At 56.3% G+C, this 55,418-nt stretch carries 56 protein-coding genes (1 of these 56 running past the window's edge); 32 read left to right on the top strand and 24 right to left on the bottom strand.

Annotated elements, in window-relative coordinates; all coding sequences use genetic code 11:
• Positions 1–698 carry the end of a DUF3772 domain-containing protein gene (locus AC6I8B_RS05920; RefSeq protein WP_050680587.1) on the top strand. 1,750 nt of this gene lie to the left of the window's left edge, so only the last 698 of its 2,448 coding nucleotides appear in the window; its start codon lies off the left edge, out of view; the stop codon is at positions 696–698.
• A 75-nt stretch (positions 699–773) separates the two neighbouring features.
• Here the strand turns inward: AC6I8B_RS05920 and AC6I8B_RS05925 are convergent, their stop codons facing one another.
• The 3 genes from AC6I8B_RS05925 to dld all read right to left on the bottom strand — a co-directional run bounded on the left by AC6I8B_RS05925 (position 774) and on the right by dld (position 6,868).
• A complete protein-coding gene (locus tag AC6I8B_RS05925) occupies positions 774–3,425 on the bottom strand; it encodes a beta-N-acetylhexosaminidase (protein WP_497817610.1) in 2,652 nt (883 codons plus the stop codon).
• A 48-nt stretch (positions 3,426–3,473) separates the two neighbouring features.
• On the bottom strand, positions 3,474–4,835 hold the full coding sequence (gene chiP / locus AC6I8B_RS05930) for a chitoporin ChiP (protein ID WP_232526437.1): 1,362 nt from the start codon (positions 4,833–4,835) through the stop codon (positions 3,474–3,476).
• A 329-nt stretch (positions 4,836–5,164) separates the two neighbouring features.
• Positions 5,165–6,868 carry a D-lactate dehydrogenase gene (gene dld, locus AC6I8B_RS05935; RefSeq protein ID WP_010260312.1) on the bottom strand — a complete coding sequence of 568 codons (1,704 nt, stop codon included), beginning with the start codon at positions 6,866–6,868 and terminating at the stop codon, positions 5,165–5,167.
• Positions 6,869–7,023: 155 nt separating this feature from the next.
• On the opposite strand from dld, the gene bglX reads away from it, so the two are divergent.
• From bglX to AC6I8B_RS05955, 4 genes are all read left to right on the top strand, one after another.
• Positions 7,024–9,321: a beta-glucosidase BglX gene (gene bglX / locus AC6I8B_RS05940; RefSeq protein WP_010669690.1), complete on the top strand. Its 2,298-nt coding sequence runs from the start codon at positions 7,024–7,026 to the stop codon at positions 9,319–9,321.
• Positions 9,322–9,417: 96 nt separating this feature from the next.
• Positions 9,418–10,293 (top strand): oxygenase MpaB family protein, encoded by an 876-nt coding sequence (locus AC6I8B_RS05945; protein WP_064704691.1) that lies wholly within the window; start codon positions 9,418–9,420, stop codon positions 10,291–10,293.
• A 253-nt stretch (positions 10,294–10,546) separates the two neighbouring features.
• On the top strand, positions 10,547–10,756 hold the full coding sequence (locus tag AC6I8B_RS05950; protein WP_157351741.1) for a DUF6434 domain-containing protein: 210 nt from the start codon (positions 10,547–10,549) through the stop codon (positions 10,754–10,756).
• Between the two features lie 71 nt (positions 10,757–10,827).
• Positions 10,828–11,430, top strand: a complete 603-nt coding sequence (locus tag AC6I8B_RS05955; RefSeq protein ID WP_157351743.1) for a site-specific integrase — start codon at positions 10,828–10,830, stop codon at positions 11,428–11,430.
• Between the two features lie 77 nt (positions 11,431–11,507).
• Here the strand turns inward: AC6I8B_RS05955 and AC6I8B_RS05960 are convergent, their stop codons facing one another.
• Entirely contained in the window at positions 11,508–11,873 is a 366-nt protein-coding gene (locus AC6I8B_RS05960; RefSeq protein WP_029519300.1) for a VOC family protein, read from the bottom strand.
• A 57-nt stretch (positions 11,874–11,930) separates the two neighbouring features.
• Here AC6I8B_RS05960 and AC6I8B_RS05965 point away from each other — a divergent pair, with 57 nt between their 5' ends.
• The 9 genes from AC6I8B_RS05965 to idi all read left to right on the top strand — a co-directional run bounded on the left by AC6I8B_RS05965 (position 11,931) and on the right by idi (position 19,873).
• A complete protein-coding gene (locus AC6I8B_RS05965) occupies positions 11,931–12,647 on the top strand; it encodes a helix-turn-helix transcriptional regulator (RefSeq protein WP_157351745.1) in 717 nt (238 codons plus the stop codon).
• 253 nt (positions 12,648–12,900) lie between these two features.
• Positions 12,901–13,482, top strand: coding sequence for a DUF6886 family protein (locus tag AC6I8B_RS05970; RefSeq protein WP_332837828.1), 582 nt, complete (start codon positions 12,901–12,903; stop codon positions 13,480–13,482).
• 233 nt (positions 13,483–13,715) lie between these two features.
• Positions 13,716–14,276 carry a hypothetical protein gene (locus AC6I8B_RS05975; protein ID WP_052270839.1) on the top strand — a complete coding sequence of 187 codons (561 nt, stop codon included), beginning with the start codon at positions 13,716–13,718 and terminating at the stop codon, positions 14,274–14,276.
• A gap of 189 nt (positions 14,277–14,465) precedes the next feature.
• A complete protein-coding gene (locus AC6I8B_RS05980) occupies positions 14,466–14,771 on the top strand; it encodes an EexN family lipoprotein (protein ID WP_416046259.1) in 306 nt (101 codons plus the stop codon).
• A gap of 179 nt (positions 14,772–14,950) precedes the next feature.
• On the top strand, positions 14,951–15,436 hold the full coding sequence (locus tag AC6I8B_RS05985; protein WP_157351747.1) for a DUF2778 domain-containing protein: 486 nt from the start codon (positions 14,951–14,953) through the stop codon (positions 15,434–15,436).
• Between the two features lie 2 nt (positions 15,437–15,438).
• Positions 15,439–15,666, top strand: coding sequence for a hypothetical protein (locus AC6I8B_RS05990; RefSeq protein ID WP_157351749.1), 228 nt, complete (start codon positions 15,439–15,441; stop codon positions 15,664–15,666).
• A gap of 330 nt (positions 15,667–15,996) precedes the next feature.
• On the top strand, positions 15,997–17,106 hold the full coding sequence (locus tag AC6I8B_RS05995) for a suppressor of fused domain protein (RefSeq protein ID WP_497817611.1): 1,110 nt from the start codon (positions 15,997–15,999) through the stop codon (positions 17,104–17,106).
• A gap of 191 nt (positions 17,107–17,297) precedes the next feature.
• Entirely contained in the window at positions 17,298–19,193 is a 1,896-nt protein-coding gene (locus tag AC6I8B_RS06000; protein WP_022625996.1) for a methyl-accepting chemotaxis protein, read from the top strand.
• Between the two features lie 146 nt (positions 19,194–19,339).
• Positions 19,340–19,873: an isopentenyl-diphosphate Delta-isomerase gene (gene idi, locus AC6I8B_RS06005; protein ID WP_157351751.1), complete on the top strand. Its 534-nt coding sequence runs from the start codon at positions 19,340–19,342 to the stop codon at positions 19,871–19,873.
• A 332-nt stretch (positions 19,874–20,205) separates the two neighbouring features.
• Here idi and yidD read toward each other — a convergent pair whose 3' ends face one another.
• From yidD to AC6I8B_RS06030, 5 genes are all read right to left on the bottom strand, one after another.
• The gene (gene yidD, locus AC6I8B_RS06010) at positions 20,206–20,391 is read right to left on the bottom strand and encodes a membrane protein insertion efficiency factor YidD (protein WP_157352830.1); all 186 of its coding nucleotides are present in this window, start codon (positions 20,389–20,391) and stop codon (positions 20,206–20,208) included.
• A 22-nt stretch (positions 20,392–20,413) separates the two neighbouring features.
• On the bottom strand, positions 20,414–20,656 hold the full coding sequence (locus AC6I8B_RS06015; protein ID WP_198346842.1) for a DUF4177 domain-containing protein: 243 nt from the start codon (positions 20,654–20,656) through the stop codon (positions 20,414–20,416).
• Positions 20,657–21,475: 819 nt separating this feature from the next.
• Positions 21,476–21,769, bottom strand: coding sequence for a NadS family protein (gene nadS / locus AC6I8B_RS06020; protein ID WP_010669711.1), 294 nt, complete (start codon positions 21,767–21,769; stop codon positions 21,476–21,478).
• Positions 21,769–22,080: a type II toxin-antitoxin system RelE/ParE family toxin gene (locus tag AC6I8B_RS06025; protein WP_010669712.1), complete on the bottom strand. Its 312-nt coding sequence runs from the start codon at positions 22,078–22,080 to the stop codon at positions 21,769–21,771. Before AC6I8B_RS06025 ends, nadS begins: the two co-directional genes overlap by 1 nt.
• A gap of 178 nt (positions 22,081–22,258) precedes the next feature.
• Positions 22,259–23,734: an MFS transporter gene (locus AC6I8B_RS06030; RefSeq protein WP_010669713.1), complete on the bottom strand. Its 1,476-nt coding sequence runs from the start codon at positions 23,732–23,734 to the stop codon at positions 22,259–22,261.
• A gap of 306 nt (positions 23,735–24,040) precedes the next feature.
• Between AC6I8B_RS06030 and osmF the strand changes: the two genes are divergently transcribed.
• From osmF to AC6I8B_RS06050, 4 genes are read left to right on the top strand one after another with little or no spacing between them, the layout of a single operon-like run.
• Positions 24,041–24,952 (top strand): glycine betaine ABC transporter substrate-binding protein OsmF, encoded by a 912-nt coding sequence (gene osmF / locus AC6I8B_RS06035; RefSeq protein ID WP_050679471.1) that lies wholly within the window; start codon positions 24,041–24,043, stop codon positions 24,950–24,952.
• Between the two features lie 3 nt (positions 24,953–24,955).
• Entirely contained in the window at positions 24,956–26,131 is a 1,176-nt protein-coding gene (locus AC6I8B_RS06040) for an ABC transporter permease (RefSeq protein WP_157351753.1), read from the top strand.
• A complete protein-coding gene (locus tag AC6I8B_RS06045) occupies positions 26,124–27,071 on the top strand; it encodes an ABC transporter ATP-binding protein (RefSeq protein WP_010254263.1) in 948 nt (315 codons plus the stop codon). Before AC6I8B_RS06040 ends, AC6I8B_RS06045 begins: the two co-directional genes overlap by 8 nt.
• Entirely contained in the window at positions 27,059–27,790 is a 732-nt protein-coding gene (locus AC6I8B_RS06050; RefSeq protein ID WP_497817612.1) for an ABC transporter permease, read from the top strand. Before AC6I8B_RS06045 ends, AC6I8B_RS06050 begins: the two co-directional genes overlap by 13 nt.
• Here AC6I8B_RS06050 and AC6I8B_RS06055 read toward each other — a convergent pair.
• Both AC6I8B_RS06055 and AC6I8B_RS06060 read right to left on the bottom strand, forming a co-directional pair.
• The gene (locus tag AC6I8B_RS06055) at positions 27,771–27,878 is read right to left on the bottom strand and encodes a YohO family small membrane protein (protein ID WP_010254271.1); all 108 of its coding nucleotides are present in this window, start codon (positions 27,876–27,878) and stop codon (positions 27,771–27,773) included. The genes AC6I8B_RS06050 and AC6I8B_RS06055 overlap by 20 nt on opposite strands.
• Positions 27,879–27,965: 87 nt before the next feature.
• Positions 27,966–28,700: a MerR family transcriptional regulator gene (locus tag AC6I8B_RS06060; RefSeq protein ID WP_010254274.1), complete on the bottom strand. Its 735-nt coding sequence runs from the start codon at positions 28,698–28,700 to the stop codon at positions 27,966–27,968.
• Positions 28,701–28,849: 149 nt separating this feature from the next.
• Between AC6I8B_RS06060 and AC6I8B_RS06065 the strand changes: the two genes are divergently transcribed.
• The 4 genes from AC6I8B_RS06065 to ybiB all read left to right on the top strand — a co-directional run bounded on the left by AC6I8B_RS06065 (position 28,850) and on the right by ybiB (position 33,283).
• The gene (locus tag AC6I8B_RS06065; protein WP_060679816.1) at positions 28,850–29,413 is read left to right on the top strand and encodes a helix-turn-helix domain-containing protein; all 564 of its coding nucleotides are present in this window, start codon (positions 28,850–28,852) and stop codon (positions 29,411–29,413) included.
• Positions 29,410–29,928, top strand: a complete 519-nt coding sequence (locus AC6I8B_RS06070) for a GNAT family N-acetyltransferase (RefSeq protein ID WP_033785504.1) — start codon at positions 29,410–29,412, stop codon at positions 29,926–29,928. The genes AC6I8B_RS06065 and AC6I8B_RS06070 overlap by 4 nt, the downstream gene beginning before the upstream one ends.
• 191 nt (positions 29,929–30,119) lie before the next feature.
• The gene (dinG, locus tag AC6I8B_RS06075; RefSeq protein WP_497817613.1) at positions 30,120–32,288 is read left to right on the top strand and encodes an ATP-dependent DNA helicase DinG; all 2,169 of its coding nucleotides are present in this window, start codon (positions 30,120–30,122) and stop codon (positions 32,286–32,288) included.
• 26 nt (positions 32,289–32,314) lie between these two features.
• The gene (ybiB, locus tag AC6I8B_RS06080) at positions 32,315–33,283 is read left to right on the top strand and encodes a DNA-binding protein YbiB (RefSeq protein ID WP_122458992.1); all 969 of its coding nucleotides are present in this window, start codon (positions 32,315–32,317) and stop codon (positions 33,281–33,283) included.
• 1 nt (position 33,284) lies between these two features.
• Here the strand turns inward: ybiB and AC6I8B_RS06085 are convergent, their stop codons facing one another.
• The 3 genes from AC6I8B_RS06085 to hutH form a co-directional block, all read right to left on the bottom strand.
• Positions 33,285–34,442 carry a M20 aminoacylase family protein gene (locus tag AC6I8B_RS06085; protein ID WP_497817614.1) on the bottom strand — a complete coding sequence of 386 codons (1,158 nt, stop codon included), beginning with the start codon at positions 34,440–34,442 and terminating at the stop codon, positions 33,285–33,287.
• A gap of 200 nt (positions 34,443–34,642) precedes the next feature.
• Positions 34,643–36,328, bottom strand: a complete 1,686-nt coding sequence (hutU, locus tag AC6I8B_RS06090; RefSeq protein WP_033757077.1) for a urocanate hydratase — start codon at positions 36,326–36,328, stop codon at positions 34,643–34,645.
• A 15-nt stretch (positions 36,329–36,343) separates the two neighbouring features.
• Positions 36,344–37,894, bottom strand: a complete 1,551-nt coding sequence (hutH, locus tag AC6I8B_RS06095) for a histidine ammonia-lyase (RefSeq protein WP_191921146.1) — start codon at positions 37,892–37,894, stop codon at positions 36,344–36,346.
• Positions 37,895–38,220: 326 nt separating this feature from the next.
• On the opposite strand from hutH, the gene hutC reads away from it, so the two are divergent.
• Positions 38,221–38,976: a histidine utilization transcriptional repressor HutC gene (gene hutC, locus AC6I8B_RS06100; protein ID WP_010254300.1), complete on the top strand. Its 756-nt coding sequence runs from the start codon at positions 38,221–38,223 to the stop codon at positions 38,974–38,976.
• Here hutC and AC6I8B_RS06105 read toward each other — a convergent pair.
• Together AC6I8B_RS06105 and AC6I8B_RS06110 are read right to left on the bottom strand one after the other, a co-directional pair.
• Positions 38,960–39,502 (bottom strand): HutD/Ves family protein, encoded by a 543-nt coding sequence (locus AC6I8B_RS06105; RefSeq protein ID WP_157351757.1) that lies wholly within the window; start codon positions 39,500–39,502, stop codon positions 38,960–38,962. The genes hutC and AC6I8B_RS06105 overlap by 17 nt on opposite strands.
• Positions 39,499–40,854, bottom strand: coding sequence for a formimidoylglutamate deiminase (locus AC6I8B_RS06110; protein WP_157351759.1), 1,356 nt, complete (start codon positions 40,852–40,854; stop codon positions 39,499–39,501). Before AC6I8B_RS06110 ends, AC6I8B_RS06105 begins: the two co-directional genes overlap by 4 nt.
• 81 nt (positions 40,855–40,935) lie before the next feature.
• Here AC6I8B_RS06110 and hutI point away from each other — a divergent pair, with 81 nt between their 5' ends.
• Together hutI and hutG are read left to right on the top strand one after the other, a co-directional pair.
• Entirely contained in the window at positions 40,936–42,153 is a 1,218-nt protein-coding gene (gene hutI / locus AC6I8B_RS06115) for an imidazolonepropionase (RefSeq protein ID WP_157351761.1), read from the top strand.
• The gene (gene hutG, locus AC6I8B_RS06120; RefSeq protein WP_497816194.1) at positions 42,150–42,941 is read left to right on the top strand and encodes an N-formylglutamate deformylase; all 792 of its coding nucleotides are present in this window, start codon (positions 42,150–42,152) and stop codon (positions 42,939–42,941) included. Before hutI ends, hutG begins: the two co-directional genes overlap by 4 nt.
• Here hutG and AC6I8B_RS06125 read toward each other — a convergent pair.
• Positions 42,928–43,062 (bottom strand): hypothetical protein, encoded by a 135-nt coding sequence (locus AC6I8B_RS06125; RefSeq protein ID WP_022625982.1) that lies wholly within the window; start codon positions 43,060–43,062, stop codon positions 42,928–42,930. The two genes, hutG and AC6I8B_RS06125, sit on opposite strands and share 14 nt — an antisense overlap.
• Positions 43,063–43,256: 194 nt before the next feature.
• On the opposite strand from AC6I8B_RS06125, the gene AC6I8B_RS06130 reads away from it, so the two are divergent.
• The 5 genes from AC6I8B_RS06130 to AC6I8B_RS06150 are packed head-to-tail and all read left to right on the top strand — an operon-like array spanning position 43,257 to position 47,888.
• A complete protein-coding gene (locus tag AC6I8B_RS06130; RefSeq protein WP_010669726.1) occupies positions 43,257–44,105 on the top strand; it encodes a transporter substrate-binding domain-containing protein in 849 nt (282 codons plus the stop codon).
• A 12-nt stretch (positions 44,106–44,117) separates the two neighbouring features.
• Entirely contained in the window at positions 44,118–44,837 is a 720-nt protein-coding gene (locus AC6I8B_RS06135; RefSeq protein ID WP_010254310.1) for an ABC transporter permease, read from the top strand.
• An 8-nt stretch (positions 44,838–44,845) separates the two neighbouring features.
• A complete protein-coding gene (locus AC6I8B_RS06140; RefSeq protein WP_010254311.1) occupies positions 44,846–45,577 on the top strand; it encodes an ABC transporter permease in 732 nt (243 codons plus the stop codon).
• A 2-nt stretch (positions 45,578–45,579) separates the two neighbouring features.
• Positions 45,580–46,374 (top strand): ABC transporter ATP-binding protein, encoded by a 795-nt coding sequence (locus AC6I8B_RS06145; RefSeq protein WP_022625980.1) that lies wholly within the window; start codon positions 45,580–45,582, stop codon positions 46,372–46,374.
• Complete coding sequence (locus AC6I8B_RS06150) at positions 46,371–47,888, top strand: HAL/PAL/TAL family ammonia-lyase (RefSeq protein WP_497816195.1); 1,518 nt, start codon at positions 46,371–46,373, stop codon at positions 47,886–47,888. The genes AC6I8B_RS06145 and AC6I8B_RS06150 overlap by 4 nt, the downstream gene beginning before the upstream one ends.
• Positions 47,889–47,891: 3 nt before the next feature.
• Here AC6I8B_RS06150 and AC6I8B_RS06155 read toward each other — a convergent pair whose 3' ends face one another.
• Positions 47,892–48,524, bottom strand: a complete 633-nt coding sequence (locus AC6I8B_RS06155) for a flavin reductase family protein (RefSeq protein WP_157351769.1) — start codon at positions 48,522–48,524, stop codon at positions 47,892–47,894.
• A gap of 141 nt (positions 48,525–48,665) precedes the next feature.
• On the opposite strand from AC6I8B_RS06155, the gene rlmF reads away from it, so the two are divergent.
• Positions 48,666–49,598: a 23S rRNA (adenine(1618)-N(6))-methyltransferase RlmF gene (gene rlmF / locus AC6I8B_RS06160; protein WP_022625977.1), complete on the top strand. Its 933-nt coding sequence runs from the start codon at positions 48,666–48,668 to the stop codon at positions 49,596–49,598.
• A gap of 78 nt (positions 49,599–49,676) precedes the next feature.
• Here the strand turns inward: rlmF and glnQ are convergent, their stop codons facing one another.
• The 5 genes from glnQ to rhtA all read right to left on the bottom strand — a co-directional run bounded on the left by glnQ (position 49,677) and on the right by rhtA (position 53,944).
• Positions 49,677–50,399 (bottom strand): glutamine ABC transporter ATP-binding protein GlnQ, encoded by a 723-nt coding sequence (gene glnQ, locus AC6I8B_RS06165; RefSeq protein WP_010254327.1) that lies wholly within the window; start codon positions 50,397–50,399, stop codon positions 49,677–49,679.
• Entirely contained in the window at positions 50,396–51,055 is a 660-nt protein-coding gene (gene glnP, locus AC6I8B_RS06170; RefSeq protein ID WP_022625976.1) for a glutamine ABC transporter permease GlnP, read from the bottom strand. The genes glnQ and glnP overlap by 4 nt, the downstream gene beginning before the upstream one ends.
• Positions 51,056–51,133: 78 nt before the next feature.
• Positions 51,134–51,880, bottom strand: a complete 747-nt coding sequence (glnH, locus tag AC6I8B_RS06175) for a glutamine ABC transporter substrate-binding protein GlnH (RefSeq protein WP_010254333.1) — start codon at positions 51,878–51,880, stop codon at positions 51,134–51,136.
• Positions 51,881–52,199: 319 nt separating this feature from the next.
• Positions 52,200–52,703, bottom strand: a complete 504-nt coding sequence (gene dps / locus AC6I8B_RS06180; protein ID WP_010254336.1) for a DNA starvation/stationary phase protection protein Dps — start codon at positions 52,701–52,703, stop codon at positions 52,200–52,202.
• Between the two features lie 326 nt (positions 52,704–53,029).
• Positions 53,030–53,944: a threonine/homoserine exporter RhtA gene (gene rhtA / locus AC6I8B_RS06185; protein WP_010254339.1), complete on the bottom strand. Its 915-nt coding sequence runs from the start codon at positions 53,942–53,944 to the stop codon at positions 53,030–53,032.
• Positions 53,945–54,312: 368 nt separating this feature from the next.
• On the opposite strand from rhtA, the gene ompX reads away from it, so the two are divergent.
• On the top strand, positions 54,313–54,825 hold the full coding sequence (gene ompX, locus AC6I8B_RS06190; protein ID WP_010254344.1) for an outer membrane protein OmpX: 513 nt from the start codon (positions 54,313–54,315) through the stop codon (positions 54,823–54,825).
• Between the two features lie 240 nt (positions 54,826–55,065).
• Here the strand turns inward: ompX and AC6I8B_RS06195 are convergent, their stop codons facing one another.
• Entirely contained in the window at positions 55,066–55,257 is a 192-nt protein-coding gene (locus AC6I8B_RS06195) for a hypothetical protein (RefSeq protein ID WP_157351771.1), read from the bottom strand.
• Between the last annotated feature and the right edge of the window lie 161 nt (positions 55,258–55,418).

Consider the following 55,418-nt stretch of genomic DNA (forward strand, 5'->3'; position numbering starts at 1 on the left):
TGCGGGTGTCGCTGGTGACGCTGTTCAGCAACATCGGTTATGTGCTGATTATCCTGCTGACGTTGTCGATCATGGGCCTGCAGTGGAATAAGCTGGCCTGGATCGTCAGTGCCTTGTCGGTAGGTATCGGTTTTGGCTTACAGGAGATTGTGAAGAACTTTATCTCGGGGCTGATTCTGTTGACCGAGCGGCCAGTGAAGGTTGGTGATCTGGTGAGCATCAGCGGTATCGAAGGGGATATCCGCCGGATTAACGTGCGCGCCACCGAGATCCAGCTGGGCGATAAATCCACGGTGATTGTGCCGAACTCGCAGTTTATCTCGCAGAACGTGCGAAATGCCACCATGGGTAATGCGCAAGGGGTGGTCACGATTACGCTGACGTTCCCGCTCGACATCGATCCGGCGAAAGTGCGCGATATCCTGCTGGAGGTCTACAACGAAAATGAACGCATTCTGGAGACGCCAGAGCCATCCGTTTCGTTTAAAGATCTGACTCAGCAGGGAATTATACTGAGCGTGACCGGTAACGTGGCGGGTCAGCGCCAGATCGCAGGGGCGAAGAGCGACCTGCTGTTCGATATTCTGACGCGTCTGCGTAAAGAGGGCATTCTGCTCTCCACACCGCAAACCATGATTATCGAGCGCCGTCAGCAGATGGCGGGTGCGGAGCCGGTCCCCGAAGAGAAGCTGGTTTAAGTGTGAAAGGGCCGACTGCTGTCGGCCTTTTTTATGTTCAAACGCTGGCTTCTCAGCCCGTTCAGACTTCACTTTCTACAGGGATTCAACGCGGCTTGTGTGCTGCCCGTCGCGGCTCACCGAGCGAATTGCCACCGCACCGCTGACCTGCGGCGGTCTGGTGGCATCGTAGCGCTGCCAGTTTGTGCCCTTGTCCAGGCTGTACTCCAGCGTAACGCCCGGTAGGGCCACGTTCATCGACAGGATGCCATCAACGATTCTGGCTCCAGGCACCGGCAGGCGATAATCGATGCCCGCCTTATTCAGCTTCGCCAGTTCCCGCTGTCCCAGCAAGTTGGCAAATCGCTGCCAGTCATTCAGGCGCGCCAGCTGATCGACGAGATGGGTTTTGCCCCCCGCATACTCCTGACCCGCCTTGTAATCCTGCTCCCAGCTGGCGCGGTGCCAGCTTCGTTCTGCTACCGCAAACAGGCGAGGATAGATCATGTGCTCCATTTGAGCATCAGTGCGTACCGTTTCGCTCCACAGCTGGGCCGAAATGCCGTAAGCACCGCTCCAGGGCTTCTCTGATTTGGCGCTGAAAAAGTTGCCGTCGCGATCCACCGAGGTTTCAGCATTCTGCGGCAGGTTATCCGGCGCGAAGCCAAAAATTTTGCGCTCGTCGTTGAAGCGCGTGCCCCAGTAATAGCCGCGTTCCAGCGGGTTAACTTCATACGGAAAATCCAGATAGAGATAGTCGGGGCTGGAGATCACCACGTCGTAACCTTTTTGTGACCAGTCACTGGCTGTGTCAAAACCGCCCCAGTAGAGGGTGTCCCAGAAGTTGACCGCGACGCGCGGTGTGGCAAAGGCTGCTGAATCTTTGGCATGTTTTAAACCATCCTGCCAGGCCTGCATTTTGCCAATACCGTGCCGGTTAACAATGTCACTGACGGTCAGGGCAAAGTAGCTCGGCAGATGCGCCAGATCGTCCACTTTGCCGCTCTTCACCAGCGCCTGACAAACCTGCGATTTCGCCCACGGCAGATCTTCTTTACTCCAGTCGCGCAGACCGGTGCCCGGTTTAGGGTCGCGTTTATCCGAGTAGCCAGCACCCAGCCGGATATTCTTCGCTTCGTCACCGCCAAAATGCCAGACACCGAGCGGCTGTCCCGCTTCCCGGTGCATTGCCTGCATCTCACCGATCACTTTATCGACAAACCGCTGCGAACCCGCAATGCAGGGATTGAGATAGCTGGTGCGATCATAGAGCTGCACCGAGGTGGTATTGGAGTCGTCGGTGGGATCGATCAGGCGATACGCACTGGCCTGTTCAGATTGTCCCTCCTTCATCAGCCGCTGATAGCGCGCTTCCATGGCGATGACGGCGGCACGGGCATGGGCGGGCATATCGATTTCCGGGATCACCTGGATGTGACGGGCCTGCGCATACTTCACAATCTCGATGTAGTCGGCACGGCTGAAATAGCCGCTGCCGTTGTTATCGCTGAACGGACCGGAACCGAGCTGCGGCAGCAGGCAGCGCTGTTCGCTCAGGTCATGGCAGCGTTTAGCCCCCACCTCAGTCAGTTCCGGTAAGCCGGGAATCTCAATCCGCCAGCCCTCATCGTCACTGAGGTGAAAGTGGAAGCGGTTCATCTTCCAGGCCGCCATCTGATCAAGCAGCCGCATGACCGCCTGCTTACTGTGAAAGTTACGGGCAACGTCAAGAAACGCGCCGCGATAGGCAAAGCGTGGCGCATCATGGGCTTCCAGCGTGGCAATACGCGGCGCGCCCTCTGTGGGTATCAGCGAGAGAATCGACATCAGACCGTAGAACGCACCGGCAGCATCGTAGCCCACCACAATGGCGCGGCGGGGAGTGATATCCAGATCGTATGCGCCTGGTTTAGCCTGTTTGCCGCTGAAGTGACCCGGTTTGATCTGCGTCCTGATGGCAAATCCATCAGCCGCTTCTTTCAGGCCGAGCAGGGTCAGACGCTGCTTCACCGCCTCACCGGTTTCACGGGTCAGCCCGGTCAGAGACAGACTGACGCCACGGCTGAGATCGGCATCCTGTGGACGAAGTTTCACCTCAAGCGGCGTGGGTGTGATTTGACCGCGCAGCGCGGAGGCGGGCAGGGTGGCAACATCGCTGTTTTTATCAAACCGGCTGGCGGGTTGCATCAGGATATTCCGGTCATCGGCACTGCGTCGCCAGTTATCCCCTAGCGGCAACACAAACTGGCTGGGATCTTCATGATCGGTGCTGGCAATAATTTTGGGGGTGGCCTGCCCGGACGTCACATACCAGCGCGGCATCACATCCGTGGCAAACAGCTGCCAGTATTCGTTAACGATCGGAATCTGCACCGATTCGCCCGCGCCAATGCCGGTGAACTTCTCAGTCGGCTCCAGCCGGGTCAGGTCGCCGATCAGATGGGTCATTTTGAACTGTTCGTTATCGACCCGCAGCGTCTGGTGGACGTTGCTCATGTAGATTGCCCAGTGTTTATCGGTCAGGGCAGGGCCGTTATTGGTCAGGGTAATGGTGGCGCGATTGCAGGCGGCATAGTCGGCACCCAGCGCAGCGCAGTCGGTGCCATGCAGGGCGGCCTGATTATCGTTCACCTGATAAGTGACGCCAAACTGGCTGATCTGATTCACCACCTGCTGCGCTGACGAGCTGGCGTGGCCTGTGGCTGCAACGCCCAGCAGAGTGAGCGCGATAAGGCTTAACTTAAACATATTGATTCATCCTTGCTGCTGAAGAGATATCCGGGAGTCTGCAGGGCGTCAGAACAGCGTAAACGGCACGATAACCATAAATTTGATGTCCTTCTCGTCCTGAAAAATGTTGCCGTAACCGCCGCTGTAACTGGGCAGATTGCTGTGATTGTCGTAGCGGGTGTAATGCAGTTTAAACAGGGTATCTTTGGCGCGGCCCTGCTGGATTTGATAGATCAGATCAAGGTTCCAGGCGGACTCTTTCAGCCGCTGGCTCTGGTCAACGGTGGGCAGCGTGGCGGGTCTGGCATCCCAGCCCCAGACGTACGATGCGCCCACTTTCCATCCCGCCAGTTGCCACGGCGTTAAGTCGAGCATCGCCCCGGCAAAGATCGCTTTTTCGCCATTGGCGTTCCAGTCGGAACGGGCATCCCACCAGATATCCAGTCGGCCATTGGAACTGGCGTAGCCTGGCGTCATGCGCTGCAAAAAGAAGCCCTGATTGCCCTCTGCTTTGACCCAGCTGCCTTCGAGTCGCAGATCAACCGGGCCGACGGTATAGCCGACCGTGATCGCCTGTAACCAGGCCAGGCCGTCATAGACATCACGGGGATTAGCGGCACCACCCGCTACTTTGTCGTGCGCCCCGTAAAACTGATAGCTGGTGTAGAGTGCATTGCCGCCAGGCGTGGCTGACCACGAGGCTTTGGCAAAATATTGATCCATATAATCCGCCGCCTGGCCAAATGCGCCCTCAAGCACCAGGTTATTTTTGAAGTCATATTTCATGCCGAACGAATGCAGGTAGCTGACAGGCGTTATGCCATCAGCCTGACGAAAATTATATAAGTCACGATACCAGGGCGCTTTATATTTGTCGCTCCACATCAATGAGAGCGATAATGCACCGGCCTGCTGGAAATCATACAGCGCACCGACTTCGACGCCGCGATAGGTTCCGGGTAAGAAACTCCAATGTGGCGCAATAATTGTCTGGCCGGTTGGCTGAATATAACCGGCACGCAACCAGTAATCGTTATATTTTAATTTCAGTGCGGCTTTATAAACAGAAGCACCGCCGCTGTCGCCATTCCACTTTTCATCCCAGCGGGTACGCGCCTTGCTGAAGCCAATTTCATTGGGTGCGGCGGGGCCGCTGTTGGAAAGCTCAGCAGCACCGAAAATGGCGAGGTCCAGACCAATCCACTCTCCGGCATAGCCTGACTGATAGTCGAGATTACTGTTGAGCGAGGCATGATGTAAATTAGCCCGATACTGTCCCTGATATTCACTGGCGGGATCGGTGTCTCTGCGATCTCGCTGACGCTGCCAGTAAAAAACATTACCTTTCAGCGATGAGTCCTCAATAAATCCGCTGGCGTAGGCCGCTGATGAACTTATTGCAGTTAACGCTATTAATGCGGTGGCCATTTCAACTAACGCTAACGCGTAATTAATTTTTCGCATGATCATTCCTCCCTGAATGCAATCCGGATAATTAAGCAGAATATTATTATTGTGGCGGTACTCTATTTTTCGCGACGCGAATTATCAATTAGCAGCGTGGTGATTTGTGAACTATTGCGCAGAACCCGATGAGATAAAATAAAGCAGGTGTAATATGGGAGGGGAGATTAATATTTTGATGAAGATGTTAGCTATTGGCAGGGCTACTGCAACGGGAAGCTGGCGGTGCGAACGGGCCTCCCGGTTGTATGACAATCAGCCTGCTCAGATAAGCAGGCTGATCGATAAGGCGATTAAACCTGCTTCACCGCCCATCCCTTTTGCTTGCTGGTTTTGCCAATCCCAGGATTGAAGCTGTTGGTGGGATCGAGCTGGCGATAGAACGCCGCCAGCTGCGGTTTGGCCTGATAGAGATGACCGACATTATGTTCAGCGGGATATTCCGCGCCCCGCGCCTGAAGAATCTCCAGCATCTGCGCTTTGAGCGCATGCACATCGACGCCTTTTCTGACGATGTAATCCTGATGAAACACATGACAGAAGAAGTGACCATAGTAGAGACGATGGCTCAGCGAGGCGCGGATCTCATCGGGCAGGGTTTCGAACCAGTCCGCATCGTTACGACGCAGGGCGATATCCAGCGCCAGAATGTCCTCGACCTCATCAGAATGCACTGCGTGGTAGCGCACCGCCGCACCCGCCGCTGCGAAGCGATGCAGAAAGGCGTGCGCACCTTCTTTGCCTTCACACTCGAAGAATTCGCCACCGCCTTCACGGAAGTAGTCGCGCAGATAGTTACGCGCTTCCGCCACGCCGTCGCCAGACATCTTCAGCATCAGATGGTGTTCATATTTGTCGCGATACTGCTTCATGCGTTTCGGCAGATGCGCCGGAAACAGTTTACTCAGGCGCTGCAACAGGCGATCGCTGAAGTGTGGTTTAACAAAAGAGAGTTTGCTCAGCCAGGCATCAACCCGTCCCTTCAGCGTGAAAAACAGCGGCATCTTGTCGGTGCCCAGCTTGTCGATCATCAGGAAGGTATCTTTGCCGTAGACTTCCGCAATGTCATAGATGTCGCGGTGCATATATTCGCCCGCCACCGGCAGATGGGTGAAATGCGCCAGCATGTGACGGCGGATATCGCTGAGAACGCCGGGCTCGTTGGTGCCGATGTAAAACACCTGCTGCTGCGGTTCGCTGGCAAAGGTATCGAGTCGCACCGCGAAGACCGCCAGCTTCCCGGCACAACCAGAGGCTTCAAACAGGCGACGCGCATCGGCGTTGTAACGGGCGGGCGTATCCGCATCCACTTCACGAACCCGGTCGGCATATTCATGATCGGAGGCGTGACGGCCATCGTGCTGCACATCCTTGGGCTGCCAGCGGTCGTCATCCAGCCGCCCCAGAATCTCTTCCGGTGACGTCCCAAGATCGATACCGAGATGGTTCACCAGCTTCAGTTTTCCCTGCGCATCAATCTGGGCAAACAGCGCCATTTCACTGTAGGCCGGGCCGCGCTTGATCAGCGATCCGCCGGAGTTATTACAGATGCCGCCCAGCACCGAGGCACCAATACAGGAGGAGCCAATCACCGAGTGGGGTTCACGCCCCAGCGGCTTCAGCGCTTTTTCCAGCTGGTAGAGTGTGCTGCCGGGGAACGCCAGCACCTGCTGGCCTTCGTCGATCAGCTGAAGCTTGTCCAGCCGCAGGGTGCTGACAATCACCAGCGGACGATCGTAATCGTCGCCATGCGGCGTCGAGCCTTCGGTCAGGCCGGTATTCGCCGCCTGCATCAGGATAATGACATCGGCATTTACCAGCGTTTGCAGTACCCGCCAGAGCTCCAGCAGCGTACCGGGAAACGCCACCGCCAGCGCCTCGCCTTCGCCGGAGCGAAAGCCTTTGCGATAGCGCGCGGTCTGTTCAGGTTCAGTCAGCAGATGGGTAGGGCCGACCAGGCGGCGCAGGTCAGAAAGCAGGGCAGAGGTTTGTATCATGAGCAATTCCCTTGTCTTATCAGTGCGTCCTAACTGTAGCACGTCAACTCACCTCAACGCAGTGTGACAGCGGCAGCTACCTGCTATTCTCATCTTGTGGCACACTGCCGCCTGTTAATTCGATATTGCGCAGTTACTTAAGAGAACCCAACCTGATGAAATGGATTTACTCTGTTAGTCTCGCTGTCTCCCTCGCGATGCAACCGGCATTGGCTGAGACAGTGCCAGGTAACCACCCGATGACCGAACAGGCGCGGGATGCCTTCGTTAATCAACTGCTTAAAAAAATGACGCTGGACGAGAAGATCGGCCAGCTGCGTTTAATCAGCGTCGGACCTGATAATCCGAAAGAAGTGATTCGCGACATGATTCAGAAGAGTCAGGTTGGCGCGATTTTTAATACCGTAACCCGTCAGGATATCCGCGCGATGCAGGATCAGGCGATGCAGCTCAGCCGCCTGAAGATCCCGCTGTTTTTCGCCTACGACGTTATTCATGGTCAGCGCACCATTTTCCCGATTCCTTTGGCGCTGGCGTCGAGCTGGGATTTGGATGCGGTGAAAGAGGTGGGGCGCGTCTCTGCCTATGAAGCGGCCGACGATGGCCTGAACATGACCTGGGCGCCAATGGTGGATGTCAGCCGTGAACCGCGCTGGGGCCGTGGCTCTGAAGGTTTCGGTGAGGATACGTATCTCACCAGCGAAATGGGTCGCAGCATGGTGCAGTCGATGCAGGGCAAAAGTGCTGCCGATCGCTACAGCGTGATGACCAGCGTGAAGCATTTCGCGCTCTACGGCGCAGTTGAAGGCGGACGCGATTACAACACCGTGGACATGAGCCCGCAGCGCATGTTCCAGGACTATCTGCCGCCCTATAAAGCTTCACTGGATGCCGGCAGCGGCGGCGTGATGGTGGCGCTGAACTCGATCAATGGCGTACCCGCCACGGCGGACAGCTGGTTGCTGAAAGATCTGCTGCGCGATAAGTGGAAGTTCAAAGGCATCACCATCAGCGACCATGGCGCAATCAAAGAGCTGATCAAGCATGGCGTCGCCAGCGATCCGCAGGAAGCGGTGCGCATCGCCCTGAAGTCGGGTGTCGATATGAGCATGAGCGACGAATATTACAGCAAGTATCTGCCCGCTCTGGTGAAGAGCGGCGACGTCACCATGGCGGAGATTGACGATGCGGCGCGCCATGTGCTCAACGTCAAATATGACATGGGCCTGTTTAACGATCCCTACAGCCATTTAGGTCCGAAAGAGAGCGATCCGCAGGACACCAATGCGGAAAGCCGTCTGCACCGGGCTGAAGCGCGCGACGTCGCGCGTAAGAGCATCGTGTTGCTGAAAAATCGCCTGGAAACGCTGCCGCTGAAAAAATCGGGCACCATTGCCCTGATTGGTCCGCTGGCAGACAGTCAGCGCGACATTATGGGCAGCTGGTCCGCCGCTGGCGTGGCGAAGCAATCTGTTTCGCTGCTGCAGGGCATGCGCAATGCCACCGAAGGCAAGGCTACGCTGCTCTATGAGAAGGGCGCCAACGTCACCGACAATAAAGGGATTCAGGACTTCCTGAACCTCTATGAGCAGGCGGTTTCCGTGGATACGCGTTCACCGCAGCAGTTGATTGATGACGCGGTTGCCAAAGCGAAGCAGGCCGATGTGGTAGTTGCCGCCGTGGGCGAAGCGCAGGGTATGGCGCACGAAGCCTCCAGCCGCAGCGACCTGGTGATCCCGCCGAGCCAGCAGAAGCTGTTAGCAGCACTGAAAGCCACCGGTAAGCCGCTGGTGATTGTGCTGATGAACGGACGCCCGCTGTCAGTGGTGAATGAAGATCGGATGGCCGATGCGATGCTGGAAACCTGGTTCAGCGGCACCGAAGGCGGCAACGCCATCGCCGATGTGCTGTTCGGCGATTACAACCCGTCGGGCAAATTGCCGGTTTCCTTCCCGCGCTCAGTGGGTCAGATTCCGATCTATTACAACCATCTGCCAACCGGTCGTCCTTACAACTTTGCTAAGCCGAACAAATACACCTCGCACTACTACGACGCGGCTAACGGTCCGCTCTATCCGTTTGGTTACGGCCTGAGCTATACCACTTTCACCGTGTCGCCGGTAAAAATGTCCTCACCGACTATGCCGCGTAACGGCAGCATCGAAGCCAGCGTGACCGTGACCAACAGCGGTAAACGCGATGGCGCGACGGTGGTGCAGATGTACCTCAACGATCCGGTCGCTTCCATCAGCCGTCCGGTGCAGGAGCTGCGTGGCTTTAAGCGCATCATGCTGAAAGCGGGCGAGTCGCAAACCGTGACCTTTAAAATTGACGTGGATGCGCTGAAGTTCTGGAACCAGCAGATGCAGCATGTTGCAGAGCCCGGCAAATTCAACGTGATGATTGGACTCGATTCCGTTCGTACCGAGGATGGGCAGTTCAACTATTTATAACCGTCAGCCTTTCCCCTGACGTCAGGGGAAGGTGATGCGGCGCGTCGTTAGCGTCCTGCTACGGCGCGCCGCGTCATATCCACTATCAGAGCCATCATGATTAATCTGCGTGACCGCATTCAGCAGCAGGTATTCCGCCTTAACGGCCTGTCGATGAATGAATTTGACCTCTCTCAACCGCCTGGCGATCCCGGCCTGTTTGGCCCGGACAGCGTGATCTGGCGCGTCCACGGTGACTTCACCTCAATGATGTGCGGCGGGATCAGCGCGCTGCTGTTGCAGATGCTGCATCCGGCGGCACTGGCGGGCGTCTGGGATCACTCCAATTTCCGTGAAGATATGATGGGCCGCCTGCGGCGCACCAGTCAGTTTATCGCGGTGACCACCTACGGTAATTCGCAGGATGCACAGACGCTGATCGACCGGGTGAAACGCATTCACCTGAAAGTCAGCGGCGTTGATAGCGAAGGCAAACCCTATGCCGCCAGCGATCCGCATCTGCTGACCTGGGTGCATGTGGCGGAGACCAGCCGTTTTCTGGCCGCCCATCTGCGCTACAAAAATCCACACCTCAGCCGCGCCGGGCAGGATCAGTACTATCAGGAAGCGGCGCAGATTGCCGAAGCGCTGGGGGCTGAGAAGGTCCCTAAAAGTGTCGTCGACGTCGCGGATTACCTGCAACAGATGCGTTCAGAGCTGCGCTTTGACCAGCGTACCGCTGAGGTGACGCGATTGCTGATGAATGCCCCTGCACCTAGCTGGCAGGCAAAACCGGTGATGAAAATCATGCTTAAGTCAGGGTTCGGGCTGATGCCAGCCTGGGCGCAGGCAATGTCCGGTACTGAGATCGGCCGCTTTCAGCAGGCGATCATTGACCGGAAGATTAATGCGATTGCGGTGGGATTAAGGTGGTCGATTCAGCGCGGTGCCTGGTATCGGGCGATGGTGCGGATGGGAAGGGATGTGGGGTGAGGGGTTCACGGGTAAAAGGGTGGGGGGGCTAGTGGTCATAAAGAGATTAGGCAGCACTAGTGATTGATGCTGCTAATTGGATAGACGCTTTTGTTCACCCAATAAATTTATTTGGGTTATTCAAAATAGGCTGATCGGGGCAGATATCAACGTCCGCTTTGTGCCAGAAGCGGACCTTGAGAAATTTCAGCTTCTCTGACTAAAGTGGAGTACTAATTTTTATTTAAAACCACTCATTACGGGAGCTGGAAAGATGGAAACTGATTGGCATAGCTCCTCACTAACACGTTCTACCATCATTGATAAAAATTACAAAAACACACAAAACGTTCGCCGTTTTATGGTGGATGAGTGCGGTCCAGATTTCCGATTTGATCGCGAGTTTATGGCCTGGTTACGAAATGACATACCAAAAAATTTAGGTGATGTGGTTGATGAATGGAAGCGCAGACATTCACTCTAAAGCAGGAACATCCGCTCCTCGCTCATACGGGACACTCATAATCACATCTCCTAACCCAATGGAGATTGAACATGACAACACCCCCCTGGAACAAAAGCCGCATTATCGGCCAGAAACGGCCTCTTCAGATCTCTCATATCTGGGGAATTCGTATCCGTCTTGAGCTGGAAGGAAAAGTTCGTGATCTGGCTCTTTTTAACATGGCTCTGGACAGTAAACTTCGGGGCTGTGATTTGGTTAAGCTAAAAGTTTCTGATATAGCCTATGGGCACTCTGTTTCGGGCAGATCGACAGTGCTGCAGCAGAAAACGGGCAGCACTGTTCAGTTTGAACTGACTAAGGGAACCAGAGAGGCTGTAGCCGCGTGGATCAAAATGGCTCAACTAAGTAATAGCGACTATCTCTTCCAGTCCCGCGTTGGTTCTTCAAGACACATCTCAACCAGACAATATAACCGCATTTTTCATGGATGGATTGGGAAACTGGGTCTTGATGAGACGCTCTACAGTACGCACTCAATGCGCAGAACCAAGCCATATCTTATCTATAAAAAAACGAAGAACCTTCGGGTAATCCAGTTACTTTTGGGGCACAAAAAACTTGAAAGCACAGTACGTTACCTTGGCATTGAAGTAGATGATGCTCTGGAAATATCGGAGTCAATTGAAGTCTAGACTGTGAGGGCTGCAACAGCAGCCCTGTGCCAGAAGCGAATGCGTCAGGTTCAAAAATGGGAGGTAAGCGTTTTAACTTATTCGTCCGGGATACATACCCGGATACGGTGCCCGTCAGGATCAAGCGCAACGAACGTCTTGCCAAAAACAGCATGTTTGGGCTCCTGTTCTATCTGCACACCGCTCTCTGACCATTGCTGATAAAGCACATCAACCTCCTGAATATCTTTCACCATAAAACTTAATTCAGTTCGGCTACCTACACCGCAGGATACAAAGTCACTCGCTGTCGTTGACCATAGTCCAAGGTTCAGGCCGTTATTAAAGGAAAAAGCCACCCACGTCGGAAGCATCACGTCTGGTTCTGTATTGAATAGCTTCTGGTAAAAACCACTGCTGACAATCGGATTATCAACATAAAGAATGATCAGGTTAGGTATCATGAGTCTCTCACGCCAAAAAGAATGAGACTTCACTATTGCAGGGAGCATTGACAGAACATGTCAGCATCAGGACCGAAACGAGCAGAACGCCTTCTCAATCTTCTGCAGATTTTTTATCAGCATCGCTATCCGATAAGCGGCCACAGTCTGGCTGAAGAACTTTCAATCAGTCTTCGTACACTTTACCGTGATATTGGCGCACTACGCGCTCAGGGTGCCGACATTCAGGGTGAGGCTGGCACAGGATATATCCTTTCCCGGAGCCATCATTTACCGCCGGTGATGTTTACCCCCGAACAGCTCGATGCACTGGCGCTCGGTTTACGCTGGGTAGCCACATATGGTGATAAGGGCATTGCTAAAGCGGCTTCAGAGGTAACGGGGAAAGTCCGCCACGGTCTTCCGCCACAGTTACAGACACTGTTTGATGACTCGACATTATTGGTGGGAAAGAGACAGGAAGCTCATCACTACTTTGAAAACCTGGGCGTTGTTCGAAGCGCCATCAGGTGGAGGCGTAAAATCCGTGCAGGTTATACAGACAGACTCGGTAATATGAGTGAAAGAACGATATGGCCTTTCGCGCTGGGTTACTTCTCCGGCGCTATTGTGCTTGCTGCATGGTGTGAAGAACGTAACGACTTCCGTCATTTCGACGTAACGCGATTAAAATCTCTTCAGTACCTGCAGGAAGGATATCCTCATTCCCGGCATAGCTTACTCCGTATATGGCGTAATGCAGGTCTGGATAACATCGTTCCCACGCGTAGCTGAAATGGATATGATTGCCCCAGAAAATCCAGGCTGTTCTTATCTATAAATATATCCGCTCTTCGCTCATAGCGGACGTTCATCTGACTCCATCCGCTTTGTGCCAGTAGCGGACATCTCACATATCCACATTCGCATATGATCCGCTGCGGCCTACTTCAAGGAAATTAAGCTAAGTAACATTCATATGGATGACACTTTAGATACTCAAAATGATTTATTCGGAATATTGGATACATTTTGAATGGAGCCTTAAGTGCGTCTTTTTCATTTCAGCGATAGTCCTGATATCAGCATATTCAAACCTCGCCCAATAAGGGTTCATGTCGACAGGCCTGCTGGACAAGAGTGGTTAAATGGGTCACTGGTATGGGCTACTGATGAAGCTCACGAATTACTTTATCTTTTCCCTCGGGAGTGCCCGCGCATCGTATTTTGGCCACTACCTGATACAAACAGAGTGGACCTTGAACAATGGATGGGAAACAACTCACATGCTACTGCCATTGCCTGCATCGAGCATGCATGGCTATCACGCTTTCAAAATGGAAAAGTTTACAGATATGAATTGCCTGTAGATCACTTTGAGCCAACGGGAGAGGTCGGTATGTGGGTATCCCGGACAAACGTTATCCCAACTGGCTTGAAGGTAATTTCAAACCTGGATGCTGAACTTATATCAAGGAATATCACGCTTCGTGTAATGGAGAGACTCACGCCACTCAAAAGTATATGGCTGACATCGCTTCATGCTAGCGGCATTAGATTGAGAAACGCACAAGACTGGGGAAAACCAGGCTGGACGCATTCGAAACCGGGCCGCCAGGTTATCGTTTAAATTTATAATTGATAAGTTAGGCCTTTGAGCAAACGTCAGTGATGTCCGCCTCTCGCTCACAGCGGACCTTCAACTCAATTAGTTCGTCCGCTATGTGCCAGGAGCGGACGTGGCTAACATCGGAATGACTAATCTGCGGGGCTGGTCAGCACATATGACAACGTATGACGCTGTCGTGACCTCAGCTTGTAAAGTTGTATGAGTTGTTCTGCATTTCACACTTGGGATAGTCAGTGACATTACAAGCGACCTATATTGAACAGCTTACGCCCGGCGCTGAAACGGAAGGTGTTTCGATCATCGACGTCAATCCTTTTGGCTCTAAGGGGGAAAAGGATCGGCGACTGCTAATCAGAAACGACGGTGAGCCCCTTCTGATTTTACAGTTATATATACGTGCAGATGAGGATGGCTGGCTTATTTCCAGCGCCTTTTCTGATTTTCTCCTCAATGAATCCCACGTGGCTATCATTTGTGGGGACTATTTTCATGTTTTTGACATAGCCACACACGCGTTCAGAAGCCATCCACTAGGTGATTACGTCGGCCATATTTATTCAGTGCCTGACATCCATACTGACAAGCTACATGATCGGGTTTTGGTTGCAACTTACTGCCACGTTTTTCTGATGGATATTGCTGCAGGCATTCTCTGGAAATCCAGGCAGTGCGCCATTGATGGTGTAATCATAACATCAATAGAGAATGATACCGTGCTTGGCCAAGGAGAGTGGGACCCGCCAGGAGGCTGGGAATCTTTTAAGCTCGATCTTAAAACGGGTATCCTGATTTGAAAAAGGAGTTACCCTCACAGTAATTGCTAAAAGCGGATTTTGCTAGCATCGCAATATCATAATTTATGGGGACAAGTCAGGTTGACCTGCTCCCATTTGATTAATACACCTAGGTTTAACTAGCTCTTCATGGTACTGAGAACAACCGCTAAGTCTGCTTCTCGCTCATAGCGGACATTGTTTTTGACAGTGCCTGCTTCATCCGCTCGAGCGCACTACTGCTCTATAACTGCAGTCGCAATTAATTCTCTAAAGGGAGATCTGACGAAAGCAGAACTGCTTTCACTGGTTTTGCTGGCCACCACGCTGCTTACCTGTTGCGATGCTGGCGCGAAGAGTATTGATTGGTATAAAGCGCATGACGCGGAGCGCGAAGCTAAATATGAAGAATGCACGAAAGCCTCTGATCCACGCGGTACCGAAGACTGCCGCAATGCCATTGATGCCACTGTCTACGGCGGCTCTTTTACAAAGAGTCCTAATAAAAGTAGGTAAATTCAGGCGAGCCGCCGCCTGGCGGTTTTTTTTGCCCTTCTGCGGGAACAGGTAACGTCCCTCCAGTCAGCCACTCAAAGGCAGATGCCGGGCACAATTGACATTGCACTACCAAAAGGCAATGGTTATTTTAGAATCAAGTGGATCTACTATATTCGCACATAAGGAATGGAGTTCTCATGTCATATAGCTGCTATTTACTTCTCAATCGGCGTGAAATGACCAGCCTGAGCTGCCCTGGTATTGGTGCATTTCCTGCTTTTTCTGGTCAAAAAGAAGGCCGCAATAATCCTGAAAAAACAAACGTACCTGATATAGGCCCAATAGTTCGTGGCCGTTACTTTATTGTAGAACGACCTTCAGGTGGAAGATTGGGGCCGTTTAGAGAACGCTTGTTGAAAGACATATACGGTACGGATCGTTCAACATGGTTTGGACTATTTCGTGACGATGGAAAAATCGATGACTACACGTTTGTACAAGGCATCAGGCGGGGTAATTTCCGTCTGCACCCTATTGGGCCATTAGGGCTGAGTGAAGGCTGCATCACACTTCAGCATCCTCTTCAGTTCAATTACATGCGCGACATGTTCCTTAAATCTGGCCCAACGCTTAACATCCCAGGCAGCCAGCTCAAAGCCTATGGAACGGTAAAGGTATACTAACGATGCGCTTTATTTTAACTATTTTTCTGTTTGTTTTTTGTGCGATTTCTATTTCAAAAGCTATTGCTGTAATCGTGCCGGTAACATTCTTTTATGCCATCGCAGGTTTTTTCAATATTAATGGCGATGAGGCAACTCTCGACTTTGTACTTACAGCCAACATCCTTATTTCTATCATTATGTCTGTTGCGCTTTTATGGTTGCTGAAAGGTTTTTTCAAAAAGCATTAAACAGGACGATATGAGTACCATGGATTAGAGAAGTCAGTCTGCTAACCATAGTGAACGCTACAATCAACACCGTATCCGGTTAACTTTATGGGGCAGTGCATCGCGCTCCTTCGCTGCATCCACCCGTTACTGTAAGAGCATTATCAGACCGTGATGGTATGAGTATGCTGCCAGATGGGCCTCTGCTCCCGCCAATTGCGCCTGCTGTACTCTTCACCACCCCTCCAACCTCCACACTTTGAGACTATTACCCTTGTCTCAGATAGCCGCAGCCAGGATCCTGCTCTATTCTCGGGGAAAATGGATTCCTCCAGGCTTTGTCGAGGCACTATGACGTACAAATCCCTGATTGCTGAAGTCCACAATCAGCTGCGCACCCTGACCGCCATTGTCGAACAGGATGAGCGCACTGCCTATTTTTACATCTGGCCAACCGACCTGTTCCGCAGCCAGTATGCGGTACGCGGCTGCTGGCTACGAAACCTGCTGCCGGCACCGGCGCAGGAAGATCGCGAGGCGATGGAGCAGGGCATAGCGCCGCTGCTCAGCGCCGAGTATTGCCGTAATCTGGAAGCGGAACCCGCGCTGGATCCAGCCGGTCTGCAGGTGCTATGGGAGCCGAGCGATGATGGCGCGGCGCTGTGGTACTACGGCCAACTGCTGGCGGTGATCCCCGGCTGGAGCCTCTATCAGGAGAAGCAGGTGAGCTTCTCTGCAGGCTGCATCAAAAAGAACCGGCTGACGGCACCGCTGGGGTCGGCATCAACCAATGACTACTACGCCCGTGCGGAGCATCAGCGTCAGTTCTGGCGCGAATGGCACGACGGCAGCGAGTGGGATAAGGTGCAGAACGATCTGATGGCCTGCTATCAGGCGCGCTTTGGCGAGTCAGTGAAGTATTACGCTATCGATCAGGGCAGCTGGCCGCCGATGGCGATCTCCCAGCACTGGCATCAGGGCGTCTGGTATTTCCTGACCATCGGCATGAGCATCCGGCCGATGCCGCAGGTCGATTATCTGTTTGATGAGCTGGCGCCGCAGTATCGTCGCATTGAACTCGGCATGGCGGTTGACGGTGAGGTCATGACCGAAGGCAACGCGGTGCAGATGGCCAGCGCGCTGGCGGAGTTCGTGCATCTGCCGTGGGCGCGGCTGACCTGGCTGGGCGAGGGCCATACGCTGGCGTCGGAAGTGGCGCCGGTCGGCTTTGAAAGCTTCCTGCTCGCCAATGAGCTGGCAACCGAACAGGCGCAGTTCTCGTTGCCAAAACGCGACGGCGACCGTCCGACTCTGCTCTGGACTACGCCGATTACGGAAGCGGAGCGGCAGTTCGCCCAGGCGGATGAACATGGCGGTCAGAAGTTACGGGAATTGTTAACGGCGGATGGCAATAATCACATCTTCCGTCCGCGCCAGCAGGTCGTCAGTTCAGAAGAGTAGGCCAGCAATAGTGCGCCTGTTCGCCCATTCCCCGGCGCCCGCCGGGGAAGTGATAGTTCCGCTCTGAAATTAAATTTTTACAAAAATCAAACATTTCTCAAATATGTGATCCTGCTCATCTCAAGTTCCCGCTTGCCGCGCCGTTAAACCCGATCAGGCAATCGCGCCGCACCAGGTTCAGGGGAACGAAGATGTTTAAAACAACACAATCCCGCTTCACCGCAACAATGATCGCGTTCTTTGTTGCGCTTTTACTCGTTACAGTCTGGGTTATTAATCAGTTTGTCGCGCCACAGCTGGTCGATAGCGAAAGCCGTCTGGTTCGCTATCAGGTGGATTCGCTGGCTTCCGGTATCGTTGAACAGATGAACCGCGTTCAGGCCCAGCAGCGCGCCATTACCGAAGCCGCATCTGTCATGGACAGCGCCACCATCGACACCCTGTTACCGACGCTGGTTAACCAGTATCAGGACAGCAATGTGTTTGGTGGCGGGATCTGGCCACTGCCAAACCGTCGTGATCCAGCCAAAGAGAAGGACAGCAGCTTCTTTGCCCGTAATGCCAGCAATGAACTGCAGGTGAACACTTACTGGAACTCCGACGCGGCTGACAAATACTGGGAGCAACCCTGGTACAAAGATGGCATGGCCGCTCCGAAAGGCCAGTGTGCCTGGGCAAAAGCCTATCAGGATGCCGCCAGTCCGCAGCCGCGCACCAACTGTGCTATGGCCATCTACAAAAACGGCACGGCGTGGGGTGTCGCCACCATCGACGTGACGCTGGGGTTCTTTAACCAGCTGGCGAAGCAGATGGGTGAAACCATTCAGGGCAACGTCCTGATCGTCGAAGCCGACGGTAAAGTCGTGGGCAATGGCGCACTGGTGAATGCCGCACCGAAGCTCGAAAACCTGGCTGACGTACAGATGCCGATGGCAGCACCGCTGAAAACGCTGCTTAACGGTGTTGGCAATCAGCCGCTGGAAACCACCTATGACAGCAGTGAAGGCGAGCAGACGCTGTTCGTGCAGGCCATTCCTGGCAGCCCGTGGTATCTCGCCAGCAGCCTGCCAACCAGCCTGCTGAAAGCGCAGTCTCACAACATGCTGACCCGCCTGGGTCTGGTGCAGATCCCTCTGGCGGTAATCCTGCTGCTGGTGTCGCTGGGCTTTGTCCGCGCCATGATGAAACGTCTTAACGTGCTGAACAGCAACATCGAAGCGCTGTCGACCGGTGGTGCGGATCTGACTCAGCGTCTGCCAGCCAGCAACAGCCCGGAGTTCAACGCCGTCGCGCAGAGCTTTAACCAGTTCATCAGCTATCTGCAGGGGCTGCTCCAGCAGGTGGGCGACAGCGCGCTGGCGATCACCGCCGCGTCGCGTGAAATTGCCAGCGGCAACGCTAATCTCTCCTCCCGTACCGAAGATCAGGCCAGCTCGATTGTAGAAACGGCCGCGTCGATGGAGCAACTGACCGGCACCGTGCGTCAGAACGCCGACAACGCGACTCACGCTAACCAGCTGGCGGGTGATGCCTCGCAGGTGGCCGCACGTGGCACTGAAGTGGTCCGTCAGGTGGTCACCACCATGGGCGAGATTCATCACTCATCCCGTAAAGTGGTCGATATCATCAGCGTGATCGACAGCATCGCATTCCAGACCAATATCCTGGCGCTGAACGCCGCAGTAGAAGCCGCACGGGCCGGTGAACAGGGTCGCGGTTTTGCGGTGGTGGCATCAGAAGTGCGCAACCTGGCACAGCGTTCAGCCAACTCGGCGCGTGAGATTAAAAAGTTAATCGAAGAGTCGGTGGCGAACATCGATACCGGCAGCGCGCTGGTCGAGCAGGCGGGTCAGACCATGGATGAGCTGATGAAGGGCGTGAGCAGTGTGACAACGCTGATGAGTGAAATCATGTCAGCCAGCCGCGAACAGAGCCTGGGCATCGAACAGGTTAACGTTGCGATTACCCAGCTGGATGGCACCACACAGCAGAACGCCGTGCTGGTGGAGCAGGTTTCTGCTGCCGCGCAGGCGATGGAATCGCAGAGCACCCAGCTTGAGCGGGTGGTTCAGAGCTTCCGACTGTAATCCCTCTTCAGGCCAGCCTTGCTGGCCTGATTTTCTCTCTGCTTCATCCGCTTATCTCCGCCTGACCCGGGTAAAAAATCCTCGATGATCCGCCCAAACCGATAATTCTGTGCCAGAATAGTTGGGAATAATCTCAAGGAAACGCCATGTCTGCTATTGAAGTTATCCTCGTTGACCACCTCGATCGTCCCACCGGCAAGATGGAAAAGCTGGAAGTGCATGAAAAAGGATTACTGCACCGCGCGGTGACGGTCTACGTCTTCAATTCCCGGCAGGAGCTGTTGCTACAACGGCGTGCCAGCGATAAATATCATTGTGGTGGCTTGTGGAGTAATACCTGCTGTGGTCATCCTTATCCCCATGAATCAACCCGCGACGCCGCCGAGCGCCGCTTGCGTGAAGAGATGGGGATGGTGGTGACGCTGACGCCGGTGTTTGAGCTGAGCTACAACCTGAAACTGAGCAATGGCCTGACTGAACATGAGTATGGTCACGTCTTCTTTGCCGTCTGCGACAGCCTGCCGCAGCTGAATCCGCAGGAAGCGGATGCCTGGGATTATCGCCCGATGGCGCTGATTGAGCAGCAGATGCAGATGCAGCCACAGCAGTTCACACCGTGGTTTTTGCATACTTTCCCGCGCATCCCGGACTATCTGGAGCAGTTTCCTTTCCCGGCATAAAAATGCTTTGAGGTGAGTAGTATATCCCGCTGCTCTCGGAATAGCAGGTTCGGAGTTTCGGGCGGAAATCGGCTTGTGCGTGATTGTCTGGTCAGACAATCAGTAAATATTGATGACCAGAACTATTAGGTCTCATACGGACGGTGGGAAAAAGCCCCTGACAGTAATACCGCGCTCATTTAAAAGATGCGTATGGATGAAAGGATTTACGTGACTTATTATTATCGCTCTGAAGGTGCTTGCTGAGCAGCTTCAGATTTGCTTACCCAATTCGAATTGCATATGTGAATAAGGTCACCAGCATACTCTCGGTGACCTTTATGATTTTTGGCTTACCTGTGCGGAGGGTAATCAATCCCGCAATTAGGTGGCCGACAGCGGTAGATTCTCTGTAACCCCAGTTTCCATCCCGTAATAAAGCCAAAGCGTTTTAGCGCTATCAGGGTGTACTTAGAGCAAGAAGGAGTGTGACGACAGCGATTTCGGATATTCATCGGTGCATATGTCCGATACAACATGACGAATCGAATACTGAGCCACTTAAGCACTTGCAACTTCTTTTCTAAAGGTAATGACGTAATAGTGAGTCAATGTGGATTTATTTCCACCAAAGCAACCCGGCTGTTCATCTATACCGATGGTGTCAACACGGTGGAACTCCCAGCCTTCAGTAGCCCATGAGTTAACCTCTTGCTCCAGGTATGCTGCGGCAATTCCATTCTTGTTGTCTTTTGCCTTGACTGAAATGTTGGGTGGAATCTGAACCATCTTATATGTGTACATTTAAACTCCTTTTCGTTGTGGTGAATTCTGATGGTAAAGCCAAACGCAATTACACTCAAACAGATTATAACACCTGTAGGCGAGTATAATTGACAGTGAAATATATCAAAGTCTGAAATATGTTGATTCAGAACGCTATTTTTGAAGTTTTAATCTTAAGCGACCTAACGGACGCTTTAACACCCGTCGCCAGTTTTAGAATACTATCTAAAATGTCAGGTTATTGTAAAAGTCGCACATGTGATCTTACCAGAAAAATCATTTTTTTCAGTTCTTTATCCTTAATTTTCTCCAACCGGATTCCATAAATTTATGGATTTATTGTATATGCAGATTTGCCACGCCTCATGTTGTCTCTGATGGGGATATTTTCGATTGCAATAATTCAGGTGAGTTATTTTTTTGATGCAACAGTTTTATAGGCAGCTCAAAAAAGAATAATAAAATGATTTTTGGAAAAATGACCGGTATCATAAAATCTTAAATTTCGGAGATCATAATAAGGAAGCTGGCGGGTCAGGTGAATAAACTGGCCGCAATGACGAGCATTGCGAGAGAAGATCGGTGTGGTATGTCCTCAATCATAGCAACAGCCTCTACTTCTTTCTCATGCAGATCGAACGAATTGCTGAGAAATAAACAGCTACAGATAGCTTAGCTAAATCTGTTCGTACATATCGCATGTTTTATCATCTGCAATATTGAGCGATTTGAGAATTTCTTTTGCCTTTGGCTCTGATGCCTGCTTCGTGCTCTAAAAGCCTATTGCTCCCGCTCTTTATCCCTGCTAACCGGCACAAAGGCCGGTTTCTTCAATGATTATTTATCAGCAAGCGCTGGGATCACATGCTGCGGATCGCGTTCTATGGCCCGGAGTAAAGCTTTAGCCGGGCCGGTTGGCTCACGTCGTCCCTGTTCCCAGTTTTTTAGCGTGTCTACATTCACGGAAATCAGCTTAGCGAACCCGCTTTGCGAAAGACCAGTAGCGTTTCTGATAGCTTTGACTTTAACCGCAGTGACTGTGCTTTCGCGGGCAGGTGCTCGGGAGCCTTCGACGATCTCATTCATCTGAGTCATGCTTTCTTTCAAACGCTCAAACAGTTTTTTGTCCATTACCAGCCCTCGTTCAACGCCCTTAACAGATGTTTTTCATCCTCGGATAAATCATCCTGGACGCCTTTTTTATAAATCAGCAACAGCCTGATTTGTGATTCAGAGACTTTGTAATAGTAAATCACCCGAACGCCGCCACGCTTACCTTTGCCTTTGGCCGCCCAGCGAACTTTACGCAGGCCACCCGTATTCTGGATAACATCACCCCAGCCTGGATTGTCAGCCATGAATTGTTGAAACTCGCGATATTCATCATCGCTGAGTAGTTCCTTTACATCTTCCGTGAATACAGGAGTCTCAATGAATAACATGTCTGTACGTCATTGGCGTAGGGTAGAGTCATATTATCATGCAAGGAGGGTAAGTCAATGGCGTACAGTGAGGTGCGTAATCGCCCGCGCTGAGCATGCCTTAGAGGGCATTTTTTGCGTCTTTGCGGGGGGACTTTTGCTCCCTGAGTCGGTGCGCTATCCACGTCCTGACCATTGATTATCGCTGCAGCTCGAAATCTTCCGCATCCACATCATAACCCGACGGTTCCCAGCGGATCGCCAGCAGCGCCAGCAGGCCCGCCAGTGGTGCCAGGAAGATCACCCAGAACACGCCGGTGCCCAGCGCCGCGACCAGCACCGGAAACAGAAACAGCGAAACGGTAGAGCTGCCGCGCATCAGCGTCTGGTTAAAGCCGACACCCACGCCGCGCAGCGACGTCGGGTAGCTCAGCGAAGCAAAAGTCATGGTATGGGAGCCAGGCCCGAATCCCTGTCCAAACAGGAACAGCGCCAGCATGCCGATCGCCAGCGCGGCTTCCTGGCCGCCTTCCGGACGACCAATCAGCGCCAGCCCGAGCAGCGCCACGCACTGACAGGCATAACCCGCCACCGACATCTTCCACGCTCCGAGGCGCGGCACCAGCCGCACCGCCAGTATCCCGCCGACAAAGGCGAACAGCAGATTCAGCGCCAGCGACACCAGAATGGTGGTAAGCATTGACTGGGCAAAGAAGCTGGAGATGATCACCGGCAAGCCAAACGCCACCGCGTTATAAGCAAAAGATGAGGCAATGGAAGTGATGGTCGCCAGCAATGTACGGCGGCGATAAACGCCCTGTAACAACGCACCATAGTTACGCCAGCTCGCCTTGCGCACCGGCATGGCAGGCGTCAGCGCGGCGTCGGGTGCCACCTGGGCATTAATACTCCACGCACTGCGTAAAATCGCCGCGGCACCTTTCAGGTCGCCCTGATTCGCCGCCCAAACCGGGGATTCGCTCATGTAACGGCTACGGATGGCGATGATGATAATCGCCGGAACGGCACCAAAACCAAGGATTAGACGCCAGAGCCAGTCGGTGTGGCTTTCGGGTAACACGGCATAGAGCAAGAGCACCAGCAGATAAGAGATGCTGATTGCCGCATACCAGGTTGGGCACCACATCGCCACGCTGGCCGCTTTATTTCCCTTGCCACGTAGTCTGGAAAACTCCGCCAGAAACGCCATCGCCACCGGCAGATCGATTCCGACTCCCAGACCCATCACAAAACGCGCGCCGGCCAGCACGTACTCATTGGGGGCAAACGCACAGGCGATAGCCGCCACCACGAAAAAGAACATATCGGCCATAAACACCCGATAACGGCCAATTTTATCCGTGAGATAGCCGCCGATCAGTGCGCCGATAATGGCCCCGAAGGTGATTGCCGAGGCGACCATGCCGGTGCCGGTCGGGGTGAGATTGAATTCGCGCGTGATGTCTTTGATGCCAAAGGCCAGCGCACCCAGGTCGTAGGCGTCAAGGAAGACGCCCCCCAGCGCAATCGCCACCACAATGCGGGCATTATTACGGGCGCTGTCGCCACTGTTCACTAATCGGGAGACGTCAGCTGCGCTGCGGATCCACTGTGTTTCGCCACCGGGCGAACTCCCTGCTGTTGCCACATGGGCGGAAGAGGTCAGGTCGGACATGATGTTGTGCGTCTTTTATTATAAAAACAGATTTCCGAGAATAGCCGTTTAGACGCCCAGACGTAAATTCCTTTAGGTTATATGAGATGAATTTATAATCTCAAATCGTTATCAATTTGCGATAAAGTCAGCTGCATCGCCGCTGCGCCAGGCTACGCTTTTAAGGCAGATAATTTCCGCTGCACGCCTTGCCAGCCTCCCGCAGAGTGGCAGGAGGGCAGCCTGAACGCGCAGGCGCACAACGCCTTGTTAATCATCACGCACGAACAAAACGTAAAAACAACACACTGCGATAAGGAAAAAGCCATGGTCAGAATTCGGGGTTGGATGGGCGTCAGCGCTTTGCTGCTCAGCATGGGGATAGCACAGGCGGCAGACCCGGTGCGGGTCGGCTCAAAAATTGATACCGAAGGATCACTGCTGGGCAATGTGATCCTTCAGGTGCTGGAAAAGCATGGGGTAAAAACCGTCAATAAAATTCAGCTCGGCACCACGCAGGTGGTGCGCGGTGCCATCACGGCGGGCGAACTTGATATTTATCCGGAATATACCGGCAACGGTGCATTTTTCTTCAATGATGAGAAAGACAGCGCCTGGAAAAATGCCGCCGAAGGCTACGAGAAAGTGAAGAAGCTGGATGCGGAGAAAAACCATCTGGTCTGGCTGACACCCGCTCCGGCTAATAACACCTGGACCATCGCTGTGCGAAAAGATCTGGCTGAAAAAAATCAGCTCAACTCTCTGGCGGACCTCAGCGCCTGGCTGAAAAAAGGCGGCACCTTCAAACTGGCGGCCTCAGCAGAATTTATTGAACGCAGCGATGCCTTACCCGCCTTTGAAAAAGCCTATGGCTTTGATCTCAAGCAGGACCAGCTGCTGTCACTGGCTGGCGGCGATACCGCTGTTACCATCAGCGCAGCGGCACAGCAGACTTCCGGCGTAAACGCGGCGATGGCGTACGGCACCGACGGTCCGGTAGCGGCATTAGGTCTGCAGACGCTCAGCGATCCTAAAGGGGTTCAGCCGATTTATGCACCGACGCCGGTGATCCGTGAATCGGTACTCAAAGCCTATCCAGAGATTGCAGAGTGGCTGAAGCCGGTGTTCAGCGCGCTTGATGAGAAGACACTGCAACAGCTCAACGCCAGAATCGCGGTCGACGGTCAGGATGCCAGCAGCGTAGCGACCGAATGGCTGCAGCAGAAAAAGCTGCTGTAACCGATGCAGATATCGCGGGAAGCGATAAGCCGTCCGGTTGAGCAGCCGGTGGCACTGCTGCTGCTGACGCTGCTGACTCTGGCGCTGGTGGCATTGCCGTTTCTGAACTTCGCCCCAAACCGTCTGGTGGCGGGTGAACCGCTGATGGGCTGGCAGATTAGCCGCTTCGGGCTGTTGCTGCTGCCGCTGTTGACGCTGTGGCTGCTGCTGTGGCGGCATCCGACCCGCATCACGCTGATGCTGGCGCTGCTGGCGGCAGAACTGATGCTGGCGGCGATCATCTGGCTCAGCGGTCATCAGGCCACTTTACTCAGCCAGCAGGGCAGCCGTCTGGCGCGCACCAGCTTTGCCAGCGGATTGTGGTGCAGCGGCGCGCTGATCCTGCTGCTGATCACCGATCAGGTGCGGCAACTGACCCGCCATCGGCTGGCACAGCTGCTGCTCAATCTGCAGGTCTGGCTGTTGCCGCTGCTGCTGCTGTTCAGTGGCCAGCTCAGCGATCTCTCCCTGCTGAAAGAGTATGCCAACCGCCACGCGGTGTTTGATGCCGCGCTGAGCCGTCATCTCACCCTGCTGGCGGGAACGGTGGTGCCTGCGCTGATGATTGCGCTGCCGCTGGGCGTCACACTGTTCAGGCGGCCTGGCTGGCAGGGCGGGGTGTTCGGCGTGCTGAATGTGATTCAGACTGTGCCCTCGGTGGCGCTGTTTGGTCTGCTGATTGCGCCGCTGGCCGGACTGGCTCAGCAGTTTCCGTGGCTCGGCGACTGGGGCATCAGCGGCATTGGGATGGCTCCGGCGCTGATCGCGCTGGTGCTTTACGCCCTGTTGCCGCTGGTGCGCAGCGTGGTGGTGGGGCTGCAACAGGTGCCGCACGAGGTGCGGGAGAGTGCACGCGGCGTCGGCATGAGTGGCTGGCAGCAGTTTATTGCGGTGGATGTGCCGCTGGCGCTGCCGGTCTGGCTGGCGGGCCTGCGGGTGGTGGTGGTGCAGACGCTGGGCATGGCGGTGGTCGCAGCGCTGATTGGCGCGGGCGGCTTTGGCGCGATTATTTTCCAGGGACTGTTAAGCAGTGCGCTTGATTTGGTGTTGCTGGGAGTAATTCCGGTGATTGCGCTGGCGGTGGTCATTGATGCGCTGTTCCGCCTGCTGATCTCACTGCTGGAGAGAAAAGATGATTGAGTTTGACGGCGTTTCCCGCGCGTTTAACGGTAAAGCGGCGGTGAAAGATCTGTCGTTACAGGTGGCGAAAGGGGAATTTTGCGTGCTGCTTGGCACCTCCGGTTCGGGCAAATCGACCACCCTGAAGATGATCAACCGGCTGGTGGAGTTTGACAGTGGTGAAATCCGCTTTGCCGGAGAGTCGATTCGCCAGCTCGATGCCCGCACGCTGCGGCGGCGCATGGGCTACGCCATCCAGTCGATTGGCCTGTTTCCGCACTGGACGGTGCGGAAGAATATCGCCACGGTGCCAGTGCTACTGGGCTGGCCCCGGGCACAGGTCAATGAACGTATCACGGCGCTGCTGGCGCTGCTGAATCTCGATGCGCAGCTGCTGGACCGCTATCCGCATCAGCTCTCGGGTGGGCAGCAACAGCGCATCGGCGTGGCGCGGGCGCTGGCGGCGGATCCGGAAGTGTTACTGATGGATGAGCCGTTTGGTGCACTCGACCCGGTGACGCGCGGGGTGCTGCAACAGGAGATGTTGCGCATTCATCAACTGTCGGGCCGCACCATCGTGCTGGTGACGCACGACATCGACGAAGCGCTGACGCTGGCGGACCGTATTGTGCTGATGGATAACGGCGAGATTGTTCAGCAGGGCAGGCCGGTGGAGCTGCTGACCCAGCCGAAAAATGATTTTGTGCGCGACTTCTTTGGCCGCAGCGAAATGGGAGTACGGCTGCTGTCGCTGGAGCAGGTTGGTAATGCCGTGCGGCGCGGCGAGTGGCTGCCGGGCGAACCGATAGCTGCGGCACTGACGCTGCGCGATGCCCTGTCGCAGTTTATCGCCCGGCGTACCGATAAACTGCCGGTCATTGACGATCAGCAGCGGCCGCTGGGCGTGCTCCACTTTGGCGATCTGCTGCAACTGCGCGAGGATTTAACATGCGCAGGCTAAGGGATCCGCTGCTGTGGCTGGTGCTGTTCTACGGCGCGCTGCTGACCCTGATGCCTTACAGCGGGCCGCTGTTTCACCGCTGCTTTCCCGAACTGGCGCGGCCACTCTATCAGCAGGAGAGCTTCTGGCAGCTGACGCTGGCGCATCTGTTTCTGGTGATCACCGCCAGCCTGCTGGCGATTGTGATTGGCATTGGCAGTGGTGTGTTGGTGACGCGGCGGGCGGGGCGGGCGTTCCGGCCGCTGATGGAAACCATTGTGGCGGCAGGGCAGACGATTCCGCCGGTGGCGGTGCTGGCAATTGCGGTGCCGGTAATGGGATTTGGGGCCTGGCCCGCAGTTGTGGCGCTGCTGCTCTATGGATTGCTGCCGATTTTACAGGGGACGCTGGCGGGTATTGATAGCGTACCGGCCAGCAGCCGGGAGATCGCCATCGGGGTCGGCATGAGTAGCTGGCAACGGCTGTGGCAGATTGAGCTGGCGCTGGCTGCGCCGGTCATCATCGCCGGGATACGCACCTCGGTGATCATCAACATCGGCACCGCTGCCATCGCCTCGACGGTCGGCGCGAAAAGTCTGGGATCGCCGGTGATTATCGGCTTAAGCGGCTTTAATACAGCCTATGTCATTCAGGGGGCATTACTGGTGGCGCTGCTGGCGATAGTCAGCGATCGCCTGTTTGAACGCCTGCAGCGCTGGCTTAGCGTGAGTGAACGATGAGAGAGTATCCCACCAGCATCAGACCGCCGGTGCCACCTGCCGCCATAATAAAAAACAGCGTGGCGAAGAAAGCTTTTTTACAGTTCATGGGTAAAACCTGAGCTCGTTAACAGTGAGGCGGGGATAATAGCGCGCGCAAGGCAGCAGGCAAAGTGCCCGGCGTGCGTTTTTGTTATCAGGCGGGGTCGTGCAACCGCACGGCATAGCCCTGTTCCTGCCAGTGTGACAGCTGTTCCTGCTGGCGGCGGGTCAGTTTTTTACCGGTAAAGACAAACATATTCATGCCGGGAAAGAGTTCAGGACGCGGTAAATCCAGCGGTTCTGCCAGCACATCAATCCGCCAGCCATGCTGCGACAGACGCCAGCCTTCCAGCCAGATGCGGGTACGATCGTCGATACCCCAGCCAATAATCAGCGCATCTTTACCCGATTTTTTGCGGCTGCCGGTCAGGCAGAACGCGACATAATCGATCAGCAAACCATCCAGCAGACTGCACATGGTGCGGGCGGTGTTCTGATCCAGACTCAGCTTCTGGCGCACCGGCATAAAAACATGGTCGATCAGCGCATCAATCGGATGTTCACGACCAATCGCGGCAATTTTATTACGAAGTTTAGCGGGTCTGACGTGACGCAGGACGCTGATCAGCTCATCCTGGAGTGTGGTCCAGCCGTCATGGGCATCTACATCGCCACCTTCCAGCAGTGCCTTAACTTTACCGACCGGCACGCCGCTTTCAATCCAGCGCATAATCTCTTCGATGCGATGAACATCCTCTTCGTCAAACTGACGATGTCCGCCTTCGGTACGTTGCGGCTTCAGTAAGCCATAACGACGCTGCCAGGCGCGCAGGGTGACTGGGTTTATGCCACAGCGCTCGGCGACGTCACCGATACTGTATAAGGTCATAAATTCCTCTTTCGATTGGTCTGAGTGCAATTACCATAACGAAGCCGACTAAGTTGTACAATACATTTCTCGATGTACAACTTGACTGATACGCCGTTTCTCCGTTATATCTCATATAAGAGAATTATTCCCAAATATGAGAAATCACCATGTCAGAGCTGAATACAGAGCAACGACTGGCGGTGAGGCTGGCAGAATTACGCCTGCAACGCGGCTGGTCGCTGGATGAACTTGCTGTCGCAACGGGCATCAGTCGTGCGTCATTATCGCGCATTGAGCGAAGCGAGACCAGCCCTACTGCTGCGCTGCTTAACCGTCTGTGTGTTGCCTACGGATTAACGATGTCGCGCCTGCTCAGTGAAGTGGAGGTTGAGTCCAGCCTGCTGATCAGAGATGACCAGCAGCCCGTGTGGCAGGATGAATCCAGCGGATTTATTCGCCGGAATGTCTCACCTCCTGCGCTTCATTTCCGATGCGAACTGGTTGAGGGCAAATTACGGCCTGGTGCACGTATAGATTACGATGCGCCACCCATTCAGGGTCTGGAGCAGCATATCTGGCTGCGCGAGGGCGGCCTCACTGTCACGATGGGGCCGCAGCAGTGGGCGCTGAAGCCCGGTGATTGCTTACGTTTTCATCTGGTCGGGAAATCGGCTTTTGAGGCGCACCTGACTGACGGCGCGCGCTATTTACTGGTGGTGGCGAAACCATGATCGATTACAGAATACTTCGCGCCGACGAAGCGCAACCGCAATTGGATGAACTCACAGCGGTGCTGCAGGGCTGTGTGGCAGACGGCGCCAGCGTCGGCTTTATTGATGCTGAAGACGAAGAGGTGATGACGCGATTCTGGCAGCAGCGGATTGCCGGTCTGGCAGACGGCGACAGCGAACTATTCGTTGCGCGGCAGCACGGTCGCATCGTGGGCACGGTCATTCTCAATGGCAGCGCCATGCCTAATGGCCGACACCGGGCGGAGATCAGCAAACTGCTGGTGCATCCGCAGGCGCGCCGTCAGGGCATCGCGCGTGAGCTGATGCAGCGCGCTGAGCAGCAGGCCCGTGCGCAGGGCAAAACGCTGCTGGTGCTGGATACGCGCAGCGGCGATGTCGCCAGCGATCTCTATCGCTCGCTGGGCTGGCAGGTGGCGGGGTCGATCCCGTTTTATGCCGAATCCACCGCGGGCGTGCTGGATGCCACCACCTATATGTACAAAGTGCTGGCGTAGCCAGCCGCTAGCTCATGCGGCTGGCCTTTCTTCGTGCCGGACCGGCCTGGGTTGACGGGCTGCCCGCACGACCCTGAAACGGGCAACTGCTGAAATTTACGACGTCGCACGAAAAATTCGGCGCGAAAGCTGACGCCAACAGGATACTGTGTAAAAATACAGGCCATATTTTCGGTGTGGTAACGCAAATCATGGCCCTGACAGCCGCAGTAAAAAGCCAGATAGCGCAATGGTATAAAGCGCTTCAGGAGCAGGTGCCTGACTTCATCCCACGTGCGCCGCAGCGCCAGATGATCGCCGAAGTGGCGAAGTGCCTGGCGGGCGACGATTCGCGCCATCTGGCGGTTGAAGCGCCAACCGGCGTGGGCAAAACCCTCTCTTATCTGATCCCGGGCATCGCGGCCAGCCGCGCCCAGGAGAAGCGGCTGGTGATCAGCACCGCCAACGTGGCGCTGCAGGATCAAATCTTCACCAAAGATCTGCCGCTGCTGAAAAAAATCATTCCCGATCTCACCTTTACTGCCGCCTTTGGCCGCGGGCGCTATGTCTGTCCGCGTAATCTGGCGGCGATGGCGGCCGATGACGATGAGCAGGGCGATCTGCTGCTTTATCTGGACGATGACGCCGTCAGCAGCACTAAAGAGGAGCAGACGCAGTGTGGCCGGTTGCAGAAATCGCTGGATCGCTATCAGTGGGACGGCCTGCGCGATCACAGCGACGAGAACGTCAGCGACAGCCTGTGGCAGCGGCTCTCCACCGACAAAGCGAGCTGCCTTGGCGCACACTGTCGCTGGTATCGTGAATGCCCGTTCTTTGTGGCGCGGCGCGAAATCGAGCAGGTGGATGTAGTGGTGGCGAACCATGCGCTGGTCATGGCCGCAATGGAGAATGAGTCGGTGCTGCCACCGGCAAAAAACCTGATGCTGGTGCTGGATGAAGGGCATCACTTGCCGGAAGTGGCCCGCGATGCGCTGGAGATGAGCGCCGACATCACGCCGGGCTGGAGCAGCCTGCAGCTCGACCTCTTTATCAAGCTGGTAGAGAGCATTATGACGCAGATGCGGCCAAAATCGCCGCCGCCGCTGGCTAACCCGGAGCGGCTGAAAGCGCACTGCGATGAGCTGCGCGAACTGCTGACGATTACCGCTCAGGCGCTGAATCCGCTGCTGCCACCGCATAACCAGCCGGGCGAATTCCGCTTTGTGCTGGGCGCGTTGCCGCAGGAGCTGCTGGATCTCTGCGCCCGGCTCTTTAAGCTCAGCGATGCGCTACGCGGCCTGAGTGAAGGTTTGATTAATGCGCTGAGCGAGCAGACAGGTAAAGTGGATGTGGTGCGACTGCATCGCAATCTGCTGCAGCTCAATCGCCAGTTTGGCTGGTTCGAATCGGTCAGCAAACTGTGGCGGCTGGCGGCGATGGAAAAAGCCTCTGGCGCGCCGGTGTCGAAGTGGATCACCCGCGAGCTGCGCGAAGGTCAGGCGCACCTGCTGTTTCACTGCGCTGGCATCCGCGTCAGCGACCAGCTGGAGAAGATGCTGTGGCGTAAAATTCCGCACGTGGTTGTGACCTCCGCCACGCTGCGATCGCTTAACAGTTTCAACCGCCTGCAGGAGATGTCGGGACTCAGCGAGAAAGCGGGCGACCGCTTTGTGGCGCTGGACTCCCCGTTTAACCACGTGGAGCAGGGCAAGCTGGTGATCCCGCAGATGCGCTATGAGCCGCTGATGACGCACGAAGCGGAGCATATCGCGGAGATGGCCGGTTTCTTCCGGCAGCAGATGGCGGAGAAAAAGCACAAAGGCGTGCTGGTGCTGTTTGCCAGCAACCGGGTGATGCAGCAGTTTGTCGCCTGTCTGCCCGACCTGCGCCTCTCAATGCTGGTTCAGGGCGATCAGCCTCGCAGCCGCCTGGTCGATCTGCATCGTCAGCGCGTCGCCAAAGGGGAAACCAGCATCCTGATTGGCCTGCAGTCGTTTGCCGAAGGGCTGGATCTCAAAGGCGATCTGCTGAGTCAGGTGCATATCCATAAAATCGCTTTTCCCCCGGTAGACAGTCCGGTAATTTTGACCGAAGGCGAGTGGCTGAAAAGCCTGAAACGCTATCCGTTTGAGGTGCAGAGCTTACCCAGCGCCTCTTTTACCCTGATTCAACAGGTCGGACGCCTGATTCGCAGCCATCAATGTTATGGCGAAATCGTCATTTACGACCGCCGTCTGCTGAGCAAATCTTACGGCAGCCGGCTGTTAGCGGCGCTGCCGATCTTCCCGATTGAGCAGCCGGAAACGCCAGAGCCGGCAGCGATACCGGCCACCGTGGTGCCAAAAAACACGGTGCGTAAACGACGTCCCACGCGGCGCTGAGCCGCGCACTTAACCGGAAGCGAGTGATGGAACTGAATAAAATCATTAAAGAGATTGGTCGCGGTAAAAATCATGCCCGCGATATCGACTTTGATACTGCCGTGGCGCTCTATGGCGCGATGCTGGCGGGCGAGGTGCCGGACCTGGAGCTGGGCGGCATTCTGATTGCGCTGCGTATTAAAGGCGAAGGCGAAGCGGAAATGCGCGGCTTTTATCAGGCGATGCAGGCGCAGATGATGCAACTGCAGGCGCCGGAAAACCGCCCGATGCCGATTGTGATCCCCAGCTACAACGGTGCGCGTCGGCAGGGCAATCTCACGCCGTTGCTGGCGCTGCTGCTGGTGAAACTCGGCTTCCCGGTGCTGGTGCATGGCGTCAGCGACGACGCGACGCGCATCACCAGTGAAGCGGTGTTTGCCGCGCTAGGTATTACCCCCGTCACCACCGCAGAGGCGGCGCAGGCAAAACTCGATCAGGGCGAACTCGCCTTTATCACCATCGATCATCTCTGCCCGCCAATGGCGAAACAGCTGTCGCTGCGCTGGCGAATGGGCGTGCGTAATAGCGCGCATACGCTGGCAAAACTGGCGACCCCGTTTGCCGAACGTGCGGCGCTGCGTCTGTCGAGCGTGTCGCACCCAGAGTATGTACCGCGTGTGGCGAAATTTTTCAGTGACATCGATGCGCCTGCGATACTGCTCAATGGCACCGAAGGGGAGGTCTATGCCAATCCACAGCGCTGCCCGGCGATCAGCATGATTCAGGGCGCAGGCGCAGAAGCGGAAGTGTGGGTTGAGCGTCAGCCCGAAGTGGCCGTTGAACTGCCGGCCGATAAGACGGCAGAGGTAACCGCGCGCTGGATTGAGCAGGTGCTGAATCAGCAGCGGCCGGTGCCCGCATCACTGCGACTTCAACTCGCCTGCTGCCTGCGCGCCAGCGGCCAGTGCGACTCGCTGGCGGCGGCAGAGCAGCAGATCCTCGCCGCCGGTTACTGACTCAGGCTGCTGGCAGCGCCTGTTCAACCAGGTTCTGCCAGAAAGTAATGCCAATTGGCAGCAGCGCGTCGTTGAAGTCATAGCGGGCGTTGTGCAACGGGGCGGAAGGCGTGTCGCCATCCGCGCCCAGCCAGAAGTAAGCACCCGGACAGGCCTCCATCATGCAGGCAAAATCTTCAGACGCCATCGACGGATTAACCTGCCACTGAACCTGTTCGGCCCCCAGCGTCGCCAGCGCCACCTCGCGTACCTGCTCAGCCGGGACCGCATGGTTGGCGGTCACCGGATAGCCCGGTAACCACTCAATCTCACCGCTGACGCCAAACGGACGTGGCAGGGTAGCGACAAATTCATCAATCAGTCCGCGTACTTTTTCGCGCACGCTGGTTTGCAGGCAACGCACCGTGCCGCGCAGCACAATCTGTTCCGGGATCACGTTGATCGCTTCGCCACCGTGGATCTGCGTCACGCTAACCACCGCCGAGGCGAGCGGCGAGAGCCGACGTGACGGAATCGTCTGCAGCGCCAGAATCAGCTCAGCCGCTACCACCATTGGATCGGCACCGCTTTCCGGCATCGCCGCGTGGCAGCTTTTGCCGTGCAGGGTAATCTCAAACGAATCCAGCGACGCCATCATGGCGCCAGGGTTAACCGCCAGTGACCCCAGCGGCAGGCCCGGCCAGTTGTGCATCGCATAGATCGCATCCATCGGGAAGCGCTGGAACAGTCCCTCTTCCACCATTTTGCGCGCACCGCCCAGGTTCTCTTCGGCAGGCTGAAAAATGAAATGTACCGTGCCGCTGAACTGGCGTGTGGCGGCCAACTGTCGGGCGGCGGCCAGCAGAATGGCGCTGTGACCGTCGTGCCCGCAGGCGTGCATCACGCCGGGAGTGACGGAGCGCCATTCAGTGTCGCCTTTTTCCGTAATCGGCAGCGCATCCATATCCGCACGCAGCCCGATAACCGGGCCGGGACCGTTTTCCAGCGTGCCGATCACGCCGGTGCCCGCCAGACCACGAAACACCTGCAATCCCGCCCGCTCTAACTCATCAGCGATAAACTGGCTGGTTTGCTGTTCCTGGTAACCTAATTCGGGGTGGCGATGAAACTCACGGCGCCAGCGCAGGGCATCTTCAAGCAGGGCAGGGGAAAGGGTCATGCAGAGTCGCGCTCCATACAGAATGAGAAGATTTCACTTTAGAGGTCGGGTGGCGCTGCGTCTATCGCCGGCAGGACGAAATCTGGCTATAGGCTAAATCAAAATGGAATAAGTAATAAGGAAGTGATGTCCGGGCAGGGCTTCAGAAGGGAAAAATGCGAAGAAAACGGGGCAAGTCGCTGCCCGCCCCGTTCAGCGTATTACTTCTGCATCGGCAGGTTCAGTTCATGCTCTGCCGCGCAACTTTGTGCCAGCTCATAACCCGCGTCGGCATGACGCATCACGCCGGTGGCCGGGTCATTCCACAACACCCGACCCAGACGCGCATCCGCCTCTTTGCTGCCGTCACAGACAATCACCATACCGGCGTGCTGCGAGAAGCCCATACCAACACCGCCGCCGTGATGCAGGCTGACCCAGGTCGCACCGCCTGCGGTATTCAGCAGCGCGTTAAGCAGCGGCCAGTCTGAGATCGCATCCGAGCCATCCTTCATCGCTTCGGTTTCACGGTTAGGTGAGGCAACCGAGCCGCAGTCGAGATGGTCGCGGCCAATCACCACCGGCGCTTTCAGCTCGCCGTTGCGCACCATTTCATTGAACGCCAGACCGGCAAGATGCCGTTCGCCCAGTCCCAGCCAGCAGATACGTGCTGGTAGTCCCTGGAAGGCGATGCGCTCCTGCGCCATATCCAGCCAGCGATGCAGCGTTTTGTGATGCGGGAACAGTTCTTTGAGTTTCGCGTCGGTCTTGTAGATATCTTCCGGATCGCCGGACAGCGCCACCCAGCGGAACGGGCCTTTTCCTTCGCAGAACAGCGGACGGATGTAGGCCGGTACAAAGCCAGGGAAGTCGAAGGCGTTGCTGACACCCTCATCCAGCGCGACCTGACGGATATTGTTGCCGTAATCCACGGTCGGGATGCCCATATGACAGAAGTCGAGCATCGCCTGCACGTGGACCGCCATTGAGGCACGCGCCGCTTTCTCCACTGCCTTCGGCTGTGAGACGCGTTCCTGCTGCCAGCGCGCCAGATCCCAGCCAGCCGGCAGGTAGCCATTAATCGGATCGTGCGCCGAGGTCTGATCGGTCACGATATCCGGTTTTGGCCCGCCCGCCCGGGCGCGTTTCACCAGCTCCGGCAGGATCTCGGCGGCATTGCCCAGCAGCCCGACCGAAATCGCTTTTTTCGCCGCGGTCGCTTCGCTGATTAACGCCAGCGCTTCATCCAGCGTGGTGGCTTTGTAATCTACATAGCGGGTACGCAGGCGGAAATCGATGCGCGACTCCTGACACTCAATCGCCAGCACACAGGCCCCGGCCAGAACGCCCGCCAGCGGTTGCGCGCCGCCCATGCCGCCCAGCCCGGCGGTGAGGATCCAGCGTCCGCTGAGGTCGTTGTTGTAGTGCTGACGTCCCGCTTCCACGAAGGTTTCGTAGGTGCCCTGCACGATGCCCTGCGCGCCGATATAGATCCAGGAACCGGCGGTCATCTGGCCGTACATCATCAGGCCCGCTTTATCCAGCTCATGGAAGTGATCCCAGGTCGCCCAGTGCGGCACCAGATTGGAGTTTGCCAGCAGTACGCGGGGTGCATCCGCGTGGGTGCGGAAAATGCCGACCGGCTTGCCGCTCTGGATCAGCAGGGTTTCATCCGGCTGCAGTGCCCGCAGCGAACGCAGGATCTGCTCGAAGCACTCCCAGTTACGCGCCGCCTTACCGATGCCGCCATAAACCACCAGATCTTCCGGCCGCTCGGCAACATCGGGATCGAGGTTGTTCTGAATCATGCGGTAAGCGGCTTCAATCAGCCAGTTGGCGCAGTGCAGCGTGGTACCGTGAGGCGCGCGAATTTCACGTGCCACAGCCTGAGAAAGAGTTTCGCTCATGAAAGATTCCTTAATTCAAGAAGTTGGGCGCATGCTCGGCAGCAGCGCGGTCAATGCCTGAGGCCAGTCAGTGCGACTTGCCCACTGACGCATTGCCTCGATATCGGGAGCCAGCAGGCGATCCTCCTCAAGGAAGGCGACCTGCTCGCGAATGGTGTCGATGGCCTGCTCAATCAGCGCAGAGCTTTTCAGCGGCCGGTTGAATTCAATGCCCTGTGCGGCGGCCATCGCCTCAATGCCGACTACCGCGGCGCTGTTAAAGCACATGCTGCCGAGACGGCGCGCGGCGTAGGTTGCCATCGAGACGTGATCTTCCTGATTAGCGGAGGTCGGCAGGCTGTCGACGCTGCCCGGATGGGCCAGCGATTTGTTCTCAGAGGCCAGCGCGGCGGCGGTCACCTGGGCGATCATAAAGCCGGAGTTTACGCCGCCGTCGCGCACCAGGAAGGGCGGCAGGCCCGACAAGCCGCTGTCCAGCAGCAGCGCCAGCCGTCGCTCGGAGATGGCCCCGACTTCGGCAATCGCCAGCGCCAGGATGTCCGCAGCAAAGGCCACCGGTTCTGCGTGGAAGTTGCCGCCGGAGATCACATCGCCGCTGTCACTGAACACCAGCGGGTTGTCAGAGGCCGCGTTCGCTTCGATTTCCAGAATCCGCGCGGCGTGGCTGAAGTTGTCCAGGCAGGCACCCATCACCTGTGGCACGCAGCGGATGGAGTAGGGATCCTGAACGCGGCCGCAATGTGTATGCGACAGCACTATTTCACTGCCCTCAATCAGGGTGCTGACGGCAGCGGCGACCGCAATCTGACCACGCTGACCGCGCGCCTGATGGATACGGGCGTCGAACGGTTTTAGCGAGCCTTTAATCGCCTCCAGCGACAGCGCACCGGCCATCAGACCAGCGGCAAACAGGTTTTCACCCTCAAACAGGCCGCGCAGCGCCAGCGCAGTTGAGACCTGGGTGCCGTTAAGCAGCGCCAGTCCCTCTTTCGGGCCGAGTACAAACGGCGACAGGCCCACGCTTGCCAGGCCTTCGGTGGCCGGGATCAACTCACCCCTGAGCCGGACCTGACCTTCGCCCAGCAGCATCAGGGACATGTGCGCCAGCGGTGCCAGATCGCCGGAGGCACCGACCGAGCCTTTTTCCGGGATGCAGGGCATGACTCCCGCATTGAACAGCGCCAGCAGCGCCTCAACCAGTTCGATTCGCACGCCAGAGTGACCGCGTGCCAGGCTGATGATTTTGGTGGCGACCACCAGGCGGGTAACATTGTCGGGCAGCAGATCGCCCAGCCCGACGCTGTGTGACAGCACCAGATTACGCTGCAGATCCGCCAGCCGACTGGCCGGGATTTGCGTCTGCGCCAGCTTGCCGAAGCCGGTATTAATGCCATATACCACGTTGCCGGAGGCGACAATCGCATCCACGGTCTGCTGCGCCGCCGCAATCGCCTGACGCGCGGGCTCATCAAGCGTCAGCGTGACGTTGCCCTGATAGATAGCGCGTAATGTGGCGAGGTCCACCTCGCCTGGCACCAGGCGCAAAACCTGAAACGAACCTGACATAGTCTACTCCTGTCTATACAAGTGTGCTGGTGTGGCTAAACTGCTCTCCTTGCCCTGATCCAGCGGAATAATACGAGTGAAACATAAGCGTTAATTCTTGTCTATGCTTGTCTATACAATCAAAGGTAGCAAGCAAGTGCCGTGCCAGGCCGATCACAAAAATCGATTGCCCGTCCGCTGCGGGTTGACTATTTAGCGCTACTCAGAGGCTGCACCATCAGGATGCGCAGGCTGCACCATTGGGGCACCGCGCAGCGTACTGGATGTATATACATTCACACGGTGAGACAGTAAACTTAGGGGACTTTCAGCATAAGGAACAGCAAATGGTTGAGCATACGGCACTGGCACAACTGGCGGCGGCAATGAGCGATGAGCCTGCCCCGATTTATCAGCGGGTGAAGCAGGCCATCGTCAGCCAGATCCGTGAAGGGTTGTGGAAAGCGAATCAGCGTGTGCCATCAGAAAGTGAACTGGTTAATGAACTGGGCGTCAGCCGCATGACCATTAACCGGGCGCTGCGTGAACTCACCAGCGAAGGCTTTCTGGTGCGGATGCAGGGCGTCGGAACCTTCGTGGCGGAGATGAAAGGCTACACCGCCATGCTGGAGGTGCATAACATCGCCGATGAGATCGCTCAGCGCGGCCATCAGCACAGCTGCAAAATTCTCGCCATCGGCCAGGACAAAGCCGATCCTGAGCAGGCGGCGGTGCTGGGACTGACCACCGGGCAGACGCTTTATCATTCGCTGATTGTGCATTACGAAAATGATCTGCCGGTGCAACTGGAGGACCGTCTGGTCAATCCGCTGGTCGCGCCCGATTACCTGACGCAGGATTATCAGCAGATGACGCCTTACACCTATCTGATGCGCGTCGCGCCGCTGACGGCGGGCGAGCACATTGTTGAAGCGGTGTTGCCCGATGCGCGTCAGCGTAAACATCTGTCGGTGGATGAGCACGAACCCTGCCTGCTGATTCGCCGTCAGACCTGGAGCGACACTAAAATCGTGACCTATGCGCGGCTGCTCTATCCCGGCTCACGTTACAAACTACTGGGCCGCTTCAGGGGACACGGTTAAGACGGGTAAACAGCAGCCGGGCATCGGTATCGCACGGGCTGAGTGCTGTTTCTTCATCGACCCACCACGCGCCCTGTTGTGCGGTCAGCCGTTCCCCGTCAGCCGTCTGCCAGGTGCCAGCCAGCACCCAGGCGACGCCATGCAGAGTGCTGACCGGCGTGGTCACCACCTCCACCGCTGCCTGCCATTCCCCGCGCCGCGTCATAATATTAAAATCTTCGCTGACGCTGCCCTGCAGCTTTGCCGTTAAGGCGAGTTCACCGGCAAACGCCCAGGGCTGCTGAGGCGTCAGTAAGTGCTGCCCGCCCGGCGCGGTCAGCAACACCGGATCGCCATGCAGCAGGGTAATCACCCGATCAATGTCAGGAAAGGCAGAGAAGGGACCATCCTGCGCCAGCGTCGCAATGCTGGCGCGCCAGCCGAAGCGCTCCGCGCCGGGTGGAAAGCTGATGATTTCGCGGGTTTCGCCGCCGCCGTTGCGCCAGCGGCTGACCGCCAGCTCCGCGTACGTGAACCGGGCGATCATCGCAGCGCCTCCATCGCCTGAGCAAAGCGGGCGGCACACGCCGTCTGGTGCGGATGCACCCCATCTTCAACCACGGTTTTACCCGCCACATAAACGTCCCGAATCTGATCGCGCTGCCCGGCAAAGAGCCAGCGGTTGAGGACGGCGTGCGACCCGACGCTGCCGAGCCACGCCTCATCCCGCAGCACCAGCCAGTCGGCACGTTGTCCCACCGCCAGCGTGCCCTGCTGAATGCCACACGCCTGCGCACCGCCCGCAGCTGCCTGTTGCCACAGCAGATCGCCTACCGACGGCTGGCCGGGCAGGGTAATCCGGTTGCGACGCTGGTCGCGCAGTCGCTGAGCATACTCCAGCCAGCGCAGCTCCTCCTGGGCGCTCAGCGAGACGTGACTGTCAGAGCCGATGCCCCAGCGTCCGCCCTGCGCGATGTACTCCACTGCCGGAAAGATGCCGTCACCGAGGTTGGCTTCGGTGGTCGGGCAGAGACCCGCCACTGCGCCGCTGCGGGCGAGACGCGCCAGCTCACTCTCATCCAGATGGGTGGCGTGGATCAGGCACCAGCGCGCATCCACCTCAAAGCGGTTCAGCAGCCAGGCCACCGGACGCTCGCCGCTCCACGACAGCGAGTCATTCACCTCTTTCTGCTGTTCAGCCACATGGATATGTACCGGCAGTGTCAGATCACTGGCCGCCAGCACGTCCTGCATCTGGCTTTCACTCACCGCCCGCAGTGAATGGAAACAGAGGCCACGGTTCAGCAGTGGCCTTTGCTGCTGCCACGTATCAAGCCGCGCCTGCTGTTGCAGATAGCGGTCGGTCTGCTGGATAAAACGCTTCTGACCCGCCGACGCTGGCTGGCTGCCGAAGCCGCTGTAGCTGTAGAGCACCGGCAGCAGCGTCTGGCCGATACCGGCGATCTCCGCCGCTTCAATCAGCTGTTGCAGCATCGCATCATCACTGTAGGGCGCACCCTGTGTGTCGTGGTGCAGGTAGTGAAACTCCGCCACCTGGGTGTAGCCGCCTTTCAGCATCTCGATGTAGAGCAGGGCGGCAATATCGCCCACCTGTTGCGGCGTCAGGCGCTGCACCATGCGGTACATCAGATCCCGCCACGTCCAGAAACTGTCCTGAGGATCGCCCGCCACTTCAGCCAGACCCGCCATGGCACGCTGGAAGGCGTGCGAGTGCAGGTTGGCGATTGCCGGGATCACCTCGCCGTTGAGTCGGAAAGCCTGATCAGCGTGGCTATCCGGGGTAATGGAGTCGATAAAACCGGCCTGATTGACCGTGATACGCACCTGCTGCTGCCAGCCCTCCGCCAGCAGGGCACGCGAGGCAAAAAAAGTCGCCATGGTTGATCCTCATCGGATGTGGTTGTATATACATATACATACTTTGAGGCACAGTGTAAACGGCGGAGGCATGAGGCAGCGATGGCAGAAGAGATACGCGTAGAGACGGTGTGGACCGGGGCTGACCTGGTCACCATGCGTGACGGAAAGTACCATCTTATCCCGCAGGGCGCGCTGGCGGTGCGGGCGGGCAGGCTGGTGTGGGTCGGGCCGCAGGCGGAGATGCCTGCGTTCGTCGCCGATCAGCATCATCATCTGCCGGGCGGCATCGTGACCCCGGGGCTGGTGGATTGTCATACCCATCTGGTGTTTGGCGGCGACCGCAGCCAGGAGTTTGAACAGCGCCTGAATGGCGTCAGCTATGCAGAGATTGCCGCGCAGGGCGGTGGCATCCTCTCAACCGTGCGCGCTACCCGCGCCGCCACTGAACAGGAACTGGTGGCATCGGCTCGCTGGCGGCTTAACCGCCTGCTGGCCGAGGGCGTCACCACCGTGGAAATCAAGTCCGGCTATGGTCTGGATGAAGAGAGCGAACTGCGGATGCTGCGGGCGATTCGCCGGCTGGGAGAGAGCGTAGCCGCTGACGTGCGCGCCACCTGTCTGGCGGCACATGCTTTTCCGCCGGAGTTTAAGCACGACCCGGATGGCTGGGTCGATATCATCTGCGAACGGCTGCTGCCGCAGGTGCAGGCACTGGGACTGGCGGATGCGGTGGATGCGTTCTGCGAGCATCTCGCCTTTTCACCGCAGCAGGTGGCGCGGGTATTTGATCGGGCGGTGGCGCTTGGCATGCCGGTGAAACTGCATGCGGAGCAGCTCTCGGCGTCAGGTGGCGCAGCACTGGCGGCGCGCTATGGGGCGCTCTCTGCCGACCACCTTGAATATGCCACCGAGGAGGATGCCAGAGCGATGGCACAACATGGCACCGTGGCGGTGCTGCTGCCTGGTGCATTTTATCTGCTGCGGGAGACGCAGCGTCCGCCGGTGGATCTCTTCCGGCGCTATGGCGTGCCGATGGCGCTGGCCAGCGATGCCAATCCCGGCACCTCGCCTGCGCTGTCGCTGCGTCTGATGCTTAATATGGGCTGTACCCTGTTTGGCATGACGCCGGAAGAGGCGCTGGCGGGCGTCACGCTGTGGGGGGCAAAAGCGCTGGGGCTGGCTGACAGTCACGGCTCGCTGGAGGCGGGAAAAGTGGCGAACTTCGTTCACTGGCCGCTGGCCCGTCCGGCAGAACTGGTTTACTGGCTGGGTGGTGAACTGCCCTGTACCGTTATCTATCGTGGAGAACCGCAATGAACTCTTTCCATTTTACCCAGGGCAGTCTGCCGCTGCTGGTCAGCATTCCCCACGCCGGTACCGAGCTGACGCCCGACGTGGAAGCCGGACTGAGTGAGGCCGCGCGCGGCTTACCCGACACCGACTGGCATATTCCCCTGCTGTATGATTTTGTGCGTGATCTCGGGGCCAGCGTGTTAATCGGCCGCTACTCCCGCTTTGTGGTCGATCTCAATCGCCCGCCCGATAACCAGCCGCTCTACACCAGCGCCACCACCGGCCTGTTCCCGGAAACCCTGTTCGACGGTACACCGACCTTTGCACCAGGCAAAACACCCGACGACACGGCGCGTCAGGGCTACATCGATCAGATCTGGCAGCCCTATCATCAGCAGATTCAACAGGAGCTGGCGCGGCTCAAAGCGCAGCATGGCTATGCGCTGCTGTTTGACGCCCACTCTATCGCCAGTGAAATTCCCCGCCTGTTTGACGGCCGTCTGCCCGATATCAACATCGGCACCAACGACGGCGCAAGCTGCACGCCTGCAATGAGTGCGGCGCTGGAGGCCGTGTGCGCGGCGCAGAACGACTACAGCTGGGTGATTAACGGGCGCTTTAAAGGCGGTTACATCACCCGTGCCTACGGTCAGCCGCAGCAGCAGATTGAGGCGGTCCAGCTGGAGCTGGCGCAGCTCAACTACATGGATGAAACCCCACCTTACGCCTGGCAGCAGGCGCGTGCCGCCCGGTTGCAGAACGTGCTGAAGGCACTGATCCACGCCATGCTGGCGCAGACTAAATCGCAATAAAATCCACCAGAGCGATGCGCCACTCCGGTGCATCGCTGCCCTGCTTAAGTGCAGCGGCGGGCAGGTCGCCTGCCCGCTCCCAGACTACCGCCGCTTTTTTCCACTTCTGCAGAGCTGGCATAACCTTTGCTTGGTTGTATGTACAAGTGCAGCAGCACCGCCATCTGCGTAATAAATTCTGTCTGGCTCACAAAACGATAAAGCCGGCAATGAACTGCGCTGCGTTAACTTGTATATACATGACATATCATCCTGTGAAATTTATGTTAAATCTCGTCAGGGCGATCATCAGACCGCTACTTTCAGGAGAACCGTATGACGCACCCTCTGACTCTTCGTCGTTTATGTCTCACTACGCTGGTTTCCAGCCTGCTGCTCTGTGGCGTCAGCGCCCAGGCCAAAGAGTGGAAGTCGATCACCATTGCCACCGAAGGCAGTTATGAACCCTGGAACCTCACCCTGCCAGGCGGCAAACTGGGCGGTTTTGAACCGGAGCTGATGGCCGATCTCTGCCAGCGTATGGCAATACAGTGCAAGCTGGTGGTGCAGAACTGGGATGGAATGATCGCCGGTCTGAATGCCGGAAAATATGACGTGATCATGGATGCAATTGTGATCACCCCCGAGCGCAAGAAAGTGATCAATTTCACCGTGCCCTACGCCTCAACGCCCGCCACCTTCATCACGGTGAAAGGGTCGTTGCTGCCTGCCGACAGTAAGATCATCAAACTCACCGACGATGAGAAAACCGTGGAGCCTGCCATCGCACCCCTGAAAGCGGCGCTGAAGGGCAAAACCATCGGTATCGCCTCCGGCACCGTCTACACGCCGTTTATCGACAAGTACTTCAAAGAGGTGGCGGATGTGCGGGAATACACCAGCTCAGCCGATGCGATCCTCGATTTGCAGGCGGGGCGTATTGACGCGGTGTTTGACGATGTGACCTTTGCGCAGTCGATGCTGGCGCGACCGGATAACCGTAACCTCAGCTTTAGCGGTCCGCAGCTGGGCGGCCCAATCTGGGGTGAGGGTGAGGCGATGGGCGTGCGCATGGCAGACAACGATCTGAAAGCCCGGCTGGATCAGGCTATCAAAGCCGCACTGGCCGATGGCACAGTGAAAAAGCTGAGCGAGAAGTGGTTCAAAACTGACGTCACACCCTGAGTGAGGTAACTGATGATAAGCCTGCTGAGTTTTGGCCCGGAGGGCTGGGGACGGTTGATTCTGAGTGCCACGCTGACGACGTTGCTGCTCTCATTTGCCGCACTGCTGGTCGGTGCGGTAGTGGGATCGGGCGTTGCCGCTGCAAAGTTATCCCCGCACCGCGCGGTGCGCTGGGCAGGGGAAGGCTACTCGGTGATTTTTCGTGGCATCCCTGAGCTGCTGGTGATCTACCTGTTCTACTTCGGCGGATCGGGATTGATCACGCAGATCGGACAACTGTTTGGCGCGGACGGGTTTATCGAAGCGCCGCCGTTTCTGATCGGGGCGCTGGCCATCGGGCTTATCTCCGGCTCTTACCAGGCGGAAGTCTATCGTGCCGCACGGCTGGCCCTGGCGAAAGGGGAGATCGAAGCCGCTGTCGCTATTGGTATGCCGCGCTGGCGCATCCGGCAACGCATCCTGCTGCCGCAGGTCGCGCGCTATGCGCTGCCCGGCCTGTCAAACGTCTGGCAGATGAGCCTGAAAGACTCGGCGCTGGTGTCAGTGACCGGCATTGTCGAGCTGATGCGGGCCAGCCAGATTGCGGCAGGTTCCACCCGTGATTACTTCTCCTTTTATCTGGTGGGCGGTGCCTGTTATCTGCTGCTGACGCTGCTGTCGAACCGCGCCTTTCTGCGGGCTGAATCCCGTCTTGGTCGCGCCTGGCAAAGCCGCACCGCTGCACAGCATTAAGGAGACTTATGATCGATTTCGCGTTCCTCACTGACACCTTCCTGAAACTCAGCGCCGCGTTGCCGGTTACGCTGGGCCTGTTTATCAGCGCCTTTCTGTGCGGTGGCGTGCTGGCGGTGGGTATTCTGGCGCTGCGCATGAGCCGCTGGCGTCTGCTGAGTGCTTTTGCCCGTGGCTATATTCTGGTGTTTCGCGGCTCGCCGCTGATGATCCAGCTGTTCCTGATCTACTACGGCCTCGGGCAGTTTGGTGTGATCCGGCACAGTCTCTTCTGGCCGTTTCTGCGTGAGCCCTTTACCTGTGCAGTGCTGGCGCTGTCGCTCTGCACCGCCGCCTACACTGCGGAGATCCTGCGCGGTGCGCTGCTGGCTGTGCCGCCCGGTCAGGTGGAGGCGGGGATGGCGTGCGGCATGTCGCGCGGGCTGCTGCTGCGGCGCATTATCGCGCCGGTGATGCTGCGTTATGCGCTGCCCGCTTACTCCACCGAGGCGATTCTGCTGGTGAAGTCGACCGCGCTGGCCAGTCTGGTCACGGTCTGGGATGTCACCGGGGTGGCGCAGCAGATTATTCAGCGTACTTACCGCACCATGGAGGTGTTTCTCTGTGCGGCGGCAATCTACCTGATCCTCAACTTCATCATTGTGCAACTCTATGCCCTGCTGGAGCGGCGCCTGACGCCGGTTCATAAACCGGAAAAAAAGCCGTTACCGGCCGCTAAGCCGATTCCTGGAGGAAAATAAACATGTCTGAACTGCCACCCGTCACGCTGTCGGCCAGCGATATCCATAAATCCTTTGGCGCCATGGAGGTGCTGAAAGGCATCTCGCTGCAGGCGCACCAGGGCGATGTTATCTCAATACTCGGTGCCAGCGGCTCGGGCAAAAGTACGCTGCTACGCTGCATTAATCTGCTTGAGACGCCTGACGCGGGCGTGGTCAGCGTGGGCGGTGAAACCATTGAGATGAAGCGCCATGCCCGGGGACATCAGCTGGCGGCTAATCCGCGTCAGATTGAGCGGCTGCGCTCCCGGCTCGGCATGGTGTTTCAGAGCTTTAACCTCTGGTCTCACCTGACGGTGCTGCAAAATGTCATTGAAGGGCCGCACTACGTCCTCAAGCGCGATAAAAAAGCCTGTATTGCCCAGGCGGAACAGCTGCTGGATCGGGTCGGTCTGCTGAATCGCAAAGATTTCTATCCCGCCCAGCTTTCAGGCGGTCAGCAGCAGCGGGTGGCGATTGCCCGTGCGCTGGCAATGGATCCGGAGGTGATGTTGTTTGATGAGCCAACTTCGGCACTCGATCCGGAACTGGTAGGCGAGGTGCTGAAGGTCATGCGCAGCCTGGCGGAAGAGGGCCGCACCATGCTGGTGGTGACCCATGAGATGGGTTTTGCCCGCAACGTCTCTAACCGGGTGGTGTTTATGCATCAGGGCACTATTGATTGTCAGGGCACGCCAGAGGCGATGTTTGGCGAGGCGGGATCGGCGCGCTTTAAGCAGTTTATCTCCAGTCATCATCAGGTGGAGCCGGTGGTATGAGCGACGTAATACGTCAGACGCTGGTCTGGGGCGATGGCCCGCTGAAATGGCAGGCGCTGGTGCAGGTCGCCCGGCACGGCGCCACCCTGACGCTGAGCGACAGTGCCTGGCAGCGCATTGCGCAGAGCCGTGAAATCGTCGGTAATATCGTGGCGGCGGGGCAGGTGGCTTACGGCATCAATACCGGGCTGGGGGCGTTGTGCAACATCACCCTGTCTGAAGATGAACTGAGCCAGTTGTCGCGCAATACCCTGCTGAGCCATGCCTGTGGCGTCGGGCCGATGCTGGCAAAACCCGAGGTCCGCGCCATTCTGTGCGCTGCGATTGCGAACTACAGCCACGGCAAATCGGGTGTTTCAGTGGCGCTGGTGCAACAGCTGCTGGCGCTGCTAAACCTGCAGATTACGCCACAGGTACCGTCGCAGGGATCGGTGGGATATCTGACCCACATGGCGCATATCGGCCTGGCGCTGATTGGCATCGGCGAGGTGGAGTGGCAGGGTGAAATCATGCCCGCGCAGCAGGCGCTGGCCCAGGCGGGATTAGCCCCTTACCGGCCTGGTGCCAAAGAGGGGCTGAGCCTGGTCAACGGCACACCATGCATGACCGGCTTAGCCTGTCTGGCACTGGACGATGCCGAACGGCTGCTGGACTGGGCAGACGTCACCGGTGCGATGAGCTTTGAGGCGCTGCGCGGTCAGCTGGTGGCGTTTGACCCTGAGGTGCTGGCGCTGAAGGCCAGCCCGGGGATTCAGCGCAGTGGCGAACGCCTGCGCCAGTTGCTGAGTGACAGCCCGCTGCTGAAAGCCAGCGTTGGCATCCGGACTCAGGATGCACTCAGTCTGCGCTCGATGCCGCAGGTGCACGGCGCCTGTCACGATCAGTTTAGTCACGCTGTCCGTCAGGTGGAGACCGAACTCAACGCCTGTACCGACAATCCGCTGGTGCTGGGGACGCCGCAGGCCTGGCGCGTGGTGTCACAGTCCAATCCGCATGGCGAGTCGGTGGCAATGGCCTGCGACCTGCTGGCGATTGCGATGGCGGAGCTGGGCAGCATCGCCGAGCGACGGCTTGATCGGCTGGTGAATCCGCTGGTCAGCGGCCTGCCGCCGTTTCTGGTGGCCGAGCCGGGCGTCAATTCCGGCATGATGATTGCGCAGTACGTGGCGGCATCACTCTGCGCGGAGAACCGTCAGCTGGCGCAGCCTGCGGTGCTTGATAACTATGTCACTTCAGGATTACAGGAGGATCATCTGAGCCTCGGCACCGGCTCGGCGCTGAAGCTGCTGAAACTGGTCAGCAATGTTGATCATATTATCGCGATTGAGTATCTGCTGGCGGCGCAGGCGCTGGAGTTTCACGGTGAGTCACAGCTGGCAGCAGGCACGCGGCGCGCCTGGCAGCATTTGCGGCAGGTTGTTGAGCGCTGGCAGCAGGATCGCTGGCTGGCACCCGACATCGCCTGCGCGGTAGCTCAGATTAAAGCGCACCGGGCCGATGCGCTTGTGGGGTGAGGATTACCTGCGGCGTGCGTCCGGACGGACTAAATCAAAACGTTGCGTTTCGCTGATGCCGTAATAGGCGCTGGGGCCGCCCGCGCGCAGAATCGGCTCGGCTTTAGCGGTCTGATAAATGCCCTCTTCCAGCAGCGATTCATCGATGTGAATCGCCACCGCTTCCCCCAGCACCAGCCAGCTGTCGATCAGATTGCCGCTGGCATCCTGCAGCTGAATCAGTTGCGTCAGGCGGCACTCGAAGTTGACCGGGCTCTCTGCCACCAGACTGGCGCTGACCTGAGAAGCCGCCAGCGGCGTTAAACCGGCAAAGGCGAACTCATCCTGATCGGCAGGCAGCGAGGCGGAACTTTCGTTCATCGCTTCCGCCAGCGGACGCGTCGCCAGGTTCCAGACAAACTCTTTGGTCTCAGCAATATTTCTCACGCTGTCTTTCCAGCCACTACTGGCGAAACCGATAATCGGTGGATGATAGTTGAAACAGTTAAAGAAGCTGTAAGGTGCCAGATTGTGCTGGCCGCTGCTGCTCACTGAGCTAATCCAGCCGATCGGGCGCGGCCCGATAATGGCGTTCAGCGGATCGTGCGGCAGACCGTGACCAGCACGGGGTTGATAGGAATAGCGTTTCCGGGTCATAACTTCTCCAGCAGGGAATTTTATTTATCTTAGCCCGACAGCATCGCCCGACGGAATCGGAAAGAGGTAAGCGGATGGTGCGGGTTTATTTTCCGCCGCCTACAGCGTATTGTACGCGCGCCTGAATAATTGAGAGAACGTATGAAAAAGTCAGCCAGCACGTCGCCTTTCCACGCCCGCAATCGCCATCAGGGCGAATACGATTTTGCCGCGTTAACCGCTGCCCATCCGCCGCTGAAAGCCAAAGTCCGGCCCAATGGTTATGGCGTGCAGTCCGTGGATTTCGCGGACCCGGAGGCGGTGATGCTGCTGAACCAGGCGCTGATCAAACTATTTTACGACATCGACTGGCAGCTGGCTCCCGGCTCACTCTGCCCGCCCGTGCCGGGACGCGCCGATTATCTGCACTACCTTGCCGATCTGCTGGCGCTGGATAACAACGGCGTGATCCCGACGGCGGACGTTCTGGATGTCGGCTGCGGTGCAAACTGCATCTATCCGCTGATTGGCGCGGCAGAATATGGCTGGCGCTTTACCGGCACCGAAGTCGATGAAGCCGCCATCAAAGCCGCTAACCGCATTGTTGCGGCCAATCCGCGCCTGACGCGCCAGATCCGTCTGCGTCGTCAGAAAAACAGCGATGCAGTGCTGGCTGGTGTGGTCAGTAAAACTGAATTTTTCAGTGCAGTGATGTGTAACCCGCCATTCCACGCCTCGGCGGAAGAGGCGGTATCGGGATCGCAGCGTAAGGTCCGCAATCTCGGACTGGATAAGAGTGCGCCGCTCAACTTTGGCGGCCAGCACAATGAGCTGTGGTATCCCGGGGGCGAAAAAGGTTTTATCGGCAAGATGATCGCCGAGAGCGTGGCGTTTGGTCGTCAGATCGGCTGGTTTACCTCGCTGGTGTCGCGCAAAGAGAACTTACCGGCGCTGGAAAAACAGCTGCAGGCGCTCGACGTGGCGGAGATGCGCGTGGTTAATATGGCGCAGGGGCAGAAACAGAGTCGCTTCCTGGCGTGGAGTTTTATGCCTGCCGCCCAGCGCACTAAACTGCTGAGTCGCCTGGGGAATTGAGGTGTCGCTTTACATGGTAACAGGTGTATCTGTGGGCGAAGAGTAAAATAGAACGGGCCGCTTAGCGGCCCATTTTGATCAGGAGACGTGCTGCAGGAATTCGCGCAGACGCTCGCTCGGTGGGTTGCTGATCAGGCTGTCGGGATCGCCATCTTCCGCAATCCGGCCTTTATCGATAAAGATCAGCCGTGAGGCCACCTTCTGTGCGAAGCCCACTTCATGCGTCACAATCACCATCGTCATACCTTCTTCCGCCAGATCCTGCATCACCTTCAGCACTTCGTGACGCAGTTCCGGGTCGAGCGCTGAGGTTGGCTCATCAAACAGCATCATCTTCGGCTTAACTGCCAGCGCACGGGCAATCGCCACGCGCTGCTGCTGGCCGCCGGAAAGCTCAGACGGGAAGTGGTGCGCGCGTTCGGCGAGGCCCACTTTGCCCAGCAGCTCACGCGCCAGCTGGCGTGCCGCCTCTTTGCTGGCACCGCGCACACGGATAGGACCAAAGGCGACGTTATCCAGCGCACTCATCTGTGGGAACAGATGAAACTGCTGAAACACCATGCCCGCTTCCTGACGAATCAGGCGGTCGTCGACTTTCGGGTCATTGACGCGCAGACCATCGACAATCAGTTCGCCACTGGTGATCTCTTCCAGCTTGTTAATGCAGCGCAGCAGAGTTGATTTACCGGAACCGGATGGGCCGATAATCACCACCACTTCGCCCTGGTTTATCTTCAGGTCGATATTGTGCAGCACCTGGGTCTGGCCAAAATGTTTGGAGACATCTTTAAATTCAATCACAGGATTTTCACCCTTTTCTCAATGCGGCGCAGCACAAAGCTCAACACCAGCGTAATAACCAGATAGATAATCGCGACGGCGCTCCAGATTTCCAGCGCGCGGAAGTTACCGGCAATAATCTCCTGACCCTGACGGGTCAGTTCAGCCACACCAATAACGATAAACAGCGAAGTATCTTTGATGCTGACAATCCACTGGTTGCCCAGCGGTGGCAGCATGCGGCGCAGCGCCAGCGGCATAATCACGTAGCGCAGCGTCTCGCGGCTCGACAGGCCAAGCGCCAGTCCGGCTTCGCGGAAGCCCTTGTTGATCGACAGCACGGCACCACGGGTAATCTCGGCAATGTAAGCGCCGGAGTTAATCATGATGGTCACCACCGCCGCGCTGAAGGGATCAATGCGCAGGTCGGGGAACGCCATCGGCAAAGCAAAATAGATAAACATCACCTGCACCACGATAGGGGTGCCGCGAATGATTTCGATAAACACCAGTGCGATGTTATTGGTGATCCAGCCACCGTAAGCGCGGGCAAAGCCCGCTACCAGGCCGATGAAGAGGCCGCCAACCAGTCCAATAATTGAGATAATTAAGGTCAGTTTAGCGCCTTCAAGCAGCGCCGGCATGGCGGGCCAGATGACGCTCCAGTCAAACTCCATGGTGTCACTCCAGATATGTTGCGATGGAAAAAAGCAGGGAAAAGGTTTCCCTGCTGAAATCAGATAACGGGCAAATTATTATTTAGGTTCAGTGCCAAACCATTTTTTATAGAGCGTGTTGTAGGTGCCGTTCTCTTTCAGGGTTTTCAGTGCGCCGTTTACTTTTTCACGTAAATCGTCGCTGCCTTTCGGGAAGGCGATACCATACTGCTGCGCTTCAATTGAATCGCCTACCGCTTTAAAGCGGCCTTTACCGGCGGTATGGATGAAGTAAAGGATGTTTGGCGTGTCGTGCAGCACGGCGTCCGCACGGTTGGTGCCCAGCTCCATATAGGCGCTGTCGATATTCGGGAACTGACGCAGATCTTTGGATTTGATGTTGGCTTTCGCGTATTCCACGGAGCCGGTGCCGCTTTTCACTGCGACCACTTTACCGTTCAGATCGCTGATGCCTTTGATGTCGTTTTCATTGTTACGCACCATCACCTGCAGACCGCTTTTGTAATAGCCGTCAGAGAACTCAATCGCTTTTTTACGTTCTTCGGTAATGGTGATACCCGCCAGTGCCAGATCGACATTGCGCGTTTGCAGTGCAGGGATAATGCCGCTGAAGTCCATTGGCTTCAGGGTGTAATCGAGCTTCAGCTCTTTCGCAATGGCATCCCACAGATCCACATCGAAGCCGACATATTTATCACCCTGTTTAAATTCAAACGGAACAAAGGCGGTATCCGTGGCGACGACCAGCTTCTTGTCTGCTGCAGTGGAAGAGAGAGAGAAGGCCAGCGCCAGCGCGGCCACAGAAACTTTTAACAGTGACTTCATCATTTTTCCTTTTTTTACTACCAGGCGGCAGGGCCTGCGTTTGCGGCTTGTCATATGAAAGAATTATGCCAACTTTGCAAAATCCGCGAAATCAGAGAGTTAAATAACATAGCTGACACGATTTTGCAGTTAATTCTGCCATTGCACCAGTTTGGTGCTCAATTTTGGTGCAGGTGGCTGTTTTGGTGCAAGCGGTAGTGTGCCTCAGATGTTAAGGCTGTGAAGCGGAGGAGGGAAGAACTGTTAACAGGGTCATAAAAATGCGGTAACACAGACGTAAAAAAGGCGGGTTTCCCCGCCTGACAGACTGCATTGAGTCTTATTCGATGTTCGCTTCGATAAACCACAGGAATTTATCAAGGTCACGTGATGCCGCAGTAAAGATATCAGCGGTATCTTCGTCTTTTACTTCAGTGATCGCTTTACGGGTGTCATTCGCGACAACGCTGTAACGGTCTGCCAGCGCTTTCAGATGATCCTGAACGCTGTGAATATTCAGCGGATAGCTCTTCAGCGGAGTCGTATCGTTAACGACCTGCGTGGTGCCCAGTGCCACGCCACCCAGCTGAACCACACGCTCGGCAATAGTATCCTGATGATCGGTAATCGCGGTGCGGAAGCCGTCCAGCATCTCATGCACACCGATAAAATTAGCACCGCGCATGTTCCAGTGCGCCTGCTTAGTGATCAATGACAGGTCAATAAACTCGACTACCAGACGGTTTAACACCGCGATGGTGGCTTTTTTATCGTCTTCGGCCACATCATTGCGGGTATAAATCAGGTCAGAAGATTTAGTTTTAACCAATTTAGCGGTACTCATCGTTTCAGTCCTCTCTTTGATGGTTGTCCTAATCAAGTACCGGATAAGTATAGCAGCGCTTTTCAGCTTTGCAGAAACGACTTTGTCGATGGATGAAATAGCGTGCGTCTTTAGTCAGAGCAGAGCTGGGCTAAGAAGGTTAATGCCATGTTAAAATATAAAATAAAATAAATAGCTATTTAAATCATGTTGTTATTCTATTACGTAAATAACTGGTAAGTGTCTGTTTCAAAATAGGCAACTCAGGAAGGAGCGAAGATTAGGAATAATTCTCATGATGAGCATGATTATTATTTAGCCCCGCCAGCAGGCGGGGCGGATAGCGTTTATTTTTGGATATCATCTGATAATTCAACGCTGTTTAACTGACTCTTTTTCGGCCGCATGGTCAGCGTTGAACCTGCCGAGGCGATGATGATCGCCAGCAGCGCCAGCCACTGAAGCCCGGTCAGGGTTTCCCCCAGAAACAGCATGCCTGAAAAGGCAGCCATGGCGGGTTCCAGACTCATCAGCGTGCCGAAGATGCGCGCCGGTAAGCGGGTGAGGGCGATCATCTCCAGCGAATAGGGGATGGCGCTGGAGAGCAGGGCAACCAGCAACGCGATCGGCATAACTGCCCATGTCCAGATACCACTTTCTGCGAACGTCAGCCCCAGCGGTACAAAAATCACTGAGGCAATCAGCGACCCGATAGCCACTGTCGCCGGGCCATGTTCTGCGCCTGCCCGCTGTCCCGCCAGGATATAGATCGCCCAGCAGGCGCCTGCACTCACCGCCAGCGCAGCGCCCAGCGGATCAATCGCAGTCATGCCTGTGCCAAAAGGCAGCAGGAACCACAGACCAATCACGGCCAGCAGCACCCAGACAAAATCCAGTGGCCGGCGCGATCCGAATAGCGCCAGCGCCAGTGGGCCGGTAAATTCCAGTCCCACCGCCACACCCAGCGGCACGGTACGAATCGCCAGATAGAACGTGAAATTCATTGTGCCCAGCGCCAGTCCATACATCAGGAGTGGCAGACGTTGCTCCCGGCTAAAGCGTAAACGCCAGGGTTTGAAGATAATACAGAGTATCAGGGTGCCAAATCCCAGACGCAGCGCGGTGATGCCGGTAGCGCCAACGGCAGGAAACAGGCTTTTCGCCAGCGAAGCACCGCCCTGAAGCGACAGCATCGCAATCAGCAGCACGGCAATCGGCATCACTATCGGGGCAAGGTTTTTAGAAGCGGGAGAGGCAGACATCCTGTGTACTTTTCCTGGTCATCAACGTAATGAGTCAGCCAGTGTAAAGGAAATAGCAGGCAAAAAATCACGGAATGGGGTTTTAAATTTCTCTCAACTGAGTGATTTTTGGCCAGAATCAGGGCCATTTAGGTAAAGAAATGTCAGGTTTTTTTAGGATTTAACTTAAAGAACGAAATGAGCACAAAATGATTATTGCAGAAAGATGACGGATTTTATAAGAAAAATGAATGACATAGGTTGTCGCATTAACTTCCTGTTACACCAAACATTCTGTTAGACAACAAAATCCGGGCAGAGTTTCTCGCTATTTTTTGTTATATTTTCAGCGTTGTCAGGAGAGAAGTATTTTCACATTTGAGGTGGTTATGAAAAAAATTGCATGTCTTTCAGCATTAGCCTGTGTACTGGCAGTATCTGCAGGTTCAGCAATGGCACAGAGCACCGTAACTGGTGGCTATGCTCAGAGCGACTATCAGGGCGTAGCTAACAAAGCTAACGGCTTCAACCTGAAATACCGCTACGAAGACGGTTCTAACCCACTGGGTTGGATCGGTTCATTCACCTACACAGAAAAAGATAACACCGATTCTGGCATTTATAACAAAGGCCAGTACTACGGTGTGACCGGTGGTCCTGCTTTCCGTCTGAACGACTGGGCAAGCATCTACGGTGTTGTGGGTATCGGCTACGGTAAATTCCAGCAGAACGATACTTCATCACGCGATAAAACTGATTCAAGCGACGTAGGTTTCTCTTACGGCGCAGGTCTGCAGTTTAACCCAGTTCAGGACTTCGCAGTAGACGTTGGTTACGAGCAGAGCCGTATCCGTAACGTTGACGTTGGCACCTGGATTGCTGGCGTAGGTTACAGCTTCTAAGTTTAGCTTAGCTGACCTGCAAAAAAGCGGCCCCTTGTGGGCCGTTTTTTATTGTGCTGATTTACTCACCCTTCTCTCGTATCTGCACGTTTCCCGACTTTTCCGGATCGCTGTAGCCGATCAGCAGCCATGCTGGTTGAAGCCGCAGGTCATATTGATTCGATGGGGAAACAGGAAAAAGAGAGAGCAGAAAGGGAGAGTGCGCCTCTCAGCCAGCGGCTGAAAGGCATAGAATCAGGATTAGCCGCGCCAGATGAGATTCTCACAGCGACGATCGTCAGACTTATGGCCCAGCAGTTTTTCCAGCAACATCAGACGCAGTGTGAACGGTGAACGCGTCAGCAGGCACAGCCAGGATTTCATCTCCGTGGTTGTTTTCTTCTCAGTCTGGAAGCATTTACTGCAATCTAAGCAACATTTCAGGGTGCTCATAGAATCACCTCCCAATCATTGTCGACGCGGTAGTCAGCAGCCTGCGGTGAGAGGCGTCATCATCACCGGAGCAACAGAGGATCACCAGGGATCGCTCTTTTGCTGCTTACATTATCGTCAAATATAGCACTGGCTATATCCTTTAGCCAAGGCTAATGACG

This window comes from Pantoea sp. X-Soil-ISGK-285 (assembly GCF_059730815.1).

Excerpts from the sequence above, each read along its gene's own strand:
- AC6I8B_RS05925 (WP_497817610.1), bottom strand. The coding sequence starts at position 3,425 with ATGTTTAAGTTAAGCCTTATCGCGCTCACTCTGCTGGGCGTTGCAGCC.
- chiP (WP_232526437.1), bottom strand. The coding sequence starts at position 4,835 with ATGGCCACCGCATTAATAGCGTTAACTGCAATAAGTTCATCAGCGGCC.
- dld (WP_010260312.1), bottom strand. The coding sequence starts at position 6,868 with ATGATACAAACCTCTGCCCTGCTTTCTGACCTGCGCCGCCTGGTCGGC.
- bglX (WP_010669690.1), top strand. The coding sequence starts at position 7,024 with ATGAAATGGATTTACTCTGTTAGTCTCGCTGTCTCCCTCGCGATGCAA.
- AC6I8B_RS05945 (WP_064704691.1), top strand. The coding sequence starts at position 9,418 with ATGATTAATCTGCGTGACCGCATTCAGCAGCAGGTATTCCGCCTTAAC.
- AC6I8B_RS05950 (WP_157351741.1), top strand. The coding sequence starts at position 10,547 with ATGGAAACTGATTGGCATAGCTCCTCACTAACACGTTCTACCATCATT.
- AC6I8B_RS05955 (WP_157351743.1), top strand. The coding sequence starts at position 10,828 with ATGACAACACCCCCCTGGAACAAAAGCCGCATTATCGGCCAGAAACGG.
- AC6I8B_RS05960 (WP_029519300.1), bottom strand. The coding sequence starts at position 11,873 with ATGATACCTAACCTGATCATTCTTTATGTTGATAATCCGATTGTCAGC.
- AC6I8B_RS05965 (WP_157351745.1), top strand. The coding sequence starts at position 11,931 with ATGTCAGCATCAGGACCGAAACGAGCAGAACGCCTTCTCAATCTTCTG.
- AC6I8B_RS05985 (WP_157351747.1), top strand. The coding sequence starts at position 14,951 with ATGTCATATAGCTGCTATTTACTTCTCAATCGGCGTGAAATGACCAGC.
- AC6I8B_RS05990 (WP_157351749.1), top strand. The coding sequence starts at position 15,439 with ATGCGCTTTATTTTAACTATTTTTCTGTTTGTTTTTTGTGCGATTTCT.
- AC6I8B_RS05995 (WP_497817611.1), top strand. The coding sequence starts at position 15,997 with ATGACGTACAAATCCCTGATTGCTGAAGTCCACAATCAGCTGCGCACC.
- AC6I8B_RS06000 (WP_022625996.1), top strand. The coding sequence starts at position 17,298 with ATGTTTAAAACAACACAATCCCGCTTCACCGCAACAATGATCGCGTTC.
- idi (WP_157351751.1), top strand. The coding sequence starts at position 19,340 with ATGTCTGCTATTGAAGTTATCCTCGTTGACCACCTCGATCGTCCCACC.
- yidD (WP_157352830.1), bottom strand. The coding sequence starts at position 20,391 with ATGTTGTATCGGACATATGCACCGATGAATATCCGAAATCGCTGTCGT.
- AC6I8B_RS06015 (WP_198346842.1), bottom strand. The coding sequence starts at position 20,656 with ATGTACACATATAAGATGGTTCAGATTCCACCCAACATTTCAGTCAAG.
- nadS (WP_010669711.1), bottom strand. The coding sequence starts at position 21,769 with ATGGACAAAAAACTGTTTGAGCGTTTGAAAGAAAGCATGACTCAGATG.
- AC6I8B_RS06025 (WP_010669712.1), bottom strand. The coding sequence starts at position 22,080 with ATGTTATTCATTGAGACTCCTGTATTCACGGAAGATGTAAAGGAACTA.
- AC6I8B_RS06030 (WP_010669713.1), bottom strand. The coding sequence starts at position 23,734 with ATGTCCGACCTGACCTCTTCCGCCCATGTGGCAACAGCAGGGAGTTCG.
- osmF (WP_050679471.1), top strand. The coding sequence starts at position 24,041 with ATGGTCAGAATTCGGGGTTGGATGGGCGTCAGCGCTTTGCTGCTCAGC.
- AC6I8B_RS06040 (WP_157351753.1), top strand. The coding sequence starts at position 24,956 with ATGCAGATATCGCGGGAAGCGATAAGCCGTCCGGTTGAGCAGCCGGTG.
- AC6I8B_RS06045 (WP_010254263.1), top strand. The coding sequence starts at position 26,124 with ATGATTGAGTTTGACGGCGTTTCCCGCGCGTTTAACGGTAAAGCGGCG.
- AC6I8B_RS06050 (WP_497817612.1), top strand. The coding sequence starts at position 27,059 with ATGCGCAGGCTAAGGGATCCGCTGCTGTGGCTGGTGCTGTTCTACGGC.
- AC6I8B_RS06055 (WP_010254271.1), bottom strand. The coding sequence starts at position 27,878 with ATGAACTGTAAAAAAGCTTTCTTCGCCACGCTGTTTTTTATTATGGCG.
- AC6I8B_RS06060 (WP_010254274.1), bottom strand. The coding sequence starts at position 28,700 with ATGACCTTATACAGTATCGGTGACGTCGCCGAGCGCTGTGGCATAAAC.
- AC6I8B_RS06065 (WP_060679816.1), top strand. The coding sequence starts at position 28,850 with ATGTCAGAGCTGAATACAGAGCAACGACTGGCGGTGAGGCTGGCAGAA.
- AC6I8B_RS06070 (WP_033785504.1), top strand. The coding sequence starts at position 29,410 with ATGATCGATTACAGAATACTTCGCGCCGACGAAGCGCAACCGCAATTG.
- dinG (WP_497817613.1), top strand. The coding sequence starts at position 30,120 with ATGGCCCTGACAGCCGCAGTAAAAAGCCAGATAGCGCAATGGTATAAA.
- ybiB (WP_122458992.1), top strand. The coding sequence starts at position 32,315 with ATGGAACTGAATAAAATCATTAAAGAGATTGGTCGCGGTAAAAATCAT.
- AC6I8B_RS06085 (WP_497817614.1), bottom strand. The coding sequence starts at position 34,442 with ATGACCCTTTCCCCTGCCCTGCTTGAAGATGCCCTGCGCTGGCGCCGT.
- hutU (WP_033757077.1), bottom strand. The coding sequence starts at position 36,328 with ATGAGCGAAACTCTTTCTCAGGCTGTGGCACGTGAAATTCGCGCGCCT.
- hutH (WP_191921146.1), bottom strand. The coding sequence starts at position 37,894 with ATGTCAGGTTCGTTTCAGGTTTTGCGCCTGGTGCCAGGCGAGGTGGAC.
- hutC (WP_010254300.1), top strand. The coding sequence starts at position 38,221 with ATGGTTGAGCATACGGCACTGGCACAACTGGCGGCGGCAATGAGCGAT.
- AC6I8B_RS06105 (WP_157351757.1), bottom strand. The coding sequence starts at position 39,502 with ATGATCGCCCGGTTCACGTACGCGGAGCTGGCGGTCAGCCGCTGGCGC.
- AC6I8B_RS06110 (WP_157351759.1), bottom strand. The coding sequence starts at position 40,854 with ATGGCGACTTTTTTTGCCTCGCGTGCCCTGCTGGCGGAGGGCTGGCAG.
- hutI (WP_157351761.1), top strand. The coding sequence starts at position 40,936 with ATGGCAGAAGAGATACGCGTAGAGACGGTGTGGACCGGGGCTGACCTG.
- hutG (WP_497816194.1), top strand. The coding sequence starts at position 42,150 with ATGAACTCTTTCCATTTTACCCAGGGCAGTCTGCCGCTGCTGGTCAGC.
- AC6I8B_RS06125 (WP_022625982.1), bottom strand. The coding sequence starts at position 43,062 with ATGCCAGCTCTGCAGAAGTGGAAAAAAGCGGCGGTAGTCTGGGAGCGG.
- AC6I8B_RS06130 (WP_010669726.1), top strand. The coding sequence starts at position 43,257 with ATGACGCACCCTCTGACTCTTCGTCGTTTATGTCTCACTACGCTGGTT.
- AC6I8B_RS06135 (WP_010254310.1), top strand. The coding sequence starts at position 44,118 with ATGATAAGCCTGCTGAGTTTTGGCCCGGAGGGCTGGGGACGGTTGATT.
- AC6I8B_RS06140 (WP_010254311.1), top strand. The coding sequence starts at position 44,846 with ATGATCGATTTCGCGTTCCTCACTGACACCTTCCTGAAACTCAGCGCC.
- AC6I8B_RS06145 (WP_022625980.1), top strand. The coding sequence starts at position 45,580 with ATGTCTGAACTGCCACCCGTCACGCTGTCGGCCAGCGATATCCATAAA.
- AC6I8B_RS06150 (WP_497816195.1), top strand. The coding sequence starts at position 46,371 with ATGAGCGACGTAATACGTCAGACGCTGGTCTGGGGCGATGGCCCGCTG.
- AC6I8B_RS06155 (WP_157351769.1), bottom strand. The coding sequence starts at position 48,524 with ATGACCCGGAAACGCTATTCCTATCAACCCCGTGCTGGTCACGGTCTG.
- rlmF (WP_022625977.1), top strand. The coding sequence starts at position 48,666 with ATGAAAAAGTCAGCCAGCACGTCGCCTTTCCACGCCCGCAATCGCCAT.
- glnP (WP_022625976.1), bottom strand. The coding sequence starts at position 51,055 with ATGGAGTTTGACTGGAGCGTCATCTGGCCCGCCATGCCGGCGCTGCTT.
- glnH (WP_010254333.1), bottom strand. The coding sequence starts at position 51,880 with ATGAAGTCACTGTTAAAAGTTTCTGTGGCCGCGCTGGCGCTGGCCTTC.
- dps (WP_010254336.1), bottom strand. The coding sequence starts at position 52,703 with ATGAGTACCGCTAAATTGGTTAAAACTAAATCTTCTGACCTGATTTAT.
- rhtA (WP_010254339.1), bottom strand. The coding sequence starts at position 53,944 with ATGTCTGCCTCTCCCGCTTCTAAAAACCTTGCCCCGATAGTGATGCCG.
- ompX (WP_010254344.1), top strand. The coding sequence starts at position 54,313 with ATGAAAAAAATTGCATGTCTTTCAGCATTAGCCTGTGTACTGGCAGTA.
- AC6I8B_RS06195 (WP_157351771.1), bottom strand. The coding sequence starts at position 55,257 with ATGAGCACCCTGAAATGTTGCTTAGATTGCAGTAAATGCTTCCAGACT.